General features: G+C 69.3%; 46 protein-coding genes and 1 tRNA gene. 25 read left to right on the top strand and 22 right to left on the bottom strand.

Going from position 1 to position 42,577, the window contains the following annotated elements:
- Window positions 1–120: 120 nt before the first annotated feature.
- From EV278_RS22610 to EV278_RS22600, 3 genes are read right to left on the bottom strand one after another with little or no spacing between them, the layout of a single operon-like run.
- On the bottom strand, window positions 121–747 hold the full coding sequence (locus EV278_RS22610) for a carbonic anhydrase (RefSeq protein ID WP_132096283.1): 627 nt from the start codon (window positions 745–747) through the stop codon (window positions 121–123).
- Window positions 740–1,381, bottom strand: coding sequence for a maleylacetoacetate isomerase (gene maiA / locus EV278_RS22605; protein ID WP_132096282.1), 642 nt, complete (start codon window positions 1,379–1,381; stop codon window positions 740–742). The genes EV278_RS22610 and maiA overlap by 8 nt, the downstream gene beginning before the upstream one ends.
- Window positions 1,382–1,389: 8 nt before the next feature.
- Window positions 1,390–2,067 carry a fumarylacetoacetate hydrolase family protein gene (locus tag EV278_RS22600; protein ID WP_132096281.1) on the bottom strand — a complete coding sequence of 226 codons (678 nt, stop codon included), beginning with the start codon at window positions 2,065–2,067 and terminating at the stop codon, window positions 1,390–1,392.
- A 190-nt stretch (window positions 2,068–2,257) separates the two neighbouring features.
- On the opposite strand from EV278_RS22600, the gene EV278_RS22595 reads away from it, so the two are divergent.
- From EV278_RS22595 to EV278_RS22585, 3 genes are read left to right on the top strand one after another with little or no spacing between them, the layout of a single operon-like run.
- Entirely contained in the window at window positions 2,258–3,136 is an 879-nt protein-coding gene (locus EV278_RS22595; protein WP_132096279.1) for an ABC transporter ATP-binding protein, read from the top strand.
- A gap of 26 nt (window positions 3,137–3,162) precedes the next feature.
- Entirely contained in the window at window positions 3,163–6,786 is a 3,624-nt protein-coding gene (locus tag EV278_RS22590; RefSeq protein WP_132096277.1) for an ABC transporter permease subunit, read from the top strand.
- On the top strand, window positions 6,783–7,217 hold the full coding sequence (locus EV278_RS22585; RefSeq protein ID WP_132096275.1) for a PaaI family thioesterase: 435 nt from the start codon (window positions 6,783–6,785) through the stop codon (window positions 7,215–7,217). The genes EV278_RS22590 and EV278_RS22585 overlap by 4 nt, the downstream gene beginning before the upstream one ends.
- Before the next feature lie 4 nt (window positions 7,218–7,221).
- Here EV278_RS22585 and EV278_RS22580 read toward each other — a convergent pair whose 3' ends face one another.
- Window positions 7,222–7,827 carry a DUF4142 domain-containing protein gene (locus EV278_RS22580; RefSeq protein WP_132096273.1) on the bottom strand — a complete coding sequence of 202 codons (606 nt, stop codon included), beginning with the start codon at window positions 7,825–7,827 and terminating at the stop codon, window positions 7,222–7,224.
- A 124-nt stretch (window positions 7,828–7,951) separates the two neighbouring features.
- Here EV278_RS22580 and EV278_RS22575 point away from each other — a divergent pair, with 124 nt between their 5' ends.
- Both EV278_RS22575 and EV278_RS22570 read left to right on the top strand, forming a co-directional pair.
- Entirely contained in the window at window positions 7,952–9,148 is a 1,197-nt protein-coding gene (locus EV278_RS22575) for a CaiB/BaiF CoA-transferase family protein (protein WP_132096271.1), read from the top strand.
- A complete protein-coding gene (locus EV278_RS22570) occupies window positions 9,148–9,558 on the top strand; it encodes a GFA family protein (protein WP_132096269.1) in 411 nt (136 codons plus the stop codon). Before EV278_RS22575 ends, EV278_RS22570 begins: the two co-directional genes overlap by 1 nt.
- Window positions 9,559–10,275: 717 nt before the next feature.
- Here EV278_RS22570 and EV278_RS22565 read toward each other — a convergent pair.
- A complete protein-coding gene (locus EV278_RS22565) occupies window positions 10,276–12,192 on the bottom strand; it encodes an HWE histidine kinase domain-containing protein (RefSeq protein ID WP_132096267.1) in 1,917 nt (638 codons plus the stop codon).
- 198 nt (window positions 12,193–12,390) lie between these two features.
- Between EV278_RS22565 and EV278_RS22560 the strand changes: the two genes are divergently transcribed.
- The 3 genes from EV278_RS22560 (at window position 12,391) to EV278_RS22550 (ending at window position 13,893) form a co-directional block, all read left to right on the top strand.
- Entirely contained in the window at window positions 12,391–12,777 is a 387-nt protein-coding gene (locus EV278_RS22560; protein ID WP_132096265.1) for a hypothetical protein, read from the top strand.
- Complete coding sequence (locus EV278_RS22555; protein WP_132096263.1) at window positions 12,774–13,169, top strand: hypothetical protein; 396 nt, start codon at window positions 12,774–12,776, stop codon at window positions 13,167–13,169. The genes EV278_RS22560 and EV278_RS22555 overlap by 4 nt, the downstream gene beginning before the upstream one ends.
- Window positions 13,170–13,272: 103 nt before the next feature.
- Window positions 13,273–13,893, top strand: coding sequence for a superoxide dismutase (locus EV278_RS22550; RefSeq protein ID WP_347812837.1), 621 nt, complete (start codon window positions 13,273–13,275; stop codon window positions 13,891–13,893).
- 116 nt (window positions 13,894–14,009) lie between these two features.
- Here EV278_RS22550 and EV278_RS22545 read toward each other — a convergent pair whose 3' ends face one another.
- Window positions 14,010–14,861 (bottom strand): metallophosphoesterase, encoded by an 852-nt coding sequence (locus tag EV278_RS22545; RefSeq protein WP_132096259.1) that lies wholly within the window; start codon window positions 14,859–14,861, stop codon window positions 14,010–14,012.
- Complete coding sequence (locus EV278_RS22540) at window positions 14,858–15,706, bottom strand: diacylglycerol kinase family protein (protein ID WP_132096257.1); 849 nt, start codon at window positions 15,704–15,706, stop codon at window positions 14,858–14,860. The genes EV278_RS22545 and EV278_RS22540 overlap by 4 nt, the downstream gene beginning before the upstream one ends.
- A 133-nt stretch (window positions 15,707–15,839) precedes the next feature.
- Here EV278_RS22540 and EV278_RS22535 point away from each other — a divergent pair, with 133 nt between their 5' ends.
- The 3 genes from EV278_RS22535 to EV278_RS22520 all read left to right on the top strand — a co-directional run bounded on the left by EV278_RS22535 (window position 15,840) and on the right by EV278_RS22520 (window position 17,510).
- The gene (locus EV278_RS22535) at window positions 15,840–16,181 is read left to right on the top strand and encodes a glycine zipper domain-containing protein (RefSeq protein ID WP_028040099.1); all 342 of its coding nucleotides are present in this window, start codon (window positions 15,840–15,842) and stop codon (window positions 16,179–16,181) included.
- Window positions 16,182–16,262: 81 nt separating this feature from the next.
- On the top strand, window positions 16,263–16,727 hold the full coding sequence (locus tag EV278_RS22530; RefSeq protein WP_132096255.1) for an OmpA family protein: 465 nt from the start codon (window positions 16,263–16,265) through the stop codon (window positions 16,725–16,727).
- A gap of 531 nt (window positions 16,728–17,258) precedes the next feature.
- The gene (locus EV278_RS22520; RefSeq protein ID WP_056758011.1) at window positions 17,259–17,510 is read left to right on the top strand and encodes a hypothetical protein; all 252 of its coding nucleotides are present in this window, start codon (window positions 17,259–17,261) and stop codon (window positions 17,508–17,510) included.
- A 94-nt stretch (window positions 17,511–17,604) separates the two neighbouring features.
- Here the strand turns inward: EV278_RS22520 and EV278_RS22515 are convergent, their stop codons facing one another.
- Window positions 17,605–18,405: a response regulator gene (locus EV278_RS22515; protein ID WP_132096251.1), complete on the bottom strand. Its 801-nt coding sequence runs from the start codon at window positions 18,403–18,405 to the stop codon at window positions 17,605–17,607.
- A gap of 245 nt (window positions 18,406–18,650) precedes the next feature.
- Between EV278_RS22515 and EV278_RS22510 the strand changes: the two genes are divergently transcribed.
- The 5 genes from EV278_RS22510 (at window position 18,651) to EV278_RS22490 (ending at window position 22,674) form a co-directional block, all read left to right on the top strand.
- Window positions 18,651–18,836, top strand: coding sequence for a NepR family anti-sigma factor (locus tag EV278_RS22510; RefSeq protein WP_028040104.1), 186 nt, complete (start codon window positions 18,651–18,653; stop codon window positions 18,834–18,836).
- Between the two features lie 2 nt (window positions 18,837–18,838).
- Window positions 18,839–19,444 (top strand): sigma-70 family RNA polymerase sigma factor, encoded by a 606-nt coding sequence (locus tag EV278_RS22505; protein WP_035080302.1) that lies wholly within the window; start codon window positions 18,839–18,841, stop codon window positions 19,442–19,444.
- Window positions 19,441–21,153 carry a sensor histidine kinase gene (locus EV278_RS22500; RefSeq protein ID WP_279389388.1) on the top strand — a complete coding sequence of 571 codons (1,713 nt, stop codon included), beginning with the start codon at window positions 19,441–19,443 and terminating at the stop codon, window positions 21,151–21,153. Before EV278_RS22505 ends, EV278_RS22500 begins: the two co-directional genes overlap by 4 nt.
- Before the next feature lie 70 nt (window positions 21,154–21,223).
- Complete coding sequence (locus EV278_RS22495) at window positions 21,224–21,358, top strand: entericidin A/B family lipoprotein (protein WP_132096249.1); 135 nt, start codon at window positions 21,224–21,226, stop codon at window positions 21,356–21,358.
- A gap of 260 nt (window positions 21,359–21,618) precedes the next feature.
- Window positions 21,619–22,674 (top strand): hypothetical protein, encoded by a 1,056-nt coding sequence (locus EV278_RS22490; protein ID WP_132096247.1) that lies wholly within the window; start codon window positions 21,619–21,621, stop codon window positions 22,672–22,674.
- Window positions 22,675–22,689: 15 nt separating this feature from the next.
- On the opposite strand, the gene EV278_RS22485 is transcribed toward EV278_RS22490, so the two are convergent.
- From EV278_RS22485 to chpT, 3 genes are all read right to left on the bottom strand, one after another.
- On the bottom strand, window positions 22,690–23,502 hold the full coding sequence (locus EV278_RS22485) for a protein-glutamate O-methyltransferase CheR (RefSeq protein ID WP_132096245.1): 813 nt from the start codon (window positions 23,500–23,502) through the stop codon (window positions 22,690–22,692).
- Window positions 23,499–23,876 carry a response regulator gene (locus tag EV278_RS22480; RefSeq protein WP_165916747.1) on the bottom strand — a complete coding sequence of 126 codons (378 nt, stop codon included), beginning with the start codon at window positions 23,874–23,876 and terminating at the stop codon, window positions 23,499–23,501. Before EV278_RS22480 ends, EV278_RS22485 begins: the two co-directional genes overlap by 4 nt.
- Window positions 23,877–23,959: 83 nt before the next feature.
- Window positions 23,960–24,637, bottom strand: coding sequence for a histidine phosphotransferase ChpT (chpT, locus tag EV278_RS22475; RefSeq protein ID WP_132096243.1), 678 nt, complete (start codon window positions 24,635–24,637; stop codon window positions 23,960–23,962).
- Between the two features lie 80 nt (window positions 24,638–24,717).
- Between chpT and EV278_RS22470 the strand changes: the two genes are divergently transcribed.
- Together EV278_RS22470 and cysQ are read left to right on the top strand one after the other, a co-directional pair.
- On the top strand, window positions 24,718–24,903 hold the full coding sequence (locus EV278_RS22470; protein WP_035080297.1) for a DUF3553 domain-containing protein: 186 nt from the start codon (window positions 24,718–24,720) through the stop codon (window positions 24,901–24,903).
- Complete coding sequence (gene cysQ, locus EV278_RS22465) at window positions 24,904–25,692, top strand: 3'(2'),5'-bisphosphate nucleotidase CysQ (RefSeq protein WP_132096241.1); 789 nt, start codon at window positions 24,904–24,906, stop codon at window positions 25,690–25,692.
- A gap of 27 nt (window positions 25,693–25,719) precedes the next feature.
- Here the strand turns inward: cysQ and EV278_RS22460 are convergent, their stop codons facing one another.
- Window positions 25,720–25,962, bottom strand: coding sequence for a hypothetical protein (locus tag EV278_RS22460; RefSeq protein ID WP_132096239.1), 243 nt, complete (start codon window positions 25,960–25,962; stop codon window positions 25,720–25,722).
- 874 nt (window positions 25,963–26,836) lie between these two features.
- Window positions 26,837–27,661, bottom strand: a complete 825-nt coding sequence (locus tag EV278_RS22455; RefSeq protein WP_132096237.1) for a helix-turn-helix transcriptional regulator — start codon at window positions 27,659–27,661, stop codon at window positions 26,837–26,839.
- A 119-nt stretch (window positions 27,662–27,780) separates the two neighbouring features.
- On the opposite strand from EV278_RS22455, the gene EV278_RS22450 reads away from it, so the two are divergent.
- Window positions 27,781–28,752, top strand: a complete 972-nt coding sequence (locus EV278_RS22450; protein WP_132096235.1) for an alpha/beta hydrolase — start codon at window positions 27,781–27,783, stop codon at window positions 28,750–28,752.
- Between the two features lie 61 nt (window positions 28,753–28,813).
- Here EV278_RS22450 and EV278_RS22445 read toward each other — a convergent pair.
- Window positions 28,814–28,889 (bottom strand) — tRNA-Ala (locus EV278_RS22445).
- Between the two features lie 199 nt (window positions 28,890–29,088).
- Window positions 29,089–29,556 carry a TIGR02300 family protein gene (locus EV278_RS22440; protein ID WP_132096233.1) on the bottom strand — a complete coding sequence of 156 codons (468 nt, stop codon included), beginning with the start codon at window positions 29,554–29,556 and terminating at the stop codon, window positions 29,089–29,091.
- Window positions 29,557–29,672: 116 nt separating this feature from the next.
- On the opposite strand from EV278_RS22440, the gene aroA reads away from it, so the two are divergent.
- The 6 genes from aroA (at window position 29,673) to mscL (ending at window position 34,727) form a co-directional block, all read left to right on the top strand.
- Window positions 29,673–31,007: a 3-phosphoshikimate 1-carboxyvinyltransferase gene (aroA, locus tag EV278_RS22435; RefSeq protein ID WP_132096231.1), complete on the top strand. Its 1,335-nt coding sequence runs from the start codon at window positions 29,673–29,675 to the stop codon at window positions 31,005–31,007.
- An 8-nt stretch (window positions 31,008–31,015) separates the two neighbouring features.
- Window positions 31,016–31,240: a hypothetical protein gene (locus EV278_RS22430; protein WP_132096229.1), complete on the top strand. Its 225-nt coding sequence runs from the start codon at window positions 31,016–31,018 to the stop codon at window positions 31,238–31,240.
- Window positions 31,241–31,245: 5 nt separating this feature from the next.
- Window positions 31,246–31,896: a (d)CMP kinase gene (gene cmk / locus EV278_RS22425; protein ID WP_132096227.1), complete on the top strand. Its 651-nt coding sequence runs from the start codon at window positions 31,246–31,248 to the stop codon at window positions 31,894–31,896.
- Window positions 31,897–32,029: 133 nt separating this feature from the next.
- The gene (rpsA, locus tag EV278_RS22420; protein WP_132096225.1) at window positions 32,030–33,739 is read left to right on the top strand and encodes a 30S ribosomal protein S1; all 1,710 of its coding nucleotides are present in this window, start codon (window positions 32,030–32,032) and stop codon (window positions 33,737–33,739) included.
- A 206-nt stretch (window positions 33,740–33,945) separates the two neighbouring features.
- On the top strand, window positions 33,946–34,230 hold the full coding sequence (locus tag EV278_RS22415; RefSeq protein WP_007676040.1) for an integration host factor subunit beta: 285 nt from the start codon (window positions 33,946–33,948) through the stop codon (window positions 34,228–34,230).
- 83 nt (window positions 34,231–34,313) lie between these two features.
- Window positions 34,314–34,727, top strand: coding sequence for a large-conductance mechanosensitive channel protein MscL (gene mscL / locus EV278_RS22410; RefSeq protein ID WP_132096223.1), 414 nt, complete (start codon window positions 34,314–34,316; stop codon window positions 34,725–34,727).
- Here the strand turns inward: mscL and EV278_RS22405 are convergent.
- From EV278_RS22405 to EV278_RS24555, 7 genes are all read right to left on the bottom strand, one after another.
- Complete coding sequence (locus tag EV278_RS22405) at window positions 34,724–35,953, bottom strand: NAD(P)/FAD-dependent oxidoreductase (protein WP_132096221.1); 1,230 nt, start codon at window positions 35,951–35,953, stop codon at window positions 34,724–34,726. The two genes, mscL and EV278_RS22405, sit on opposite strands and share 4 nt — an antisense overlap.
- Complete coding sequence (locus EV278_RS22400; RefSeq protein ID WP_132096219.1) at window positions 35,950–36,762, bottom strand: TIGR00730 family Rossman fold protein; 813 nt, start codon at window positions 36,760–36,762, stop codon at window positions 35,950–35,952. Before EV278_RS22400 ends, EV278_RS22405 begins: the two co-directional genes overlap by 4 nt.
- An 85-nt stretch (window positions 36,763–36,847) precedes the next feature.
- The gene (locus EV278_RS22395) at window positions 36,848–39,706 is read right to left on the bottom strand and encodes a pitrilysin family protein (RefSeq protein WP_132096217.1); all 2,859 of its coding nucleotides are present in this window, start codon (window positions 39,704–39,706) and stop codon (window positions 36,848–36,850) included.
- 72 nt (window positions 39,707–39,778) lie between these two features.
- Window positions 39,779–41,431 carry a DUF4166 domain-containing protein gene (locus EV278_RS22390; RefSeq protein WP_132096215.1) on the bottom strand — a complete coding sequence of 551 codons (1,653 nt, stop codon included), beginning with the start codon at window positions 41,429–41,431 and terminating at the stop codon, window positions 39,779–39,781.
- Window positions 41,428–41,850: a thiol-disulfide oxidoreductase DCC family protein gene (locus EV278_RS22385; protein WP_132096213.1), complete on the bottom strand. Its 423-nt coding sequence runs from the start codon at window positions 41,848–41,850 to the stop codon at window positions 41,428–41,430. Before EV278_RS22385 ends, EV278_RS22390 begins: the two co-directional genes overlap by 4 nt.
- A complete protein-coding gene (locus EV278_RS22380) occupies window positions 41,847–42,407 on the bottom strand; it encodes an SRPBCC family protein (RefSeq protein ID WP_243692298.1) in 561 nt (186 codons plus the stop codon). Before EV278_RS22380 ends, EV278_RS22385 begins: the two co-directional genes overlap by 4 nt.
- Window positions 42,408–42,472: 65 nt before the next feature.
- On the bottom strand, window positions 42,473–42,577 hold a 105-nt coding region (locus tag EV278_RS24555; protein WP_243692299.1), incomplete at its 5' end, for a hypothetical protein.

Raw genomic sequence — 42,577 nt, 5'->3', positions numbered from 1 at the left:
TCCATGCTGGCCTCCTTCCCAGCCAGCATCTTGAATCAGACGCCAGCTGATTTGGGAATCCCGCGATTCAGCTAAACCTCAACCCGCTCTAGGCCGCTGAGCGCCCAGGACGCTGGACCTTCAGCGAGGTCCGGCGAGCGCCTTCTGATAATCCTCAAGGCTCGAAATCCCGACCTCGAGGTCTGTCACCAAGCCGTTGGACAGCGAGTAGACCCAGCCGTGCACCGACAGTTGCTGGCCGCGCGCCCAGGCGTCCTGGACGAAAACGTCGGCGGCGACGTTGCGCACCTGGCGGGCGACGTTCAGTTCGCACAGGCGGTTGAGCATCGACTTCTCGTCGCCGATCGCCTCCAGCTCGTGCTTGTGCTCGGCGTGGACCTCGCGGATCGGGTGCAGCCAGTGGTCGACCAGGCCGCGGCGCTGGCCGTCGATGGCCGCCGCCACGCCGCCGCAGCCATAGTGGCCCACGACCATGATGTGCTTGACCTTCAGCACGTCGACCGCGAACTGCAGCACGCTCAGATAGTTGGCGTCCTGCGGCGGGGCCAGGTTGGCGACGTTGCGGTGGACGAACAGCTCGCCCGGGTCCAGGCCGACGATCTCGTTGGCCGGCACCCGGCTGTCGCTGCAGCCGATCCACAGGTATTCCGGGCTCTGCTGGCCCTCCAGGCGCTTGAAGAACTGGGGGTCGGCCTCGGTCTTGCGCAGCGACCAGGCCAGGTTGTTGCTCTTCAGGTCTTCAAGCATGGATGGCGTCCGGCTGTTGGTTGGGATGGGCGGCCGCGAAGGCCGGATGGGCGCGGGCGCGCTCGGCGACGGCGCGAATGGCGGGGAACGGCGCCAGGTCGGTCTTGAACCGCTCGGCGTTGTAGACCTGCGGGACCAGGCAGCCGTCGGCCAGGGTCGGGGCGTCGCCGAAGGCGTAGTCGCCGCCGTGGCGGACGATCAGCGGCTCCAGCGCCGCGAAACCGTCTGTGATCCAGCGCCCGATCCAGGCCTCGCGGCCCGGCTCGTCGACGCCCAGCTCGGTCAGGGCCCGCAGGATCCGCAGGTTGTTCACCGGATGGATGTCGCTGGCGACGATCTGGGCCATCGAGCGCACGACGGCGCGGTCGAACGGATCGGCGGGCAGCAAGGCGGGCTGCGGTACGGTCTCGTCCAGCCATTCCAGGATCGCCAGGCTCTGGGTCAGCACCCGGCCGTCGACCTCCAGGGCCGGCACCAGCCGCTGGGGGTTCAGGGCGGCGAAGGCCGGCGCCTGGTGCTGGTTGGCGACCAGGTCCAGCGGGGCCGTCTGGTAGGCCAGGCCCTTGAGGTTCAGGCCGATCCGCACCCGGTAGGCCGCGCTCGACCGCCAGGCGCCGTGGAGGGTGAGCTGCATGGCCGGCCTCAGACCACGGTGAAGGCGATCGCGCCGACGCCCTCGATCGTCCCCTCGACCCGGTCGCCCCGCCCGAGGGCGGCGACGCCCTCGGGCGTACCGGTGAAGATCAGGTCGCCGGCCGCCAGGGTCCAGAGCTTGGAGGCCTCGGCGATGATCTCCGGAACGGTCCAGATCATGGCGGCGATCTGGCCGCTCTGGCGAAGCTGGCCGTTGACCGACAGGGTGATCGCGCCGTCGGGACGGGCCCGGCCGGCCGGGACGATGGCGCCGATCGGGGCGCTGGCGTCGAAGCCCTTGGCGGCGTCCCAGGGGTGGCTCTTGGCCTTGGCGGCGGCCTGCAGGTCGCGGCGGGTCAGGTCGACCCCGACTGCATAGCCGAACACGTGGCCCATCGCCTCTTCGACGGCGATATTGGCGCCGCCGGACTTCAGGGCGACCACCAGCTCGATCTCGTGGTGCAGGTCGTGGGTGGCGACCGGGTAGGGGACCTGGTCGCCGACGATCACCGCGTCGGCCGGCTTGGCGAAGAAGAACGGCGGATCACGGGTGTCGGCCCCCATTTCGCGGGCGTGGGCGGCGTAGTTGCGGCCGACGCAGAGGATCCGGCGCACCGGAAAGACGGCGTCGCCGCCATCGACCGGAACCGTGGATTGGGCGGGCGGGGGAAAGGCGAAGGACGTCATGGCGCCTGATTAGACCCAAACCCGCTTCGCCAAAAGTCACCTTCGTGAGGACATGATCGTGCAACACGCTGGCGATCATGCCCGTCTAAACGTTCTTTCACTTGCCCCCACCGGCGGCGACAAGGCATGACGGTTGGGCAATTGTGGCGAAAACCCGCCATGCCGACGTCGAAGGGGCCTCGGACCGACGATGCTGATCATCGAGAACCTGACTCACGTCTACGCCAACGGCGTGAAGGCCCTCGATGAGGTCAACCTGACGATCCCGCGCGGCATGTACGGCCTGCTGGGTCCGAACGGCGCGGGCAAGTCGACCCTGATGCGCACGGTGGCCACCCTGCAGTCGCCGACCTCGGGCCATATCCGCTTTGGCGACATCGACGTGCTCAAGTCGCCCGACCAGCTGCGCCGCATCCTGGGCTACCTGCCGCAGGACTTCGGCGTCTATCCGCGGGTGTCGGCCTACGACATGCTGGACCACATGGCGGTGCTGAAGGGGATCGCCGGGGCCAAGGAACGCAAGGACGTCGTCGAGAGCCTGCTCAACCAGGTCAATCTCTGGAACGTGCGCAAGAAGGCCATCGCCGGCTTCTCGGGCGGCATGCGCCAGCGGTTCGGCATCGCCCAGGCCCTGATCGGCGATCCGCGCCTGATCATCGTCGACGAGCCCACCGCCGGCCTGGACCCCGAGGAACGCAACCGCTTCCTGAACCTGCTGGCCGAGATCGGCGAGAACGTGGTGGTGATCCTGTCGACCCACATCGTCGAGGACGTCTCCGACCTCTGCCCGGCCATGGCGATCATCTGCGACGGCCGCATCGTCAAGGAGGGCGCGCCCGCCGACCTGGTCCGCCAGCTGTCGGGCCGCATCTGGAAGAAGGTCATCGACAAGGCCGAGCTCGAGGCCGCCAAGACCCGCCACCGGGTGATCTCCACCCGCCTGCTGGCCGGCCGCACGGTGATCCATGTCCTCGCCGACCAGGATCCCGGCGCCGGCTTCGAGCGGGTCGAGGGCGGGCTGGAGGATGTCTATTTCTCCACCCTGTCCGACACCCGGTGCGCGGCCTGATGGGCATGAGGACGGGGCGCGCGGGCATGTTCGGAAAGGTCGCCGCCTTCGAATTCCGCTACCAGGCGCGCCAGCCCGTCTTCTGGGTCGGGGTGATCATCTTCTTCCTGCTGGCCTTCGCCGCGGTCGCCGCGCCGAACATCGTCCAGCTGGGCTCCACGGCCAATGTGCACAAGAACGCGGCGACGGTGATCGCCAACGCCAACCTGTTCTTCGCCCTGGTCTACATGTTCGTCACGGCCGCCTTCGTGGCCAACATCATCGTGCGCGACGAGGACACCGGCTTCGACGGCATCCTGCGCTCCACGCCGCTGACCAAGTTCGACTATCTGTACGGCCGGTTCGCCGGCGCCTTCGCGGCCACGGCCCTGTCGTTCCTGGCCGCGCCCGCCGGCATGGCGCTGGGCGCGGTGATGTGGTGGGTCGATCCCGACAGCGTCGGCCCATTCGTGCTGAACCACTATCTGTTCGCCTATTTCGTCCTGGCCCTGCCGTCGCTGCTGCTGACCTCCGCGACCTTCTTCGCGGTGACCACCGTCACCCGGTCGATGATGTGGACCTATGTCGGCGTCATCGCCTTCATGGTGGCCACCTTCATCAGCAGCTCCATGCTCAGCCAGCCTGGCCTGGAGAAGGCGGCGGCGCTGTGGGAGCCGCTGGGCGGCGGCGCCTACGGCCTGGCGGTGCGCTACTGGACGGCGGCCGAGCGCAACACTCAGGTCCCGCCCCTGACGGGCTACCTGCTGGCCAACCGCCTGATCTGGATCGGCGTTTCCCTGGTCATCATCGCCGCGGCCTACTGGCTGTTCGACCTGCGCAAGGGCGACGGCGCGACCCGGGTCAAGCGCGACAAGCCGGGCGACGCCGCGGCCCCGCGCCCGACCGAGGTCGTCCATGGCGTCCCGGCCTTCGATGCGCCGTCCCGCTGGGCCCAGCTGTGGGCCCGCACGCGCCTGGACGCCCGCCAGGTGTTCGTCAGCCCGGCCTATCTGGTGCTGGTCGGCCTGGCCGCGGCCCTGTCGATCTTCAACCTGTGGCGCGTGGCCGACGACAGCCTCTATGGCGGCGCCATCTATCCGGTGACCCGGGCGATGATCCGGGCCCTGAACGGCATCTTCCCGTTCATCTCGCTGATCATCGCCTCGTTCTACGCCGGCGAGCTGGTCTGGCGCGAGCAGGACCGCAAGACCCACGAGCTGATCGACGTCACCCCGATCCCCGACTGGGCGTTCGTGGTTCCCAAGACCCTGGCCATCAGCCTGGTGCTGCTGTCGACCTTCCTGGCCGGGGTGGCCGTGGCGGTGACCATCCAGCTGATCAAGGGCTACACCCACCTGGAGCTGGTCAACTACCTGGTCTGGTGGGTGCTGCCCCAGGCCGCCGACTGCGTCCTGCTGGCGGCGCTGGCGGTGTTCATCCAGGTGCTGTCGCCGCACAAGTTCATCGGCTGGGGCCTGATGGTGCTCTACATCATCGGCACCATCGTCGCCTCCAGCTGGGGGCTGGAGCACAACCTCTACCTCTATGACGGCGCGCCGGTCGTGCCGATCTCCGACTTCAACGGCCTGAGCCGGTTCTGGATTGGGGCCTGGTGGTTCCGCTTCTACTGGGCGGCGTTCGCGGTGTTGCTGCTGGTGCTGTGCCATGTCCTGTGGCGGCGCGGGACCGAGAGCCGGCTGTGGCCGCGCCTGGCCGCCCTGCCGCGCCGGCTGATGGGCCCGCCCGGCCTGATCGCCGCCGGCGCCCTGCTGACCTTCGCCGGCGTCGGCGCCTTCATCTACATGAACACCAACGTCTGGAACGAGTACCGCACCACGATCAGCAACGAGCGCTGGACGGCCGACTACGAAAAGGCCCTGCTGCCGTTCGAGACCACGCCCCAGCCCAAGATCGCCGCCGTCAAGCTGGACGTCGACATCCACCCCGGCGCCCCGCGCATCGACACCAAGGGCGTCTACGAGATCGAGAACCGCACCGACAAGCCGCTGCGCGAGATCCACGTCCGCTTCGACCGCGACCTGAAGGTGCTGGCCCTGTCGATCGAGGGCGCCCGGCCCAAGCGGACCTTCGAGCGCTTCAACTACCGCATCTTCGCCTTCGACACCCCGATGCAGCCGGGCGAGCGCCGCTCGATGTCGTTCACCACCGCCCGCGTGGCCATGGGCTTCCCCAACAGCGGCCCCGACACCCACATGGTCGACAACGGGACCTTCATCAACGACCAGCAGCTGGCCCCGTCCCTGGGCATGGACCGGGGCGGCCTGCTGACCGACCGGACCAAGCGGCGCAAGTACGGCCTGCCGCCCGAGCTGCGGCCGGCCAAGCTGGGCGACCTCGCCTCGCGCCAGTTCAACGGCCTGCGCCGCGACAGCGACTGGGTGACCGCCGACATCACCGTCACCACCGACGCCGACCAGACGCCGATGGCCCCCGGCTACAAGGTGTCGGAGCGCACCTGGCGCGAGTCGGCCGACATGAGCGGCCCGGTCGGCAAGGCCGGCGACCGGCGCACGGCGCGGTTCGTGACCGAGGCCCCGATCCTGCACTTCTTCTCGATCCAGTCGGCCCGCTACGCGGTGCGGACCGAGCCGTACAAGGGCGTGCAGCTGTCGGTCTACTACAACCCCGCCCACGCCTGGAACGTCGAGCGGATGGTCAGCTCGATGAAGCGGTCGCTGGACTACGACCAGGCCAACTTCAGCCCCTACCAGTTCCGCCAGCTGCGCTACCTGGAGTTCCCGGCCTACGAAAACTTCGCCCAGTCGTTCGCCAACACCATTCCGTGGTCGGAGAACCTGGGCTTCGTGTCCAAGTACGACGACCCGACCAAGATCGACATGGTCACCTATGTCGGGGCCCACGAGATCGCCCACCAGTGGTGGGCCCACCAGCTGATCGGCGCCGACCAGCAGGGCGGCGCGGCCCTGTCCGAGACCCTGGCGCAGTACTCGGCCCTGATGGTGATGAAGAAGACCTACGGCGAGCCGATGATCCGCAAGTTCCTCAAGTACGAGCTGGACCGCTACCTGCGGGCCCGGGGCGGCGAGGTGATCGAGGAACTGCCGCTGCGCCAGGTCGAGAGCCAGCCCTACATCTATTACAACAAGGGCTCGCTGGTGATGTACCGGCTGGCCGACGAGATCGGCGAGGCCAACGTCAACGCCGCCCTGCGCGAGATGCTGGCGACCTACGCCTTCAAGGGGCCGCCCTATCCGACGACCCTGGAGCTGGTCGCCGCCCTGCGCCGCCACGCCCCGGCCGACAAGCAGGCGCTGATCACCGACCTGTTCGAGAAGATCACCCTCTATGACCTGAAGACCACCATGGCCACGGCCCGCAAGCGGCCCGACGGCCGCTACGACGTCACCCTGACCGTGCAGGCCAAGAAACTCTACGCCCAGGGCCGCGGGCAGGAGAGCGAGGCGCCGATGAGCGAGCCGATGGACATCGGCCTGTTCACCCTGGAGCCCGGCAAGAAGGGCTTCGGCGCCGACAAGGTCGTGGCGTTCGAGCGGCGGACGATCCGCTCGGGGACCCAGACCCTGACCTTCGTGACCAAGGTCCTCCCCAAGGCGGCGGGGGTGGATCCCTACAACATGGTCATCGACCGCAACGGCGACGACAATACCGCCAGGGTCGAATTGCGGTGAGCGCCGCGCCCGACCCCGCGACGCTGAGGCTCGACGCGGCGGCGCTGAACGCCTTCCTGGCCAAGGCCTTCCCAGAGGCCGAGACGCACGTTCCGGAGGTGCTAGAGGCCGAGCCTGGCCGGGTGCTGGTGCGGCAGGCCTTCGCCAGCCGGACCCTGCGGCCGGGCGGTCTGATCTCCGGACCGGCCCAGATGGGCCTGGCCGACGTCGCGGCCTACGCCCTGGTCCTGGCCCATATCGGCGAGGTGGCCATGGCGGTGACCGCGTCCCTGACCATCCACTTCCTGCGCGGCGCCAGGCCGGGCGACCTCCATGCCGAGGGAACGCTGCTGAAGCTGGGCCGCCGGATCGCGACGGTCGAGGTGCTGGTCTGGTCGGAATCGCGCGAGCGAGCCGCCGCCAAGGCGACGGTCGCCTACGCGATTCCCTGACCGTCTAGTCGGCCTTGTCGAAGCCCTTCTTCAGGCCTTCGGCCATGTTGAGATGTTCCTGCACGGCCGGGGCCGTGGCGGCGGCGAAGGCCTTGATGGCGGCGGTGTCGCCGTCCTGGGCGTAGCGCTGCAGCAGGTTCAGGGCCGCCTGGTGGGCGTCCACCTGGCTGTCGGCGTACTTCTTGTCGAAGTCCTTGTCGTCGGCCTTGGTCAGGTCGTCCAGCTTGCCTTGCAGGTCTTCCGGCAGGGCCGTGGGCGGGGTCAGGGCCGCGCCCGAGGCGGCGATCGCGGCCTTCAGGTCCTCGGTGGTCTTGGCGTGGGCCTTTTCCATCTTGGCGGCGAAGGCCTTGACCTCGGCGTTGGTCGAGCGCTTGGCGGCCAGCTTGGCGGCCTCGATCTCGAACAGGTCGCTGGCGGCGGCCTTCTCGACGAAGGTGGCGGCCTTGGTCTCGTCGGACGGGGTCGGGACGGTGGCCGACGGGTTGGCGTCCGGGGTGGCGGCCTGCTCGGCCGGGGTGGCGGCGCCCTTGGTCTCGTCGGTCTTCTGGCCGCAGGCGGCGACGCTGAGGGCGGCGATGGCGGCGCCCACGATGAGAAGCTTACGGGTCATGGCTTTCTTTCCCTGCGCGTTTTTCTAGAACGTTGATCGTCCCCGGCGCCGCGCCGCGCCTCGGAGGCCTAATCAACTTCACGGGGCCGTGATCGGTTCCGTGATCGTGGGGAGAACAAGACGCATGGCTGAAGCGCCGCTGACCGGCCTGCGGGTCATCGAAATGGGTTCGCTGATCGCCGGCCCGTTCTGCGGCCAGGTGCTGGGCGACTTCGGGGCCGAGGTGATCAAGCTGGAGGATCCCAAGGCCGGCGATCCCATGCGCCAATGGGGCCGTACCAAGCCCAAGGGTCACTCGCCCTGGTGGCCGGTGATCGGCCGCAACAAGACCTCAGTGACCCTGGACCTGCGCGCGCCGGAAGGCCGCGAGGTCGCCCGCGCCCTGATCGCCAAGGCCGACGTCGTGGTCGAGAACTTCCGGCCCGGCACGCTGGAGAAGTGGGGCATGGGCTATGAGGACCTGGCCCGCACCAATCCGGGCCTGGTGATGGCCAGGGTCTCGGGCTTTGGCCAGACCGGCCCCTATGCGCACCGGGCCGGCTACGCCTTGATCGGCGAGGCCATGGGCGGCCTGCGCCACATCACCGGCGAGGCCGACCGGCCGCCGGCCCGGGCCGGGATCTCGATCGGCGACAGCCTGGCCGGGCTGAACGCCGCCCTGGGGGTGATGATGGCCCTGCACGCCCGCCAGCGCACCGGCAAGGGCCAGGTGGTCGACGCGGCGATCTACGAAAGCGTGCTGACGGTGATGGAGAACCTGATCACCGAATACGACCTGACCGGCTATGTCCGCGAGCGTTCGGGGGCGGTGCTGCCCGGCATCGCCCCGTCGAACGTCTACCCCACGCGCAGCGGCGAGCTGATCCTGATCGGCGCCAACCAGGACACCCTGTTCAAGCGCCTGTGCGAGGCCATGGGCCGGCCCGAGCTGGCGACGGACGAGCGCTATCGCGACCACGCGGCGCGCGGGGTCAACCAGCTGCAGCTGGACGCCACTATCGCCGGCTGGACTGTCGAGCACGACATCGAGACCCTGCTGCCGCTGCTGGAGGAAGCCGGCCTGGCCGTCGGCCGGGTCTATCGCGCGCCGGACATGCTGAAGGACCCGCAGTTCGCCGCCCGCCAGTCGATCGTCGAGGTCGCCCACCCGGTGTTCGGCGCGGTGAAGATGCAGAACGCCTTTCCCCGGCTGTCCGACACCCCCGGCGGGGTCCGCTGGCCCGGGCCGGCCCTGGGCGAGCATACCGACGCGGTGCTGGGCGCCGTGGCCGGCCTGTCGGCCGAGGCGATCGCGGGCCTGCGGGCCAAGGGGGTGGTGTGATGGACGCGCTCTATACCGGCGGCTGCCTGTGCGGCGCCTTGCGCTACGAGGCCCGCGGCCAGCCGCTGTACATGGGCCACTGCTACTGCGCCGACTGCCGCAAGGCCTCGGGCTCGGGCTTCATTCCGTTCATGGCCTTCGCCGCCGCGGACCTGACCTTCAGCGCCCCCAGCCGAACCTTCACTTGCGTCTCGGCGCGGGGGACCGACGCGGTGCGCAACAGCTGCCCGACCTGCGCCAGCCTGGTGTTCGGCGGGCCGGTGGGCGAGACCGAGTCGCACACCATCTACGCCGGCTCGCTGGACGACCCGTCGCTGTTTCGCCCCACCATGGCGATCTTCGTCCAGGGCCGCCCCGACTGGGCGATGATTCCCGAAGGGCTTGAGGTGTTCGAGGGGTTGCCGGAGTAGGCGCGAGTCCCCGGCGGGGACTTATCCTCAGGCCATCCATCACAAACCCCAGCGATTCCAACGCTTTAAAAAATCTCGACCCCAATCGATCCTCACCCTCCCGAACCCCCCTTATCCTGCTCTCACCTCGTCGCAGGGAAAGGGCGCATGGCCAGCGACCGATGCGGCGGCGAGGGGCGATCGAGCGGGGCTCGTCGGTGCGTAAGCGCCGAGGAGCTTAAACAGAGGGCGAGGGACGTAAGCTCGCCCATCGGGATCTTCATGCTGGGAAGGTTCCGCCCGTCGCGGGGTTCGCTCCGGTCCTCGTCTGGCTCACTCCCGCCTCTGTTTCATGCGGTGCACAGATCCAGCAGGAACCAACCGGGTGGGGTGAAGGGCGGAAAAGGCCCGCGCGCCCCGGCCTTGCGGATAACGGTCGCGCGGGGCGTCCTGGTCTCGTCGAAACGGTAACTTGTTCAAACAACTCCGGACGATGTCCGGGCGCTCCGCGACCCTTTCCATCCACTCAGCGAGTGATCGCGTGAGAGAGCGAAATCGCGCCATCAAGATCCTCCCCCGTCCATACACCCGTGGGGGAGGTGTCGCCCAAAGGGCGACGGAGGGGGGAGTGGTCGGCAGATGGCCGGACCTACGATCAACGATCCCAAAACGCCCCCCACCAATCGCTGCGCGATCGCCTCCCCCACGGGGGAGGGGCGGGGCCTCAAGGTCCGCCCCCTACCGCCCGGTCACCGAGGCCAGGGCCCGGGCGATCTGGTGGACGTTGTAGGGTTTTCTGACGATCGGGGCGTCGAAGCCCATCGGGGCGGCCTTGTCGGCATAGCCGGTGGCGAACACGAACGGCCGGCCCTCGCGGCGCAGCACCTCGGCGACCGGGGCCACCGACTGGCCGTTGAGGTCGGCGTCCAGCACCGCGGCGTCGAACGTCAGCTCAAGCATCGACAGCGCCTCGGGCAGCTCGGCCGCGCAGCCCACCACCTGGACGCCGGAATCCTCCAGCCCCGCCTCCAGCTCCATGGCCAGCAGCAGCGAGTCCTCGACGATCAGCACCTTGAGACCCGCGATGTCGCCGGCCCGGAAGCTGTCGTCGCCGCCGCCCACCGTCTCGACGATGCGCTGGTCCGGCGCGGCGGCCGGCTCGTCGGGCTCGGGCTCGTCGATCAGGGCGTCGGGGGCGGCGTGGATCATCGCCGTCACGCCGCTGCGCTTGTACTCGACCGTGGCCCGCCCACCCAGTTCGCGGCCGACCACGTCCTCGATCAGGGTCATGCCGAAGCCGCGCACCTCGGGCGGCGAGGTCATCGGCCCGCCGGTCTCCAGCCATTCCAGATTGAAGCCGCCGCCGGGCGCCACCCGCCAGACCACCTCGACCCGGCCGCTCTCGACCGACAACGACCCGTACTTGACGGCGTTGACCGCCAGTTCGTGCAGGGTCAGCGACAGGGCCGCCGCCGCCCGAGGCGTCAGGAACAGCTCCGGCCCGTCCCAGCGCGTCTGGTTCGGAGCCAGCCCGCCCAGCTCGGCCGCCGCGATCCTCGCCAGGGTGGCGCCGCGCCAGCGGGCGGCGCTGAGCAGGTCGTGGGCCGAACTCATCGCCTTCAGCCGGCCGTTGAACGCCTTGAGGAAGCCGTCCAGCGACGAGGCCTTGCGGGCCGACTGGCCGGCCACCGACTGCACGGCGGCCAGGATGTTCTTGATCCGGTGATCCAGCTCGGTCAGCAGGTTTTCGCGCTGGTCGTCGGCGTCCTTGCGGGCGGTGACGTCCTGGACCACGCCGATCAGCCGCAGCGGCCTGTCGTCGGCGTCGCGGACCAGCAGCCCGGCCACCCTGTTCCAGACCACCCGGTGGGGATCGGACGACACGCGGCGGAACTCGACTTCGTAGCGGCCCTGGGCCTTCAGCTGGGCCTCGACCTCGGCGCGGACCATCTCGCGGTCGTCGGGATGGATGAAGCCGTACAGCGCCTCGCCGCGCTCGGCCGGCGCCACGCCCTCGGGAACCTCGGTGATCGACGCCATCCGGGCGCTGACCCGCACGGTGTCGGTGGCCATGTCCCAGACGAATTCGCCCAGGTTGGCGGCGTGCAGGGCCAGGGCGATCCGCTCGCTGTCCAGCGCCCGCTCGGCGGCGTTGCGGGCGGTCTCGGCGTCGTGCAGCAGCTCTTCCATCGCCAGGGCGGCCAGGTCGGCCAGGGCGTCGGCCAGGCCGGGGTCGACGGCCTCCCGGGGCGCCGGGTCCTCGACGGTCAGCAGGCCGACGATCTCGCCCGCGGCGGTTTTCAGGGGCGCGCAGGCGAAAAAGCGGCTGTCGGCGCACCAGGGACGCAGGGCCGGATCGGGGTCGGCGGCGAGATCGGGATGGGCGACCACGCCGTTCTCGGTCATCCGCTCGGCCAGGCCGGCGGGGCGTGGCTCCTCGAGATGGTCGAAACCGACCTTGGCCTTCAGCCAGACGCTGTCCTTGCCGACCAGGCGGATCGCCGCGCGGGGGGCGCCGAACAGCCGCGAGGCCAGGCGCACGATACGGTCGAACCGGGGGTCGGCCGGATCGCCGCCAAAGGCGTGAAGGGCGTCGAGGGCGCGCAGCCGTCGCGCCTCGTGATCCTCCGCCAGCGTTGCGCCCGCATCGTCCATGATTCGACCATAGACCGGGTTCGCCTGACGCGCGAGATCGATAAAGGCGACGCTCCGCGATCCAGGCAGAAGATCCCCTGTGGTGAAGCTCAAACCTTGAGGCTACAATGGAACTCGTCGCCTCGGCTTCGCGTTGTGCGGGCGCAGCTTTGCAGCTGCCCGCCCCCCGTACAGTCGAGCCGCGAACCGGAGATCATCATGCCCGATACCGCCCTCAATCCCGCCCTGAAGGAAGCCAACAAGGCCTCGTCGAACGCCGGCGCGGCTCTTGACCATGCCGAGCGCAGCTTCGGCGAGGCGGCCAGCGCCGCCCGCGGCAACTTCAGCGAGGCCGCCGCCGCGGCCAAGGCCAACCTGGCCGACGCCGCCAAGCGCATCGAAGCCTCCCTGACCCAGGGCCTCGAAACCCTGCGCGCCCAGACCCGCACCTATACCGACACCGCCGGCCAGTCGGTCGACGAGGCCAGCCGCTATGTCAGCGAGCGGGTTCGCGAGCGGCCGATCACCGCCACCCTGGCCGGCCTCGGAGTCGGCGTCCTGCTGGGCCTGCTGCTGGCCGGGAATCGCGGCGGCCGCGACAAGTGATCTTCGGCAAGACCCTGACGACCCTGGCAGCGGCCGCGGCGATCGCCGCGGCCGCTGCCGTGAGCGTGTTCGCCGCCGCCTTCGCGCTGTTCGCGGTGCTGCAGCCCCATCTCGGCGCCGCCGGCGCGGCGGCGGTGGTCGCTGCGGTCGCCGCCGCCATCGTCGGTCTCGCCGGGTTGCTGGCCGCGCTCAAGGCCGAGGAAAGGGCCCGGCCGGCTCCCGCGCCGGACGCCTTCGCCTTCGCCGAGAAGGCCATCGAGATGGTCAAGGATCGGCCGATCCTGACGGTCGGCGCCGGTCTGGCGGCCGGAATCATCGCCTTCCGCAACCCAGCCCTGGCCGCGATCGTCGCCAAGGCGCTGCTGGACTCGCAGAAACCGCCGCCGCGCTAGAGGCGCTTGCCCGTTCTAGCGACAATTCGACAAGACAGCCTTTCCCGCCCCTGGTTTTCTGGGCCTCCCCGCCCATCTTCCGGGGGCGTTTTGCCCTGGAGCGATCATGTTCAAGCTGCCCGACCTCCCCTATGCCTATGAAGCCCTGGAGCCGACCATCTCGGCCAATACGCTTCATTTCCACCATGACAAGCACCACGCGGCCTATGTGAACGCGCTGAACGGCTTGCTGCCGGAAGGCGACAAGCGTCCGCTGGAAGCGGTGATCCGCGAGGCGGGCCCCGGCAAGGTGTTCAACAACGCCGCCCAGGCCTGGAACCACGCCTTCTTCTGGGACTGCATGAGCGCTGACAAGGCCGCCCCGTCGGCCGAGCTGACCGCCGCCATCAACGAGGCGTTCGGCGACCTGGCCGGGCTGAAGGAAAAGTTCGTCGCCGAGGGCGTCGGCCACTTTGGCTCGGGCTGGGTGTGGCTGGCCGTGCAGGACGGCAAGCTGGTGGTGCTCTCGACCCACGACGCCGACGACACCCTGACCAAGCCGGGCGTCACCCCGCTGCTGGTCTGCGACCTGTGGGAACACGCCTATTACCTGGACCACCAGAACAACCGGAAGGGCTTCCTGGAAGCCTGGTTCGACGTCCTGCCCAACTGGGCGTTCGCCGACGCCCAGTTCGCCGCGGCCAAGGGCCAGGGCGCGGCCTGGACCTATCCCGAACCAGCTTGATCGGCCTCGACTGGCTAGAGCATCGCGCGGAAAAGTGGACGCCGGTTTTCCACAAAAGCGATGCGAAAACAAAAATCTAGAGCAAGTCGTGCGATTCCTATATCGCGCGATTTGCTCTAGACCCGGAGCGGCGCGACCTCGGTCGCGCCGTTTTCGTTCGGGCCCTTGGGAACGCAGCGCCGCGGAACCGACCAGGTCCGGAAGGTCGTGAACCGGGTGCGCTCGAAGGCCAGGGCCGTGATGCGGATATCGACGTCGTCGACCTCGATCAGGTTGAAGCTGGGCGGCACGCCGCGCTCGCGCACCGACAGCGTCCCCGAGCCCACCGCCTGGGTGCAGCCGTCCGCGAACGGATAGGGATGCACGAACGGCGCATGGATGTGGCCGGTCAGGACCAGGTCCACCCCGGCGTGGGAAAAGGCCTGGGCGGCCGCCGTGCCGCCGCGCACCCGGGCGGTCATGGGGCCGCCGAGCATCTCGATCAGCGGATGGTGGCAGACCACGATCTTCAGGGCCCCCGGGGCGGCGCCCCGAAGATCGGCGCAGACCTCGCGGACCTGGCGGCGCGACACCGCGCCCTTGGACCAGTTGGCCCGCAGCTGGAAGGCGCGGGCCGAGTTGAGGGTGACGACGGTGGCGCGCGGGTCATCCCAGTCGCTGTTCATCCGCTCACCGAACCGGCGCTCGTAGCGCCGCCAGGGGGCGATCAGCCGGGTCAGGATCTCGCGAGGGCCCGCGAACGGCGTGTCGTGGTTGCCCGGCGTCACCAGCCGGGGGCCGGGCAGGCGGTCCAGCCAGGCCTGGGCGGCGTCGAACTCCTCGACCTTGCCGTCCTTGGTCAGGTCGCCGGCCGCGATCACCAGGTCGGGCTGTTCGGCGTGGATGCGCTCGACCGCCGCCTCGACGGCCGCCTTGTGCTCGCCGCCGAAATGGATGTCGGACACCTGGACCAGCTTGAGCGGCGTCATGAGGCGGGAACCAGGGCGCGGAAGGCCTTGGGGCGAAAACGAACATTGACGGCGTCGTCCAGCCGCACCGGTTCGCCGTCGAGAATGGCGGGGATCCGGCCGCCGGCCCAGACCTTGCCGATCCGGCAGCGGCCAACGATCACGGACGGGTCGTTGCGCCAGTTGCCGGTCACGGTGTTGACGCCCAGGCGGAAGATGTCGAGCGCGCCGGCGGGATCCAGGGCGGCGGCCTCCAGGGCCTGCTCGTCGGCGGCCAGGTCGGCTGAAACCAGCGGGCAGAGCAGGCTCAGGGCCTCGGTCTTGCCCTTGGGGCGGCCGTCCAGCACGTAGCGCAGCCGACTGGAGAAAGCGCGGCGGAGGGCGCGACGGGCGCGCAGCAGCGCCAGGTCGGCTCGGCCCGCCCGCGCCGCCTCCCGGGCCTCGGCCCACAGGGCGGGGCTGCCGAGGATGGCGGCGACGAAGAACAGCCGGCCATTGATCTCGCCGCCGGAGATCATCCGCGCCTGGCCGCCCCTCAGGCAGTTGACCATGGCCTCGGGCCAGGGAATGGCGCCGTACAGCGCGTGGGGCAGCATGTTCATGGTGCCGCCGGGCAGGGGCGCGATCAGCGGACCATCTGGCCCGGCCATCTCGGCGGCCGTTCGCGCCGTGCCGTCGCCGGCTACCACCAGCAGGGCGTCGGGCCGCGAGTCCAGGGCGTCGCGCAGGCAGTCGGCCAGCTCGCCCTCGCCAGGGGCGTGGACCCGTCCCGTGACCCCATGCTCCGCCAGGATGGCCTCGGCCTGGGCCGGAGCCTCCCGACCCACCGAACCGGAAGCGACGTTGGTGACGACTTCCACACGCATGCAAAATTCCAGGGAGCGCGGACGCGCAAGGAAGGTTCGAGACCTCAAACGGCGGCGCTTGGCTTGGGTTCCCGGAACCGTTGGCGGGCGCGGCTCGTTTGCGTGCAGGGACAAGCTCGAACGGAGAGCCACGATGAACAAGACCTTGATCGCCCTCTTGGGCGTCGGCGTGCTGGCCAGCGCTTGCACCGCCACGGGCAACACCGAACGCAACGCGGCCGGCGGCGCGGCCCTGGGCGCCTTGGCGGGCGCGATCGTCGGCAACAATGTCGGCGGCGGCAGCGCCACCACCGGCGCCGCGGTCGGCGCGGCCCTGGGCGGCACGGTCGGCGCCGTGAAGGGTTGCCGCGAGGACGGCGGGTGCGGCGCCACCAACGTCAATCGCCGCCAGTACTATGACGAGCGCGCCGGACGGTATTATTACTACGACTCGCGTAGCGGTCGTTACTACTGGGAAGACGGCAGCCCCCGTTAAGTCGGGCCAGGCCGAACCCTCGTAAAGGCGGCCGGCGCGCGTCGGCGGCCTTTTGCGCGCCGTGGCGTCAGAGAGGGCAAGATGAAGAAGATCGGACTGGCGATGATCGGGGCTGCGGCTCTGGGCGGCCTGGTGGCGGGATGCGTGAGCCATCCGGGACCGAAGTCGCGGTCCCAGATCGTACAGATGGCTCCGAGCTGCGAGGATTTCTCGGTTCAGATCTATTTCGAGAGCCGCTCGGCCCAATTGACCAACGAGGCGCGCTCGGTGCTGAAGGGGGCTGACGCCCTGGCCACGGGTTGCAAGGTCGCTTCGGTGCGGGTCGTCGGCCTGGCCGACGCGGTCGGCGCCCCCGACGCCAACCTGGCGCTGTCCAAGCAACGTGCGGAGGCGGTGACGCGGGCCCTGGGCAAGATGGGCTACAGCAACGTGGCTTTCGACGTCGGCGCGGCGGGCGACGCCGGGGCCATGACCAACGACGGCGAGAACCGGCCCCTGCGGCGGCAAGCCGATATCCGTTTCGATCTGGACGGAAAGCTGCGCTAGTCGCAATTTCCAGGAATCGCGCATGAAAAAGGCGGATCCGAACGGGTCCGCCGAAAGGCCTTCAAGGATAGGGTGCGGAGGCAGCAGGCTGGCTTTCACCAGCCTCAAGTCGGGGGGGCGTCGCCGCCTCCGCAATCCAAAAACGCCGCGCCCCAGGGGCGGTTCCCGTCGCACGAAACTTTTTTCGCTCATACCGAGATTATTTCCGCGGCGCGGAGCCCCGACCCGAAAAGGCCGAAGGGAACGTCGCAGAGAACGACACGTTGATTTCCCGAAGGCCGCGTGGCCTCGCATAGGGGAGCAATGTTCGTGATCCGCACCTATCAAGCCGAGCATGATGGACCAATCTGCGACAGCGCGCGAACGCGTCGACGGAGGGTCCAGCGCAACCGGATGATGGCCTTGGCGGTAATCGTCGCCATAGCGGCGTCAGCGAGCGTTCTCCAGCACTTCAATGACACCCTTGCTCCCAGCGGCTCGGCGAAGCCCGGTGCGGGAGCCTATTCCGCCGCCCGATAAGGAGGCCTTGAGATGCCCGCCGACCTCGAACACCCTCATCCCGCCGTCAATGCGACCCGCGCTCGCCAAGGCCGCTGGGGCAAGCATGTCTTCTGGGTGCTGGTCATCTCGACCGTGCTGGCCGCCGCGGCGCTGTTCGGGGCCTGGGGGCTGCGCTCGGGCGATATCGCGCGGGTCGAGCACACGCGGGGCGCGACCACCACCCAGGAAGCCGAGCACTATTCCACCGGCCAGGCGCCAGTGAAGCAAACGCCCTCCAGCTAGCCTGACGACACGGCTACGATGCGTTCAAGAAAAAGGCCCCGGTGAAAACCGGGGCCTTGGTCGTTTCAAACCTGAGTTCGGTATTCGGGCGGGATCAGGCCGCCTTTTGCGTCCGACGAGGGTGGAAGAACAGCGCCTGGCCGATCGCCGCCTTCACCGTCTCTGGCTGGAAGGGCTTGGTGATCAGGAAGGTCGGCTCCGGGCGCTCGCCGGTCAGCAGGCGCTCGGGGAAGGCGGTGATGAAGATCACCGGCACGTCCAGGCGGGCCAGGATGTCCTTGACGGCGTCGATGCCCGACGAGCCATCGGCAAGCTGAATGTCGGCGAGCACCAGGCCAGGCGTGCGGCGGGTCACCGCGTCGACCGCCTCGCCACGCGTGGCGGCGATGTCGATCACGTCGTGACCCAGTTCCTTGACGAGCGCTTCGATGTCGGCCGCGATCACCGGTTCATCTTCGATGATCAGAACCTCGGTGGCCAGTTCGGCGTCGATCTCGGCCTGGGCTTCGGCGATCAGCCGCTCGACCTCGGCGAAGTCGCAATCCAGGATCTGCGAGGCTTCGGTGGGGGTGAAGCCTTCGAGGGCGGTAAGCAGGAACGCCTGCCGAGACCGCGGCGCGATCCGCATCAAGCGCTGCGAAGCGTCGTCGGCCACGTTGGCAACATCATCGCGCCGAGCCTCCAGCTGGGCGCCCGAGGACAGCCAGATGGCGTGGAATACGCGATACAGGGCGACGCGGGGCGACAGGTTGACGTCCAGCGATCGTTCGCCAGCGGCCAGGGCTTCGAGGGCGACGCGAACATAGTGGTCGCCAGTCGTCTGATCGCCGGTCAGCGCGCGGGCATAGCGACGAACGTAAGGCAAGTGCGGCGCCAGCCGGGCAAGAAGACTCATGACCCCTCCCGTGTGAGTGTCTTCGGATACAAAAAAGCCTGCGGTGCGGTAAAGCTACGCCGTTCGGCTATCCGAACATAAACGCAACCCCCAGACGCCGGTTCCATGGCGGCTTCCGGTGCGACGACAATTTTGCCATCATATGCTCAAGCTTGTGGAACCCCATAGGGAATCCGACGTTGTCATCCGGCGTACACTCATTCGGCCAAAGGGGGCGGGCGCCGCGTCTTGTCGGCGTCGAGGACATGATCGAACACGTACCCATGGAAGATCACCGCAAAGGGGCGGCTGCGCTCGATGAAGCACGGCTCCGTCAGCAGGCCATCGGCGTCAAGCTTCGTCAGATGTTCGACGAGGTGGTGAACGAGCCGGTGCCCGACGAATTTCTGGATATCCTGCGCAAGGCCGAAACGCCTTCGGGAGAGCGTTGAGCATGAGCGAAACGCAAGTCGGCCGGTCACCGTTCGATCCGGCCCGTGACGAGACCTTCAAGAAGGAGCTCGTCACGTTGATTCCGCATCTTCGCGCCTTCGCCCGCACGCTGACCGGCGACCCGACCGCGGCGGACGATCTGGCGCAGGACGCCATGATGAAGGCTTGGGACGCCCGCGCCAGTTTCCAGTTGGGCACCAACATGAAGGCCTGGACCTTCATGATCCTGCGCAACCAGTTCTATTCCGAAAAGCGCCGGTCCTGGCGCCAGAGCCAACTCGACCAGGAAGCGGCCGAACGCACCCTGGTGGCGGTCGACGATCCGGAGGCGCCGGTCGCGCTCGACGAACTGCGGCTCAGCCTGGCCATGCTGCCGCCGGAACAGCGGGAAGCCCTGATTCTCGTTGGGGCCGGCGGCTTCGCCTATGAAGAGGCCGCCGAGATCTGCGGCTGCGCGGTGGGCACGGTGAAGAGCCGGGTCAGCCGGGCGCGGCGGGCCCTGCAGGCGATTCTCGAGGCCGGCGCCTATGACCGCGACGGCGCCGCCGCCGGCGACGCCATGTACGCCATCCTGGCCGACGCGGAGAGACTGAGCACCCTGCGGTGAAGTCGCTCCTCAGGCGAGGAGCCGGAGCGGTCGGATCCATCCGGGTCCGGCTGGCCGGTGCGTTGTTTCTCGCCTTGCTGCCCGTTCTGATCCTCGGCGTCCTGCAATCGGTGTTCGCGTTCAAGGCGGAGGCCGATTCGCGTCGCCAGAGCCTGGAACTGGCGGCCGGCCGCAGCGCCGCGATCGCCCGCGCCCGCATCGAGGCGGCCGGCGTCCTTCTCCAGACCCTGGGCCCTGGATCGGTGGGGCTGGAATGCACCCAGCGCCTGGACACGGTGAAGCAGCGCCTGCCCGGCTACGCCAATCTGATCCGGTTCGACTCCTACGGCCGGGTGTCCTGCGCCGCCGCCACGACGCCGCCCGACGCCATGCGCGCCAATCGGCGGTGGTTCCAGCGCCTGGCCGCCGGGTCGCACATGGTGGTGGCCAGCATCCCCGGCGTCACCTACGCCGACGAGCCGGCCGTCTTGACCGCAGTTCGGGCCGAAAAGCGTGATGGCCGCTTCGACGGGGCCATGGCCGCCGTGCTCACCCTGTCGACCATCCAGCCGGAGACCGCCAACCGCTACCTGCCGGGCGGCGCGGAGGTGGCCCTGGCCGATTCCGAAGGCCACGTCTTCGCCGCCACCAACCGGCGGGCCTTTGGAACGCCGTCCACGGCCTGGCGGGACCAGACCCTCAGGAGCGGCTCGGCCCTGTGGTCGGGCCGCGACGCCGACGACCGTCCGCGAGACTTCTCGGCCGCGCCCCTGGTCGGGCGGGAGGTGTTCGTCATTCTGTCGGCCAAGGCGCCGGGCCTGGCGTCGTGGGCGTGGCTGAACCCGATGCTGCGCCTGCTGGCGCCGCTGCTGGCCTTCGTCCTGGCGCTGGCGGCGGTGCTCTACGCCACCGAGCAGGCGGTGATCCGCTGGATCGTCTACCTGCGCCGGGTCGCGGCGATCTACGCCCGGGGCCGATTCACCGTGCGCCCTCTGCAGGCCGAGCGCGCGCCGCCCGAGATCCGCGAGCTGGCCGCCACGCTCGACGACATGGCCGCCGGCATCGTCGCCCGGGACGCCTCGCTGCGCGACAGCCTGGGTGAGAAGGACGCGCTGATGCGCGAGATCCACCACCGGGTGAAGAACAACCTGCAGATCATCTCCAGCCTGCTGAACATGCAGCAGCGCGCCCTGACCGATCCCGCCGCCCGCACCGCCTTGAACGACACCCGACAGCGGATCACCGCCCTGGCCCAGATCTACCGGGCGCTCTACCAAGGCCCTGACCTCAAGCGGGTCGACCTGCGGCCGTTCCTGGAGGAGCTGACGGCCCTGCTGCTGGCGGGCGACATGTCGACCGGCGGGACGATCCGCACCGAGGTCCATGCCGACCCGCTGGTCATCGACCCCGACCGCCTGGCGCCCCTGGCGCTGTTTGCGGTCGAGGCCATCACCAACGCCCAGAAGCACGCCTTGGCCGAACGCGGCGGCACGCTGACCGTCGAATTCTTCGTTCGCGGGGAGGAGGCGGAGCTGGCGATCGGCGACGACGGCCCCGGCGCGCCGAAGGGACCGGTCGAGGGGGTGGGGCGGACGCTGATGACCGCTTTCGCTCGGCAGCTGCGCGGCAAGCTGCAGTTCGACGCCTCGCCGATGGGCGGCCTGCTGGTGCGCCTGGTGTTCCCGACCCCGGAGGCGCCGCCCGCGGAGCCCGCCGTGACCGGAACCTAGCCGGGGACCCCCACGTTCAACTGGGGCAACACCTTGGACGCCCAGTTCGGGCGATCACCGGAGAAAACCCATGCGGAAGCTCATCATCCTGGCCGCGATGGCCGCCAGTCTCACCGTCGCCGCCTGCAACACCGTCGAAGGCGCCGGCAAGGACGTCTCTTCGGCCGGTCAGGCCGTCAGCGACACCGCCAAGGACGCCAAGTAGGTCCTCGGCCAAAAACGCCTGCTGAACGAGCCCGCTGGTCCCTGATCGGCGGGCTTTTTCGCGGCGACGGTCATCAAAGGTTTCGTTTCGGAGATGCAACTTCAAGTCGGTTTTGCGATCTATGGTCATGCTTGGTGACGCGCGATCGTGGCTGTGACGCCCCGGTTACAAATCTTCCCTCAACGTGACCTGAACCGATATCCGCCAGCCAAGCTGGTCCTTCAGCCTGTGGTCGTCTGTTCCACGGGTCTGATTTCCAATTGCCGCGTCCTTCTTCCGCGCCGATCTTCGTCCATAGCGGCTGGCGGTGCTCGAGCACCTATGTCTGGCATCGCTTCCGTGCCGTCCCCGAGGTGATGGCCTATTACGAGCCCTGGCATGAACAACTGGCCAGGCTGACGCCGGAGCGGATCGAGCGCGAGCGGCCCGCCACCAGCGGCCTGCGCCACCCGAACGAGGGCCTGCCCTATCTGTCCGAATTCGCTGGCCTGCTGCGACCAGACGGCGGCGTCCAAGGTTTCGAGACGCGCCTGGCGCTGGACGGCTACTTCCTGTCGGCCGACCAGGAGGACCCCGGCCAAGCCGCCTATGTCGAGACCCTGATCGCGGCGGCGCGGCGCGAGGATCGCACGCCGGTGCTGGCCTGCTGCCGGACGCTGGGCCGGATCGGCTGGCTGCGGCGCCGGTTCGGCGGCACGCACATCGTTCTGATCCGCGATCCGGTTCAGCAGTGGCGATCGTTCTACTCGCTGCGCAAACGGCCCCGGCCGACCTATTTCGAACTCTGCCAGTACGTGATCCTGTCCGAGGCGGCGGGCGGCGAGGCCGGAGCCCGCCGGCTGGGCCTGGCGGCCAGCCAGGGCGATCTGGCCGACCGCATCCACGCGGCGCGCAAGCGGCTGAAGCGGGCGCCGGCCCGGGTGTCGTTCGCCGCCTTCCTGGCGGTCTATGTGCTGTCCTATGTGGCGGCCCTGCCGCGCGCCGACCTGGTGATCGATGTCGATCGGCTGGGCGGCGATCCCGAATACGCCCGCACCATGGCCACGGCGATCGAGGTGCTGACCGGGGTGAAGCTGGACTTCGCGGACTGCCGCACGCCTCCGCCGCACGCCGGCAGGCTGCCGGTCGACTACCGCAGGGAAGCCGTGGCGATGATCGAGGCGCTGGACCTTTCCGCGGCGCTGACGGCGCCAGGGCCGGTCCAGACCCTCTATCGCAAGCTGGTCAGGGCCTTGCCGGAGCGCGAGACCGTTACGCCGTGGACGCAGATGCTGACGGCCTGGCGCCGCAAGAGGCTGAGCGTCGCCAAGGCTTGAGTCGAGCTCGGGGGCTCAGGCCGCGGCGCGGGTGAACAGGCCCGACGGCCCTGCGATCGCCTGCACGGCGCTGGTGACGCCCTCCAGAGATTCTCCACTGCCGACCAGCAGCACGCCGTCGTCTTCCAGGCGGGCGGCGAGGCTTTCGATCACCCGGCCGTGCACCGCCGGGTCCAGACCTGGCAGAACGTTGCGCAGCAGGATGACGTCGAACTTGCCCATCGAGGACAGGTCGGCCAGCAGGTTGATCCGCCGCCACCGCACCGCCTGGCGGATCCGCGGGGTGATCGCCCACATCTCGTCCTGGTTCTCGAAATGCTTGACCAGCAGCCGGATCGGCAGGCCGCGTTGGACCTCGAACTGGGTGTAGAGGCCGCTCTGGGCCTTTTCCAGGCAGCGGTCCGACAGGTCCGAGCCGAAGAACTCGAACCGGGCGGCGGGGGCGATGTCGCGCCCCTCGGCGGCGGTCATGGCCAGGGAATAGACCTCCTGGCCGGTCGAGCAGGCCGCGCTCCAGATCCGGATCGGACGGTCCCGGCCCAGCCTGGACAGGCTGGGCAGCAGTTCGTCGCGCAGGTGGGCGAAGACCTCGCGATCACGGAAAAAGGCCGTTTCGTTCAGGGTCAGGGCCTCGACCACGGCCCAGATCAGCCGATCCTCGCGGTGGGCGCGCAGGGCGGCGATCATCGCCTCGATCGACTCGAAGCCCTCCCGGCGGGCCAGCGGATTGAGCCGGCTCTCGACCAGATAGGCCTTGTCGCTCTCGATCCGCAGACCGGCGCGCTGGCGGGCCAGGGCGGCCAGCAGGTCCATGTCCTCGGGCGTCACAGCAGGCCCGCCTCGGCGAACTTCGCCGCGATGATGTCGCCGTCGAACGGCTTCATGATGTACTCGTCCGCGCCGGCGTCCAGCGCCTCGCGGATGGCCTCGATCCGGTTCTCGACGGTGCAGAAGACCACGGTCGGCCCCTGGCCGCCGGGTTCCTGGCGCAGATGGCGCAGGAACTCGATCCCGTTCATCACCGGCATGTTCCAGTCCAGGAGCACGGCGTCAGGCATCGCCGCCCGGCACCAGGCCAGGGCTTCCACGCCATCGGCGGCCTCGGCGATCTCGAAGCCTATGTCTTCCAGGACGCGCCGGGCGACTTTGCGGATCACCCGGCTGTCGTCGACGACGAGACAGGTCTTCACGGCACGCTCCACTCCAATCCCCTCAGCTTGCGACCGAGGGTGTTAAGGACCGGTGACGGCGATCGCGATCTTCGAAGGTTTATGCCCGGAAGGGCTCAGGCGGGGACCCAGGCGGCCAGGGTGACCTTGTCCTCGCCGAGCTCGACCCCGACCTGGCCGCCGGCGGCCCGGACCAGGGCGCTCAGATAGGTCGCCTGCACCCAGGGGCCGCCCAGGCCCTCGGCCAGGGCCTCGCCCTTCAGGCCGGCCAGGACCTCGGGCCGCAGACGGGCGCGGGGGCCGGCGGCGTCGGCGGTGATCGCCACCCGCTCGTCGGCGACCACGGCCCGCAGCGTCGCCTTGCCGCCGGCCGGCAAGGCGCTGGCGGCGATCTGGGCGATGTTGAGGATGGCGCGGGCGGTGGCCTTGTTCATGGTCGAGGGCGGGATCGCCCAGTCCAGGGTCGGGCGCACATGGGCGAACACGCCCTGGGCCAGCTTCTCCAGCTCGCGGGAGTCGAAGCTCTCGGCCGAGGCCGACGCGCCGAACGCCACCCGGGTGAACTGAAGCAGATCGGCCAGCTTGCGGGCGCTGGACGAGATCAGGCTCATGGCGTCCTCGCGCATGTCCTGGGCGGAAGGGTCCTCCAGCAGGTCCAGGCCCGAGACGATGGCGCTGGCCGGACTGATGAAGTCGTGACAGAGGCGCGCGGCCACCAGGGCGGCGAAGTCGGGACCGTTTACGTCCAGTTCGGGCGCGGCGGGGGCGGGTTTGGGAGCGGCGGCGTCGGTCATGGCGCGATCTTTGGCGTGATTTGGGACTTTGGCAAACGGGGCTGGTTTCTCGAAGAACGGCGGCCTATCAGGAGCGCGTCATGGATCCGTTTCTCGAGCCCGGCGTCCTGGTGCGCCATCCCGACCAGCCCGACTGGGGCCTGGGCCAGGTGCAGTCGGTGATCGGCCATCGCGTGACCGTCAATTTCGAAGACGCCGGCAAGCAGACGGTCGACGCGACGCGCGTCACCCTGCTGTTCGTCGGCGACGACCCCCGAGGAAGTTAAATGGCCCATGCGAACCTGGCGGAAGATCTTGCGTCTTGGGGCCGCGACCTGGCGACGATCGTCGAGGCGGCCGCCGAGGTCATCCTGCCGTTCTGGCGCACCGAGCTGGACGTGGTCCGCAAGGCCGACGAGAGCCCGGTCACCGAGGCCGACAAGGCCGGCGAGCGCCTGATCCTGGCCCGGCTGGCCGAGCGCTTTCCCGAAATCCCGGCGATCTCCGAGGAGCATGCCTGCGAGTTCGGCACGCCCGACGCCATCGGGCCGCGCTTCTTCCTGGTCGACCCGGTGGACGGCACCAAGGCCTTCGTGCGCGGCGATCCCAACTTCACGGTCAATATCGGCCTGATCGACAACGGCGCTCCCGTGGCCGGCGCCATCTGCGCCCCGGCGACGGGCGAGGTCTGGTTCACGAGCGCCGAAGGCGTGCTCAAGCGGGAAGGGCCCGGCGGCGCCGAGATCCGGGTCCAGGCGCGGGCGTGGCCCGAGGGCCAGGCCCTGGCCCTGGTCAGCCATACGATGAAGGAAGAGCGGGCGGCCGAGCTGGCGGCCCAGTACGGCTTCACGCTGCGCGCGCCGATGGACAGCTCGATCAAGCTGGTCCGCATCGCCGAGGGCGCGGCCGACATCTATCCGCGCCACGGGCCGACCATGGAATGGGACACGGCCGCCGGCCACGCCATCCTGGTCGCCGCCGGCGGCCGGTTCACCACGCCCGAGGGTGAGGCCTTCACCTATGGCAAGGCCGACCAGGGCTTTCGCAACGGCTGGTTCGTGGCGCGGGGCGCCTAAAGCCGGTCTATCCGAGCGCGACAAGCTCTACGGCTTCATGGCGTCGGCCCGGCTTTCCAGCAGGCCCGGCCGATGCGACTTCATCTCCGCGCGCCAGGTCAGCAAGGCGGTCCTGTTCGGCCCCTTGGGCGTCCGGCTGAGCAAGTCGTCGATCTTTTCCAGTAGGGCGTCGTTGAAGGCCAGGGCGGCCTGGGCGCTTTCGATCATCAGCACGCGAAGGTCATTGGCGCGGCGGATCTTGCGGCGACGGGGCGGCTTGGACTTGGGCATGACGGGTTTCTCCTGTCGGTTTGGGGCGATCCCCCCGTAGGGGAGCTGTACGAAGCAACTGAGGGGGTCTTTGGCTCGGCTGGGACAGGCGCATGCGCCTGTCCCCAATCGTGGCGCGACCTCTCGTCCTCACGCGGAAAGCCGCTGAGTGGGTGGGGAGGCGCGGAGCGGTCCGGGCCGAGCCCGGATGACCGTGAATAGTGTGTGTGCGTTTCGGCTAGACCTGACCGCTCCGCGAAACCGTTCTTCTCAAGGGACGGCAACTGAGGGCCTGTTTCATCCCGATCGACGTTCCCCCTCGGGCGGGCAGGATCAAAGTCGCCCGGAAGGGGCCGTCGGCGACTCCGACTGATCCTGGAACGGGCCGGTTTTTGCTTCCCGGCCCCGTCGACCCGATTGTCCCGCCATCGTCCGCCCCGGACCTTGGGACCTTCTGAGCCCCGCCTCCCGAAACGACCCGACCGCCAGGCCCAGCCGGCCCCGCTCGGTTCCATCCCCATCGCCTGCTTGGGCCGGTACCAAGAGCCCTCCCCGTGATGGAGACCCTTTCAGTATGCGAGGGTTTCGAGCACCGAGGATCGGTGACGCTGCTTTTTCTTCAGGGTGTTGAATTTGCTGGACTTCGCTCCGTCGTTCGCGGGGATGGACGGCGCTCAATCCCCGCGCCGGGGACGCGCACTCACGCCACAGTCTTCGCGGGCTGATCCACTGGGCCTGACGTGAGTGCGTGTCCCCTCCTTCGTCCACGGCCTCATGGAGCCGGGAACCCCAAGCTCAGCGGACGACACAGGGGACACGCACTCACCCTGACCCCAACGCCAACCCGGCAAACGCCGAGGCGTGAGTGCGCGTCCCCAGTCTCGTCAGAGGGCGCTCAACCCTCCGCCAGCGCCTTGCAGAAGGCCGCCGTGTCGTCGTCGGCGGGGAACATGCATTCCACCCGCAGCTCTTCCAGCGTGATGTCGCGCGAGGTCCCGAAGGTGGTCAGGGTCGAGAAGAAGGTCAGGCGCCGGTCGCCCTTGCGGAAGGTGACGGTCATCAGGGGCAGGGGCGTGGCGCCCAGTTCGCGCTGCTCCCAGCGGGCCGGCACGTCCGGATAGGCCAGAACCTCGTCCAGCAGGGCGCGGGACGCCTTGTCGGTGGCGGCTTCGTGATGCAGGTGACGGATCAGGTCGCCGGCCACCTCCTCCCAGTTCTCGACGAAGGGCCTCATGTCGGCCGGATCGAAGACCTGACGCATGATGTTGCCGTGCGGCCGGATCCCGTCGCGCAGCCAGTCGAACACCCGGACCAGGCCCCGATTGGCCATCAGCACGTCCCAATGCCGGTTCACCACGAAGGCGGGATAGGGTTCCTGCTGGCCCAGGATGAACTCGATGGCTCGTCGCACCAGGGCCATCTGCGGGTCCGACAGGGCGGTCTCGCGATAGCCGGGCGCGTAGCCGGCGACGACCAGCAGGGCGTTGCGGTCGCGCATGGGCATGTCCAGCGCCCCGGCCAGCAGGGCGACCAGTTCGCGGCTGGGTCGGGCCTTGCCGGTCTCGACATAGCTGAGGTGGCGGGTCGAGATTCCGGCCTCCAGCGCCAGGTCCATCTGACTCATCCGGCGCGCGCTTCGCCATTGGCGCAGCAGGTCGCCGAGCGGGTGGTCGGCCAGGGCGGGCGCGGAGCGGGACGGCGGCGAGGTCATGGTGTTCATGACCTGACACTAACCGCGCCGGGCATGATCGCCATAACCTTCCAGGTCATGGAGCCGGTGATCGGGCGGTTCTAGTCCTCCGTCGCAGCGGGGCTTTCGTCCCGCCAGAGGATCAGACCATGCAAAGACGACAGTTTCTGACCGCCGCCGCCAGCCTAGCGACCTTGGCGGGCGCGGGTCCCGCCAGCGCCGAAGGGACGCCGCCGCGCGCCGAGGACGACGCCCGGGCCGCGCGCGCCTGGAACGCGGCCCGCCGCCATCAACCGACCCGGTTTGGCGACATCGCCTATGTCGAGCGCGGCGCCGGCCCGGTCGCCCTGTTCCTGCACGGCTTTCCGCTCAACAGCTTCCAGTGGCGCGGGGCGTTCGACCGGTTGTCGGGCCAGCGTCGCTGCATCGCGCCGGATTCCCTGGGCCTGGGCTTCACCCGGGTGGCGGCCGGCCAGGGCGTGACGCCGTCGGACCAGGCCGACATGCTGGCGGCGTTCCTCGACGCGCTGGGGATCGCCAGCGTCGATCTGGTCGCCAACGACAGCGGCGGGGCGGTGGCCCAGCTCTTCGTCACCCGCTTTCCGCACCGGGTCCGCACCCTGCTGCTGACCAATTGCGACGTCGAGCCCGACAGTCCGCCGCCGGCCCTGCAGCCGGTCGTGGCCCTGGCCCGCGAAGGGACCTATCCCGACCAATGGCTGGTTCCCTGGTTCAAGGACCCGAAGCTGGCCCGCTCGCCGCAGGGCTTCGGCGGCATGTGCTTCTCCGATCCCAGCCAGCCGACCGACGCGGCGATCGCCATGTATTTCGGCCCGTTGGTCGCCACTCCGGCCAGCAAGGCCCTGGTCAACGCCTACACCCTGGGCCTGGACCCCAACCCCCTGGCCGGGATCGAGGCCGCCCTGGGCCGGTGCAAGGTTCCCACGCGCATCGTCTGGGGCATGGCCGACGACATCTTCGCCAAGGAAAGCCCGGACTATCTGGATCGCCTGCTGCCGAACTCGCGGGGCGTGCGGCGCCTGTCCAAGGCCAAGCTGTTCTGGCCGGAAGAATATCCGGACGTCATCGCCGAGGAGGCGCGGACGTTGTGGGCGGACTGAAGCGATGGCGACGGGGCGCCGGACATGGAAACGGCCGCTCCCTTTAGGGAAGCGGCCGTTTTGGTGGAGCTAAGCGGAGTCGAACCGCTGACCTCTTGAATGCCATTCAAGCGCTCTACCAGCTGAGCTATAGCCCCAAGGTTTTCCCAGGTTTCCCTTCGGAAGCGCTGGTATTCCTCAGTCTCTCCGGCGATTCCGACTAGGTGGCCCCCGAAGAGGCGCGGAACCTATGCCGGGAGGATTTTTGGATCAACCCTCCCGGCGAACTTTTTTCGGAAAATTTTTCGAACCGTTGTTCTGCAAAATTTTCGCAGGGAAGCCTGACGGACGACGACCTCAGTCGTCGTCGTCTGCGCCCGGCAGGCCCTCGATTTCGTCGTCGAGGACGTCGTCCTCGTCTTCGTCCTCAAGGAACGGAACGTCGTCGGCTTCGTCCTCGGCCAGATCCTCGTCTTCCGAGAAATCCACGCCCAGGTCGTCGCCGCCCGGAGCCGGGGCGGTGGTCGGATCGCCGTCGTCGTCGTCGGTCTCGACGACTTCCTCGGCGGCCTCGTCGATTTCCGGAGTCTCGTCGACCTCGTCCTCGTAGCCGTCGGCCTCCTTCGGCGCGACCGACTCCTTCTCGTCCTCGGCGTCGTAGTCCGGCGTGACGGCGCGGGCGCGCACGCGGCGCGACTTCAGCGCCTCTTCCGGATCGAACGTCTCACCGCATTTGGGGCAGACGGCCGGGCGGCGGTTCAGATCGTAGAACTTCGATTGGCAGTTGGGGCAAATCTGTTTTGCGCCCAATTCGGGATTGGCCAAGGCGGCGACCCTTTGATCCAGATGGGAAAAGCGGCGGGTCACTTGCCATGACGAAGGGCCGCTGTCAAAAGCAATCCCCTCGCGAAAACCACCATGACCAAGGAGCCGGTTTCGGCATGACGGCGGCTGGACTGAAGAGCACGCCCGGCGGGGCCTTGTGGGGAACCGTCCGGGCCCCCGGCGACAAGTCGATTTCCCACCGTTCGATGATCCTCGGCGCCCTGGCTTCGGGGACCACGACGGTCGAGGGCCTGCTGGAGGGCGCCGACGTGCTGGCGACCGCCCAGGCCATGCGTTCGTTCGGGGCGCGGGTCGAGCAGGAGGGCGTCGGCCGCTGGCGGGTCGAGGGCCATGGCGGCTTCTCCGAGCCGTCGGACGTGGTCGACTGCGGCAACGCCGGCACCGGCGTGCGGCTGATCATGGGCGCGGCGGCCGGCTTTCCGCTATGCGCCACCTTCACCGGCGACAGCTCCCTGCGCGGCCGGCCGATGGGACGGGTGCTGGATCCGCTGGCCCGGATGGGCGCCACCTGGCTGGGCCGCGACAAGGGCCGCCTGCCGCTGACCCTGAAGGGCGGCAACCTGCGCGGCCTGTCCTACAAGCTGCCGATGGCCTCGGCCCAGGTGAAGTCGGCCGTGCTGCTGGCCGGCCTGCACGCCGAGGGCGGGGTCGAGGTGATCGAGCCCGAAGCCACCCGCGACCACACCGAGCGCATGCTGCGCGCCTTCGGGGCCGAGGTGATCGTCGAGGATCGCGCCCACGGCGACCATGTCGTGCGCCATATCCGCCTGCCGGCCGGCCAGAAGCTGACCGGGACCCACGTGGCCGTGCCCGGCGACCCTTCGTCGGCGGCCTTCCCGCTGGTGGCCGGGCTGATCGTGCCGGGCTCAGAAGTGACGGTCGAGGGCGTGATGCTCAACGAACTGCGCACCGGCCTGTTCACGACGCTGCAGGAGATGGGCGCGGACCTGACGATCTCGAACGTCCGCGAGAGCAGCGGCGAGCAGGTGGGCGACATCACCGCTCGCTACTCTCCCGACATGAAGGGCGTCGTCGTGCCGCCCGAACGCGCTCCGGCGATGATCGACGAATATCCGATCCTGGCCATCGCCGCCGCCTTCGCCACGGGCGAGACGATCATGCGCGGGGTCGGCGAGATGCGGGTCAAGGAAAGCGACCGCATCGCCCTGACCGCCGCCGGCCTGGAAGCCTGCGGCGTCGATGTCGAGGAAGAGCCCGAGGGCTTCATCGTCCGCGGGACCGGCCAGGCGCCGCGCGGCGGGGCCCTGGTCGAGACCCACGGCGACCACCGCATCGCCATGAGCCACCTGATCCTGGGCCTGGCCGCCCAGGCGCCGGTCTCGGTCGACGAGCCGGGCATGATCGCCACCAGCTTCCCCGGCTTCGCCGAGATGATGCGCGGCCTGGGCGGAGCGATCGCCGAGGCATGAGGGCCGTCTTGCTCCTCGTGGCGAGCCTGTCGCTGGCCGGCTGCGCTTCGCCGCAATGGACGCGGATCGAAGCCGGCGCCGCGCCCCTTTCCACCGCCAGGGCGAAGTGTCGGCCCGCCAAGCAACCCGACGAGGTGATGGTCGAGGCCGAGGAGCGGTTGGCGGCCTGGGATCGATGCATGGAGGGGCAAGGCTGGGCGCGGCCAGAAACCCTCCTCGCCAGGAAAGGTTGATCGCCATGGCCTTCGTCATCGCCGTCGATGGTCCCGCCGCCTCGGGCAAGGGCACGGTCGCCAGCCGCCTGGCCGCGCTCTACGGCTATCCGATGCTCGACACCGGCCTGCTCTACCGCGCTGTGGGCGTGCGGCTGCTGGACGCCGGCGGCGATCTCGACGACCCGGTCGCGGCCGAGGCCGCGGCGCGGGGCCTGGCGCTGGCCGAACTGGAAAACGCCGAAGTCCGCACCCGCCAGGCCGGCGAGGCGGCCAGCCGCGTGGCCGTGCATCCGGGCGTCCGCGCCGCCCTGTTCGACCTGCAGCGCGACTTCGCCCGCCGCGAGCCCGGCAGCGTCATCGACGGCCGCGACATCGGCACAGTCATCGCCCCCGAGGCGCCGGCCAAGCTGTTCGTCACCGCCAGCCCCGAGGTCCGGGCCGACCGTCGCTGGAAGCAGCTGGTCGGCCAGGGCGAAAGCGTCACCTTCGAGGAAATCCTGGCCGACATTCGCAAGCGCGACGAGCGCGACAGCGGCCGCGCCTCGGCCCCGCTGACCCAGGCCCCCGACGCCGTCTTGCTTGATACGTCGGAAATGACTATATCCCAGTCCTTCGATGCGGCCCGCCGCATTGTCGAGACGGCGCGCGCCCGGTGGGGAAACCCCAAGGGCTAATCCACCGCCCGTCTCGCCGCCGTTCAGGACACGGCGGTCCGCATCAGAAATCCACATCACCCGGAATCCCGAGAACCGTCACATGGCGGCGCTCATCGCAGGGCTTCCCACAACCTAGAGACCAAAGATCAGCATGGCTGACGATATGAGCTTCAACCCCACGCGCGACGATTTCGAAGCGCTCCTCAACGACTCCATGGGCGGCCGCGACTTCGCTGAAGGCACCGTCGTCAAGGGCAAGGTCGTTGGGATCGAGAAGGACTTCGCGATCATCGACGTCGGTCTGAAGACCGAAGGCCGCGTCCAGCTGAAGGAATTCGGCGTCGACGAAGCCGGCAAGGCCACCGTGAAGGTCGGCGACACCGTCGAAGTCTTCCTGGAACGCCTGGAAAACGCCCTGGGCGAAGCGGTCATCAGCCGCGAAAAGGCCAAGCGCGAAGAAGCCTGGACCCGTCTGGAAGGCGTCTACGCCAAGAACGAACCCGTGCTCGGCGCCATCGTCGGCCGCGTCAAGGGCGGCTTCACCGTCGACCTGGGCGGCGCCTCGGCCTTCCTGCCGGGCTCGCAGGTCGACATCCGCCCGGTGCGCGACGTCGGCCCGCTGATGGGCAAGGAACAGCCGTTCGCCATCCTCAAGATGGACCGTCCGCGCGGCAACATCGTCGTCTCGCGCCGCGCCATCCTGGAAGAAGCCCGCGCCGAGCAGCGCACCGAACTGGTGTCGCAGCTGCAAGAGGGTGAAATCCGCGAAGGCGTCGTCAAGAACATCACCGACTACGGCGCGTTCGTCGACCTGGGCGGCATCGACGGCCTGCTGCACGTCACCGACATGAGCTGGAAGCGCGTCAACCACCCGAGCCAGGTGCTGGCCGTGGGCGACACCGTGAAGGTCCAGATCGTCAAGATCAACCCGGACACCCAGCGCATCAGCCTCGGCATGAAGCAGCTGCAAAGCGATCCGTGGGACGGCGTCGAAGCCAAGTACCCGGTCGGCGCCAAGTTCACGGGCCGCATCACCAACATCACCGACTACGGCGCCTTCGTGGAGCTGGAAGCCGGCGTCGAAGGCCTGGTGCACGTCTCGGAAATGTCGTGGACCAAGAAGAACGTCCACCCCGGCAAGATCGTCTCGACCTCGCAGGAAGTCGACGTGGTCGTGCTGGACGTCGATCCGTCCAAGCGCCGCGTGTCGCTGGGCCTGAAGCAGGCCCTGGCCAACCCGTGGGATTCGTTCCTCGAAACCCACCCGGTCGGCTCGACCGTCGAAGGCGAAGTCAAGAACGCGACCGAGTTTGGTCTGTTCATCGGCCTCGACAACGACATCGACGGCATGGTGCACCTGTCGGACATCGACTGGAGCGCGTCGGGCGAAGAAGCCATGGCCCGCTACAAGAAGGGCGACATCGTCAAGGCCAAGGTGCTGGACGTCGACGTCGAAAAGGAACGCATCTCGCTGGGCATCAAGCAGCTGGGCGGCGATCCGATGTCGGGCGACACCTACCGCAAGGGCCAGACCGTCACCGTGACCGTGACGGAAGTCACCACCGGCGGCATCGAAGTGCGCTTCGGTGAGGAAGACGCCCTGATGACCGCCTTCATCCGCAAGTCGGACCTGTCGCGCGATCGTCAGGAACAGCGCCCCGAGCGCTTCGCCGTGGGCGACCGCGTCGACGCTCAGATCACCAACATCGACAAGGCGGCTCGCCGCGTCTCGATGTCGATCAAGTCGCTGGAAATGGCCGAAGAGAAGGAAGCCATCGAGCAGTTCGGCTCGTCGGACTCCGGCGCTTCGCTGGGCGACATCCTGGGCGCGGCCCTGCGCGAGCGGGCCACCAAGGACTAAGCCTTCGCCTCACCGCGAAGACCAAAGAGCGGCGGCCGGAGCGATCCGGCCGCCGTTTTCTTTTGGGTCCGCCATTAACCGAACAGGTTACAAACCTTGGGCCGACATCAAGCTTTCCCCTTGAAGACTCAGGCTTGCTTGGGCAAAGGTCGCACGCGCGTCGGGTCCTGCCTCCCCTGGACCGCCATGTCGCGTCGGGGATATCGATGATCAAGTCCGAACTCATCGCCAGGCTCGCGAACGAGAATCCGCACCTGACCCAGAAGGATGTCGAGCGTGTGGTCGGCGTCATTCTCGAGCGCATGATCGGTGCGCTGGAAGAGGGCGGCCGCGTGGAGCTGCGCGGCTTCGGCGCCCTGTCGGTGCGCTCGCGCCCGGCTCGCGCTGGTCGCAACCCTCGCACCGGCGAAACCGTCGACGTGCGCGCCAAGCACGTGCCGTTCTTCAAGAGCGGCAAGGAACTGCGCGGTCGCCTGAACGCCGACGAGTAGGCCGCTACGCTTGACCAAGAGGGCCGCTTGACCCCGAGGGGCGAACGCGCTCAGCCTTCGGCGCCAGTCGGAAGAGGTCCAGCATGAGCATCGTCAAGGAATTTCGCGAGTTCATCGCGCGCGGCAACGTCATCGACCTGGCGGTCGGCGTCATCATCGGCGCGGCCTTCAACTCGATCGTCAAGAGCCTGGTCGATCAGGTGATCATGCCGCCGATCGGCCTGCTGATGGGCGGGCTGGACTTTTCCAAGCTGGAATGGGTGCTCAAGCCCGAAGATCCCGCCACGACCGCCGTCGAGAAGGTGGCCGTGCAATACGGCGCCTTCATCAACACCGTGATCCAGTTCCTGATCGTGGCCGTGGTGGTGTTCCTGCTGGTCAAGCTGGTCAACCAGGTGCGCCGCGCCGACGCCGAGGAGCCCGCGCCGGCCGCGCCGACGCCCGAGGAAAAACTGCTGACCGAGATCCGCGACCTGCTGGCCAAGCCGAAGGCCTAGAGAAGCGCCGCCAGCACCTCGCGCGCCGCCCGCTCACCCGTTTCCCAAGCGCCATGGGCGGTCGAGAAGGCGTTCGGCGAGCAGGCCTCGCCGGCGAAGAACAGTCGCCCGTCGACCGCTGCGGCCAGCACGGCGCGTTCGCCCGCCCGCCCGGGCAGGGCGTGGGAATAGGACCCCCGCGCCCAGGGATCGCTCGCCCAGGCCGTCCGCGCCAGCACCGAGACCCGGCCGCGCAGGCCCGAACCGTAGACGCCGACCAGCTCCTCGATCGCGAACGCCGCCGCCGCGTCGGGTCCGTCCGTCTCCAGCGCCCGGGCGTGGGTTCCGCCGAAGAAGGCTTCGATGATCGGGCGACCCAGCGGGCGCAGGTGGTAGGAACCCGTCGCCGTCCGATCGCTGGCGCCATAGACCATCGCCTCGACCGGAAAGGCTTCCGGCTCGTCAAGCCGCAGGAACACCTTGTCGGCCAAACCCAGCGGCAGGCCCTCGGCCGCGGCCAGCTTGGCGGGCAGTTCCGGCAGGATCCGCAAGCCGCCAGCGGCCAGCACGGCCGTGGAGACGCAGACGACGGCCGCGCGCGCCTGGACCACTCCACGAGGCGTTTCGAGCCTCAGGCGCGGCCCGTCATGGCGCAGCAGGGATACCGGGCAGCCAGGGACGATCCGGACGCCCGACGGCGCCAGGCCGGCGATCGCCGTGCCGTAGCCTTCGGCGATCCGCCAATTGACCCCGCTGTCGTCATAGGCGGCGTAGTCCTGGACCGAGACCTGGTCGAACTCGGCGCCGTTGTAATAGGCGCTGAAGGCGTTCAGCAGCGGGTTCCAGCGGTTGCCGGCCTCCAGCAGGTCCGAGGCGGGCCGGTCGGTCGCATCGCCGGCCGCCGCCTCGATCCGTTCGTCGAAGGCCGCGAAGGCCTTGCCATAGGCTTGGCGCTCGGCGGCGCTGAAATTGGCCGTGGCCTCCGGATTGGCCCAGGGCGGCGGGGTCTTGTCGATGGTCAGGCCACGGGCGGCGATCGCCGCGACCAGCGGGTTGTGGTCGGCCGAATGCAGCCATTCGCAGCCGAGATCCAGGGGAAGGCCGGCCAGCGCAACCGTGTGAGCCCGGCCCCCGATCCGGTCCTGGGCCTCCAGCACCACGGCGCTCAGCGGCGAGGCCGACAGCGCCGAAGCCGCGGCCAGGCCGGCGGCCCCGGCGCCGATGATGGCGACATCGACCTCGGTCAAGGGGCGGCCTCGGTCGGCGGGGCCTGCTCGGGCTCCAGTTCGATCGATTCGCCGGGCTTGAGGCCGCAGGCCAGCAGGCTGGACCACACGGTCTCGGCGGTCTCGGCGAAACGGAAGAGCTCAAGGTCGGCGGCGTTGATCATGCCGTGCTCGATCAGATTGTCGAAATGGACCACCGAACGCCAATAGGCCTCGTCGAACAGCACGATGGGGATGCGCGGGGCCTTGTCGGTCTGGCGCAGGGTCAGGATCTCGAACAGTTCGTCGAACGTGCCGAATCCGCCGGGAAACACCACCAGGGCGTTGGCCCGCATGGCCAGGTGCATCTTGCGCATGGCGAAATAGTGGAAGCGGAACGACAGATCGGGCGTCGCATAGGGGTTCGGCCGCTGCTCGTGGGGCAGGGTGATGTTGAAGCCCACCGAGGGCGCGCCGGCCTCCCAGGCCCCGCGGTTGGCCGCCTCCATCACCCCCGGTCCGCCCCCGGTGGCGATGACGTTGTCGCGCACGCCGTCGGTGGCGTGGATCGCCCCGCCGCGTTCGGAAGCGAGGCGGCCGAAGCGCCGGGCCTCTGCGTACCAGCGAGGCTGCCGCCCCGGACCGTCCTCGCGCACGCGGGCGCTGCCGAACACCACGATGGTCGATCGCACGCCCCACGCTCGCAAGGCCTCGTCGGCCTTGGCGAACTCCAGCAGGAAGCGCACCCCGCGCATCGACTCGCCCAGCAGGAAGTCCTGGTCCAGCGCCGCCAGGCGATAGGAGGGCGAGGCGAGCTGGGCGGCGGGATCGATGGGAGGGGTGTCCGTCATGCCTTGATCCGAAATCCGAGCCGCTGCTTCCATAGCCTACTGATAGGGACAGGCGCATGCGCCTGTCCCTAGGTCAGCCGCGGCCCTACTTGCCCTTCGTCAGCGTCGGGCTGTCCAGATCCAGCTGATCGATCGGGATCTGCTGGGCGGCCGGGACGGCGGTCTTGACCCCTTCGCCCATCGCCTTGGCGTCGCCAACCACGATGACGCTGGTCTGGGCGGGGTCGAGCACGGCCTTGGAGAAGGCCTGGACATCGGCGGCGCTGACCGCCTCGACCTTGCGGGTATAGGCCTGGATCTCGTTCAGCGGGACGCCGTAGATCGCCAGGTTGCCCAGGATGTCGGCCAGGCCGCCCGAGGTGCCCAGGTCGCGTCCGAAGTCGCCGACCAGCACCGACTTGCGCGCCGCCAGTTCGGAGGCCGAGGTCGGCTCGGCGGCCAGCCGGGTCAGCTCGTCCTTGATCAGTCCCACCACCTGGGCGGCGGACTCGTTCTTGGTCTGGACGCTGGCCGAGAAGCCGCCGATCGCCGCGCGCGGCGACAGGCTGGAGCTGGCGCCGTACGACAGGCCGCGCTTGATGCGGATTTCCTGGTTCAGGCGGGACGAATAGCCGCCGCCCAGCACGCCGTTGGTGACCAGGCCGGCATAATAGCGCGGGTCGGCGCGCAGGATCGCCGGCTTGGTCACCACGACCGCGGCCTGGCCCGTGCCAGGCAGGTCGACGATCACGTTCCTGGCCGCATAGCCCGTCGGGCCCTTGACCAGGGCGGGGGGCGGGCCGGCCGGCCTGGCCCAGCCTCCGAACGCCTTTTCCGCCAGGGCGAAGCCCTGTTCGGGCGTCAGGTCGCCGGTCAGCACCAGGATGGCGTTGTCGGGACGCCAGTTGGCGGCGTGGGTCTTGACCAGGGCGTCGCGCTGGATCTTCGGCAGCGAGCCGGGCGTGCCGTTGGCGACATGGCCGTAGCCCGAGCCGGCGTAGATCACGGTCGGTACGACGAAGCCGGCCACGGCGCCCGGCCGCTGGAAGCTGACCGACAGACCGTCCAGGGTCTCGGTCTTGACGCGTTCCAGCTCGTCGGCCTTGAAGGTCGGATTCTCGGCGACGTCGGCCATGATCGCCAGGCCCTGCGCCGCCTTGTCGGCGATGACGCTGAGGGTCAGCGATGTGGCCTCCCAGCCCGACCCGGCCTCCAGATTGGCGCCGAGCGCCTCGGTGGCCGCGGCCACCTGGGTGGCGGTGCGGGTCTTGGTGCCCTCGGTCAGCAGTTCGGCGGTCAGGCTGGAGACTCCGGCCAGGCCGGCCGGGTCGGCGCCCGAGCCGCCGCGCACGGTCAGGTCGGCGGTGACCAGCGGCAGGTCGCTGCTCTTGGCGACGATGACCCGCAGGCCGTTGGCCAGGGTCTTCTCCACCGGCGAGGGCAGGACCGGCGACACCGGGGCGCCCGGCGCCGGCGGCGCCACGCGCTCGCCTTCCGGCGCCAGGGCGGTGACCGGGCCGTCATAGGAGACCGAGGCGACCTTCGGCGCGGCCTCGAACGGGTCCTTGGCGCCGGCCGGCTTGGTCGATTCGGGCAGGTAGCGGACCGTCACCTTGCGGTCGTCGGCCAGGTACTTGGCGGCCACGCGCTGGACGTCGGCGGCGGTCACCGCCTGCAGGGCGGCCAGATCGGTGTTGGCCCGCTGGGCGTCGCCCTCGGTGCGCAGGGCGTAGCCGATCGCGAAGGCGCGCCCGTCGATGGTCTCGCGGCCGCGGACCGCGTCGGCCAGCAGGCCGGCCTTGGCCTCGGCCAGCTCGGCGGCGGTGGGCGGCGTCGCGCGCAGCTTGGCGATCTGGGCGCTCAGCGAGGCTTCGCCCTGCTCGACCGTCTTGCCGCCGGCCATGATGGCGCCGACGTAGAACAGGCCCGGCTGGGCGTTGTTGGGCGCCGAGGAGAAGATCTGCTGGGCGATCTTCTGGTCATAGACCAGGCTGTCATAGAGGCGCGACGACTTGCCGGCCGACAGGATGGCGTCGAGAACCGCCAGGGCCGGCACGTCGGGATCGGCGGCGGCCGGTGCCAGCCAGGTCATGGCCACGGCCGGCAACGGCACGTTGGGGCCGTAGGTGGTGACCACCTTGGAGCTGGTGCGGGGCGGTTCGACCGTGGTCACCTGCCTGATCGGCGTGGCCGGGGCCTTCAGCGGGCCGAAATACTGGTCGACCCAGGCGTTCAGCTGCGCCTCGTCGAAATTGCCGACCACGATCAGGGCGGCGTTGTCGGGGCGGTAATAGGCCTGGTGGAAGGCGCGGACGTCGTCGACCGTGGCGGCGTCCAGTTCCTCGATCGAGCCGATGCCCGGCCGCTTGTAGGGATGGTCGGCGAACGAGGCCTTGGTGATGTTCAAGGCGAAGAACCGGCCGTAGGGGTTAGCCAGGACCCGCTGGCGCAGCTCTTCCTTGACCACGTCGCGCTCGGACTTGAACACCGCGTCGTCGATGACCAGCGAGCCCAGGCGCTCGCTTTCGGCCCACAGCAGCCGTTGCAGGTGGTTAGCCGGCACCACCTCGTAATAGTTGGTGAAGTCGTCATAGGTGGAGGCGTTGTTGAAGCCGCCGACATCCTCGGTCAGCCGGTCGAAGAACTCGTTGGGCATGTTGCGCGTCGACTTGAACATCAGATGTTCGAACAGGTGCGCGAAGCCCGAACGGCCCTCCGGATCGTCCTTGCTGCCCACGCCGTACCAGACCTGGACCGTCACGTTGGGCGTGGTGGCGTCGCGCGAGGTAAACACCTTGAGGCCATTGGCCAGGGTCCGCTCCTTGTAGACGATCGGCGGCACCGTCACGCTGGCCGCGGCCGGCTTGGCCTGGGCCTGGGCGAGCGGCGCCATCGTCAGCGAGGAAAGGGCGGTGGTCGAAAGGGCCAGCGCCACGAGGGCGGCCTTGGCGACGGGACGGATCATGAGGACGACGCTCCGAAAGCTTGAGGGCGCGACCCTAGCATCCGGGTTCAAGGCGCCAAGATTACCGTCTTGTCATGAAAGCCGCCCGGCATAGCCGAAGATCACGCCCAGCCACGGATGGGCGACCAGGACGCGGAAGCCATAGGCGTCGTCACACGCGAAGGTCCTGGCGCGAATGCGCGGCGCCCAGGCGCGGGGCAGGGGGATCGGGCCGAGGCGCCATCCCTCGAAGGTCCAGGAGAAGCCGCCGGGATAGGGCGCGACGCCAAAGCGGAAGGTCAGAGCGCCGGCCGTCTCCTCGAACGCCCAGGGATCGTCGCGGGCCGGCGCGATCGTCGAGCCGAAGGTGCTGGCCCCGAAGCGGCGGACCCAGCGTTCGCCGTTCGCGGTCGGCGTGATCGTCACTGTCGTCGCGTGCTGGCCGGTCGGCGGCAAGCCCTGCAGGCGCCGGACCAGGGCGGGCAGGCCGGACGCGCCGCGCGCGCGGGCCTTTCCTGTCAGGGTGACGGGCGCGACTCCGGCGTGGGCTTGGCGAACAGGGCTGGGCTGGGCTTTCCAGGCCTCACCGAGCAGGCGGGGAAACAGGCCCGGGGTCTCTGGACGCTGGCTCTCCAGTTGAGTGCGGATCGGCAGCCCGCTCAATTCGCGGAGGATCGCGTCCAGGTCGACCAGGCCGACGCAGGGCGTGGCGCGGGGTTCGCCCAGCCGGCCGTCGAGCAGGGCGCGCAGCGTGGCGGCCGCCGGGGCGGCCGGGGTGTGGGGGCCTGCGCCGGCCTCGGCGCACAGGCCCCAGCGCGCCAGGCGGCGCGCGCCGTCGGCGTCCCGCCCCTCGACGTTCACCACCATGCCGCCGCGGTCCGAGCCCAGCGGCGCGGCCCAGCCTGCCATCTCGCCCAGCAGCACCGCCAGGGGCTCCAGGGTCGGAACCAGCCGGATTCTCCGAAGCAGGCTTAGCGCCCAAAGGCCCAGGTGCAGGATGGGAAGCTCCAGTCCGGCCCGGAAGATCGCGTCGCGGCGGGGGTGGAAGCGGGCGGGCAGCAGGTCGAGGTCCGGCGTTTCGGCCAGGCTGGTCCAGCGACGGTCGAGGCCCGGGAACGGCGTGCGGCGAGGCTCGCTCCAGCCGGGTCGGATGGTCCACCGGCCCTCCGCAAATACCTGCAGCGGTGCGCCCGCCCAGGCCAGGATGGCGCGGATCACCGACAGGCCGCGAGGCGCGCGGGCGCCCGGCGAGATCGCCGCCTCGATCCGGTCGATCCGCGTCCAGCCGGCGGTCAGGGCGTCGAGGGCGCCGTGGCTGAGGGCGGGGGTCGAGCTGGCGCCGGTGATCGCCCAGCGCCGGGCGGTCCGGGTCGGGCCGTCGAGCGCCGCCTCGAAGCCGGCCACGAAGTCGCGGGCGTCGGCCAGGTCGACATAGTGGGCCCGCGCCGCCAGGACCGCGCGGGGAAAGGCGTGATCCTGTCCCTGGAACGGTCCCGCCGCGTCGACCACCGCCCAGGCGCTCAGGGTCGCCAAGTCTTTGGGATCCAGGCGGTCGAGCCGGGCGACCTCGATCTTCGCGGCCGGCTTGGCCTTGGCCAGATCGGTCGCCACCGCCTCCAGGCGGACGAGGTCGCGGGCCGCCAGGACCAGGACGACGTCGGGCCAGCGGGCGATCATCGCGGCCAGTCGCCGTCCGAACACGCCGCTGGCGCCGACCAGGACGATGCGTTTGCGGTCGTCGGTCATCGGACCGGCGGCTCCAGCACGAAGCGCGCGCGCTGCTCGGGCGTGGGCAGCATGCAGGTCGCGCGCCGGCCCATCAGGCGATAACGGTTGGCGGCCAGCCAGTCATAGGCGCCGTCCAGCCAGGCGTGGGGCAGCACGCCGACGGCCGCCAGCCACGACCACGGCGCGCCCAACCGGCGCAGCAGGGCCAGGATCGCCGCGCTCTTCTCAAGCGCCCGGCCATTGTCGAGAAACAGGAAGCTGGTCGGCCGGTCCGGGTCGATCCCGTGGGCCTGGGCCAGTTGTCGTCCATAGGCCGACTGGATCGGGGTGAAGCGGATCAGGCCCTGGCGATCGAGGGCCATGACGGCCCGGACCGAGCCCGAACACAGGTTGCAGACTCCGTCGAAGAGCCAAAGTCCGTCGGGTGATCCGCTCATCGCGCCGCCGCCACGCTTTCGCGGCGCAGGGCTCGCAGGGCGGCGGGGACGTCGCGGCGCATGGCCATGGTGGTCACGCCGCTGGGCAGGCCGAAGGGCGCGGCGGCGCGGTTCTCGTAGGTGACGCGGGTGGCGCGTCCGCCGTCCAGCGGCTCCAGCAGCCACTGGCCCTCGCAATCCTTGATGTCGCCGGCCTCGCAGCGGAAGGCGATGCGCCGGTACGGCTCCAGGGCCAGCCGCGAGGTCGAGTGCAGGGCCGGCAGCAGGAAGCTCCACTTGACCACGTGTTCGCGCAACTCCGTTCGGCCGGAAGGGTCGCGCGACAGCACGGCGCAACGCTTGACGCTGGGCGTCATCCGCGCGGCGCGTTCGCAGTCGAGGATCGTGGTCCAGACCACCTGCGGCGGCGCGGCGATGTCGATCATCGCTCGCACCTGACCGCCGCGGCCCCCAGGGTCGGTATGGGCCTCCAGGGCGACGTCGCCGCTTTCAATCCGCCGCAGCCAGTCGGGGTTGACCTCCGGCGCCCCGGCGAACGCAGGGACGGACAGCATCATGAACGCAACGACAAGGGCTCGGCCACGCATGGGCCGAGCCTAGCCGAGTTTCAGTGCACGGCGCATCAGCCCCCCGTGCGATTCTTCACCAGGTCATCGACGACGGAGGGATCGGCCAGGGTGGAGGTGTCGCCCAGGCTGGAGAGTTCGTTCTCGGCGATCTTGCGCAG

The sequence above is a fragment of the Caulobacter sp. BK020 genome, from assembly GCF_004342605.1.
In the GTDB taxonomy this organism is placed as follows: Bacteria; Pseudomonadota; Alphaproteobacteria; order Caulobacterales; family Caulobacteraceae; genus Caulobacter.
Note: the sequence above shows the minus strand (reverse complement) of the source record. Positions and strands in the feature narration are given on the sequence as shown.

What these genes read in the sequence shown, in the direction of transcription:
- EV278_RS22610 (WP_132096283.1), bottom strand. Translation starts at nt 747, where the DNA reads ATGCTTGAAGACCTGAAGAGCAACAACCTGGCCTGGTCGCTGCGCAAG.
- maiA (WP_132096282.1), bottom strand. Translation starts at nt 1,381, where the DNA reads ATGCAGCTCACCCTCCACGGCGCCTGGCGGTCGAGCGCGGCCTACCGG.
- EV278_RS22600 (WP_132096281.1), bottom strand. Translation starts at nt 2,067, where the DNA reads ATGACGTCCTTCGCCTTTCCCCCGCCCGCCCAATCCACGGTTCCGGTC.
- EV278_RS22595 (WP_132096279.1), top strand. Translation starts at nt 2,258, where the DNA reads ATGCTGATCATCGAGAACCTGACTCACGTCTACGCCAACGGCGTGAAG.
- EV278_RS22590 (WP_132096277.1), top strand. Translation starts at nt 3,163, where the DNA reads ATGTTCGGAAAGGTCGCCGCCTTCGAATTCCGCTACCAGGCGCGCCAG.
- EV278_RS22580 (WP_132096273.1), bottom strand. Translation starts at nt 7,827, where the DNA reads ATGACCCGTAAGCTTCTCATCGTGGGCGCCGCCATCGCCGCCCTCAGC.
- EV278_RS22575 (WP_132096271.1), top strand. Translation starts at nt 7,952, where the DNA reads ATGGCTGAAGCGCCGCTGACCGGCCTGCGGGTCATCGAAATGGGTTCG.
- EV278_RS22570 (WP_132096269.1), top strand. Translation starts at nt 9,148, where the DNA reads ATGGACGCGCTCTATACCGGCGGCTGCCTGTGCGGCGCCTTGCGCTAC.
- EV278_RS22565 (WP_132096267.1), bottom strand. Translation starts at nt 12,192, where the DNA reads ATGGACGATGCGGGCGCAACGCTGGCGGAGGATCACGAGGCGCGACGG.
- EV278_RS22560 (WP_132096265.1), top strand. Translation starts at nt 12,391, where the DNA reads ATGCCCGATACCGCCCTCAATCCCGCCCTGAAGGAAGCCAACAAGGCC.
- EV278_RS22545 (WP_132096259.1), bottom strand. Translation starts at nt 14,861, where the DNA reads ATGACGCCGCTCAAGCTGGTCCAGGTGTCCGACATCCATTTCGGCGGC.
- EV278_RS22540 (WP_132096257.1), bottom strand. Translation starts at nt 15,706, where the DNA reads ATGCGTGTGGAAGTCGTCACCAACGTCGCTTCCGGTTCGGTGGGTCGG.
- EV278_RS22535 (WP_028040099.1), top strand. Translation starts at nt 15,840, where the DNA reads ATGAACAAGACCTTGATCGCCCTCTTGGGCGTCGGCGTGCTGGCCAGC.
- EV278_RS22530 (WP_132096255.1), top strand. Translation starts at nt 16,263, where the DNA reads ATGAAGAAGATCGGACTGGCGATGATCGGGGCTGCGGCTCTGGGCGGC.
- EV278_RS22520 (WP_056758011.1), top strand. Translation starts at nt 17,259, where the DNA reads ATGCCCGCCGACCTCGAACACCCTCATCCCGCCGTCAATGCGACCCGC.
- EV278_RS22515 (WP_132096251.1), bottom strand. Translation starts at nt 18,405, where the DNA reads ATGAGTCTTCTTGCCCGGCTGGCGCCGCACTTGCCTTACGTTCGTCGC.
- EV278_RS22510 (WP_028040104.1), top strand. Translation starts at nt 18,651, where the DNA reads ATGATCGAACACGTACCCATGGAAGATCACCGCAAAGGGGCGGCTGCG.
- EV278_RS22505 (WP_035080302.1), top strand. Translation starts at nt 18,839, where the DNA reads ATGAGCGAAACGCAAGTCGGCCGGTCACCGTTCGATCCGGCCCGTGAC.
- EV278_RS22495 (WP_132096249.1), top strand. Translation starts at nt 21,224, where the DNA reads ATGCGGAAGCTCATCATCCTGGCCGCGATGGCCGCCAGTCTCACCGTC.
- chpT (WP_132096243.1), bottom strand. Translation starts at nt 24,637, where the DNA reads ATGACCGACGCCGCCGCTCCCAAACCCGCCCCCGCCGCGCCCGAACTG.
- EV278_RS22470 (WP_035080297.1), top strand. Translation starts at nt 24,718, where the DNA reads ATGGATCCGTTTCTCGAGCCCGGCGTCCTGGTGCGCCATCCCGACCAG.
- cysQ (WP_132096241.1), top strand. Translation starts at nt 24,904, where the DNA reads ATGGCCCATGCGAACCTGGCGGAAGATCTTGCGTCTTGGGGCCGCGAC.
- EV278_RS22460 (WP_132096239.1), bottom strand. Translation starts at nt 25,962, where the DNA reads ATGCCCAAGTCCAAGCCGCCCCGTCGCCGCAAGATCCGCCGCGCCAAT.
- EV278_RS22455 (WP_132096237.1), bottom strand. Translation starts at nt 27,661, where the DNA reads ATGAACACCATGACCTCGCCGCCGTCCCGCTCCGCGCCCGCCCTGGCC.
- EV278_RS22450 (WP_132096235.1), top strand. Translation starts at nt 27,781, where the DNA reads ATGCAAAGACGACAGTTTCTGACCGCCGCCGCCAGCCTAGCGACCTTG.
- aroA (WP_132096231.1), top strand. Translation starts at nt 29,673, where the DNA reads ATGACGGCGGCTGGACTGAAGAGCACGCCCGGCGGGGCCTTGTGGGGA.
- cmk (WP_132096227.1), top strand. Translation starts at nt 31,246, where the DNA reads ATGGCCTTCGTCATCGCCGTCGATGGTCCCGCCGCCTCGGGCAAGGGC.
- rpsA (WP_132096225.1), top strand. Translation starts at nt 32,030, where the DNA reads ATGGCTGACGATATGAGCTTCAACCCCACGCGCGACGATTTCGAAGCG.
- EV278_RS22415 (WP_007676040.1), top strand. Translation starts at nt 33,946, where the DNA reads ATGATCAAGTCCGAACTCATCGCCAGGCTCGCGAACGAGAATCCGCAC.
- mscL (WP_132096223.1), top strand. Translation starts at nt 34,314, where the DNA reads ATGAGCATCGTCAAGGAATTTCGCGAGTTCATCGCGCGCGGCAACGTC.
- EV278_RS22400 (WP_132096219.1), bottom strand. Translation starts at nt 36,762, where the DNA reads ATGACGGACACCCCTCCCATCGATCCCGCCGCCCAGCTCGCCTCGCCC.
- EV278_RS22395 (WP_132096217.1), bottom strand. Translation starts at nt 39,706, where the DNA reads ATGATCCGTCCCGTCGCCAAGGCCGCCCTCGTGGCGCTGGCCCTTTCG.
- EV278_RS22390 (WP_132096215.1), bottom strand. Translation starts at nt 41,431, where the DNA reads ATGACCGACGACCGCAAACGCATCGTCCTGGTCGGCGCCAGCGGCGTG.
- EV278_RS22385 (WP_132096213.1), bottom strand. Translation starts at nt 41,850, where the DNA reads ATGAGCGGATCACCCGACGGACTTTGGCTCTTCGACGGAGTCTGCAAC.
- EV278_RS22380 (WP_243692298.1), bottom strand. Translation starts at nt 42,407, where the DNA reads ATGATGCTGTCCGTCCCTGCGTTCGCCGGGGCGCCGGAGGTCAACCCC.